A 57,671-nucleotide genomic window follows, 5' to 3' on the forward strand; every position below is an offset into this window, starting at 1 on the left:
AGGTCAGCCTGCTGCTGGCCCTACTACGTGCCCGGCTGGCCGAGTTTGATACGCAAAACAGTGAGACCCGGCTCATCATGACAGTGGAACAAATTTCTGAGATGGTTTCCGTATTCCTGCCCGAATCCAGCAATGAGGCCCGCATTTTGGACCAGCTGGCCAGCAACATCAAGAAAGTCACCGAACTGGGTTTCCTGCGCAAGCTCCGCGGCCAGGAGCAGAGCTATGAGGTGGCGCGCATCCTCAAGGCCTATGTGGATGCCCAGTGGCTTGAAGAGTTCGACGCCAGGCTCTCCGATTACCGCGCCACGCTCGCAGGCGACACGCCCCCCACCAGCAAAGCCAAGGCGGCCACAGCATGAGCATGCAAGCCCAGTCGGGTCTTTTCAGCCTTGATGACCTCACCACAGATAGCTCCGGTACCCGGCCAGGTTTCCGGTTGCACCGCTTGGAACTGCTGAACTGGGGCACCTTCAACAAGGATGTCCGGACGTTCCGGCTCGATGGCGAAAACAGCTTGCTGACAGGTGACATTGGCTCCGGCAAGTCAACCGTTGTCGATGCCATCACCACACTCTTGCTACCTGCCAACAGGATTGAATACAACAAGGCTGCCGGTGCGCAAAAGAAGGAACGCAGCCTCATGTCCTATGTGCGCGGCTTCCACAAGAGCGCCCGCAGCGGTCTTGGCGATGCTTCCCGCCCTGTGGCACTGCGCGGACCCGGCACATTCACCGTGGTGCTGGGTGTCTTTCACAATGCCACCTTGAACAAGACCATCTCTTTGGCCATCACGCTGTGGGCCACGCAGGAGGCCGGGCAGCCCACACGCTTCTACTCCATCGCCGAGGGTGAGCAGTCCATCAAAGGCGATTTCTCCGATTTCGGCACCGACCTGAGCAAATTAAAGCGCCGCCTGCGCAACGATGGCGTGGCTGTCTTTGACGTCTTTGAAAAATACGGCGCCGCCTTCAAACGCCACTTCGGCATTGGCTCCGCCCAAGCCATGGACTTGTTCCACCGCACCGTCTCCATGAAGCAGGTGGAGAACATCACCCACTTTGTCCGCACCAACATGCTGGAGGAGGACGATGTTGAAACCCGGATCAAAAACCTGCTGCACCACTTCGACGATCTGAAGAAGGCCCACAATGCTGTGCTGCGGGCCAAGGACCAGATCCGCATGCTGGAACCCGTTCGCGAGAACGCGGCCCGCCACCAGACCCTGACCGTGGAGCACAGCGGTGCGCAGCAGCAGCGCGAACAGCTCTCTGCCTGGTTCACCTCCCGGAAACTGGAGCTCAGCGAGGCCCATCTACTGGAATTGGAACGTGCCGCAGCCAAGGTGAGCGAGCAGCAAACTGCGCTGACGGCCGAGCTGGGCAGCTTCACCCGGGAGCTGGCAGATCTGCGTGATGACATACGCACCAGCGGCGGTGGGCGGATCGCGAGCATCGAGGCCGAGCTGGCGCGCATGGCCATTGAATCCGGCTCCCAGCGTGAGCGCTTTGCCACATACTCCGAGGCCGCAACCGTCCTGGGACTTTTTGAACCAGAAGATCAAGTGGTCTTTGACGCCAACACCGCTGCCCTGCCCGGGGTAGAGAAGCACCTTTTTGAGGCCAACACAGAACTGCAGGGACAGCGCACCGCCCTTGACCGCCAGCGCTCCGACGCTGTGGAGCAGGCCAGGGACCACAAGGAGGAACTCAAGAGCCTGTTGAACAGGCAAAGCCTGCTTCCCAGTTGGTTGATCGCTTTGCGCAAGAAACTCTGCGATGGCACTGGCATCGCCGAATCCGAGCTGCCCTTTGCCGGAGAGCTGCTGAAGGTGCGCGAATCTGAGGCCGCTTGGGAAGGCGCCGCCGAGCGCACCCTGCATGGTTTTGCCCTGTCCCTGCTGGTCACTGGAGGGCACTACTCCGCCGTAAGTGACTGGGTTGACTCGAACAACCTGCGCGCTCGGCTGGTTTATCTCAAGGTTGGCGACACCCCCACCCCTCGCCCGGCAGCCCCGGACACCCTGGCTGGGAAGATCAGCATCAAGGCCGGCACACCGCTGCGCGAATTTTTATTGGACGAGCTGGGCCGCCGTTTTGATCACCAGTGCTGCGAGAGTATGGCCGAGTTCCGGCGTTATCCCAAAGCCCTGACCATCAACGGCCAGCTCAAGAGTGGTGCTGGCCGCCATGAGAAGGATGACCGCAAGGCCCTGAGCGACCGCGCATCCTATGTGCTTGGCTGGGACAACCACGATAAAATTGCCCGCCTGCGCACCTCCCTTGAACAGGCAGAAGGGCAACTCCGCACGGCCAGTGACGGTCTTGCCCGCATTGACAGCCAGCTGGGCAATCTGGGCCGCCAGCAACGGCTCATCGGCACCATTTCCGCCGTCGGAAATTTTGCGGACCTCAACTGGCAGGCAACCGTGCGTGCCATGGCCGGGCTGACGCAGGAGAAGGCGGCGCTTGAATCCTCCAGCGACATCCTGCGGGAGCTGACCCGCAGGGAAAGCGAAACCGCGGCTCGCGTGGAGAAGACCAATGAGCGGCTACGCACCTTGATGGAGCGGATCGGCTCCGGCAAGGCGGACATTCGCACCCTCTCCGAGCAGATTGCAGACTGCCGGGAGTCCCTGGCGGAAAGTGCTTTGACGTCCGACGCCGGGCTGCTGGCTGAGCTGGGCAAACTCACCGCGGTGGCGCTTGAATCGGGTGTGCTGACGTACAAGAACACGGCCAAGATTGAGAGCAAGGTCCGGGAAACCCTCACCCGGAGCATCGATGGCCTGAGCCGGCGTATGAGCACCGCCGAGGGAATCACCATCAGGTTCATGACCGATTTCCGCAACAAGTACCCTGCCGAGACTACCGATCTTGATGCATCGCTGGAGGCTGCGGGAGAGTTCAACAAGATCCTGACACAGCTGGCGGAGAACGATCTCCCGCGCTTTGCCGAACGTTTCAAGGAATCGCTGACGCAAAACACCATCCATGAGATCGTGGCGTTCAATGCTTTCCTGGACGCCCGCAAACAGGACATTGTCTCCCGTATTGGCGAAATCAACGAGTCCTTGGCACGGATTGAATACAACCCCGGCCGGCACATCCAGTTGGAACCGCAGGCAAGCAGCGATCCTGAAGTGCGGGAGTTCGGCACTGACCTTCGGGCTTGTTCCGAGGGTTCCATCGGTGCGCAGGAACAATACTCCGAAAAAAAATTCCTGCAGGTCGAAGCCTTGGTGGAGCGCTTCCGGGGCCGTGAGGGACGCACCAACCTGGATGAGCGGTGGACGGCGAAGGTCACCGATGTGCGTAACTGGTTCACGTTCTCCGCCTCCGAGAAATGGACTGAAACCGGTGAGGAACACGAGCACTTCACTGATTCCGGCGGCAAATCCGGCGGACAAAAGGAAAAACTGGCGTACACCATCCTTGCTGCTGCCCTGGCGTTCCAATTTGGGATTGCCGCAGGACCGGGCAATCAGCGCAGCTTCCGCTTTGTAGTCATTGACGAAGCCTTTGGGCGCGGCTCGGACGAATCGGCCAAGTACGGGCTGGAGCTGTTCAAACGTCTGAAACTTCAATTGCTCATTGTCACGCCCTTACAAAAGATCCACGTCATTGAACCTTTTGTGGCCAACGTGGGGTTTGTGGCCAACGAAACAGGTGCGGATTCCCAGCTGCGCAATATGACCATTCACCAGTACCGGGCCGAACGGGAGAAGCGTGGCCGCTAACACTTCCGGATGGAGCAGTCCGGCCGATCTGCGCACCGCGGTACTGCGTGCCTGGACCAGCGGTGAGTTGCTGCGGGAGTTTCACACACCCTCGGGAACCCATCCCCGGCGTCGAACGTTGAAATACCCCAGCGCCACCCAACTACGCACAGATTACGCGCGCGCCGCGGCCTGGGCGCAAACGTGGGACCCGGCGCCACGCGGCGCGGCGCTGGAGTACATCAGCGTTGGGGCAACCACCATTGGTGCCAATACCCTGCCGTGCGCCGCCGTGTTCGCATCCGCCGCGGAGGAAATCACCTTCCTGGGGTTTGGGCGCGAAGCCGCAAAGTTCACAGAGCTAAGTAGGCACCTGACCCTACTGGACATCCGGTTGGAGGCGTGGTCACTGCAACGGCCGCTGGAGCTGCTCAAATTCGGGGTGGATGCCCTGACTGCGGCCAGAGTTGCGTTGTGGATGGAGGCCAATCCGGCTCCAGGGCTCTACCTGCGGCAGCTTTCCCTGCCCGGAGTCCATACAAAGTTTGTGGAAAACCACCGCCGGCTCATCGATTCGATGCTGGCGGTGTTGGTACCGGAACGGCTGCTCAGCGGCAAGAATTACGCCCGCCGGCACGGTTTTCTGGCAGCCCCAGACCGTGTCAGGCTGCGCTTTCTGGACCCAACCCAGGTTGTGGCTCAGGGCATGGAGGATATTGAGGTGACGGCAGCCGCCTTTGCCGGGCACCCGGTGGATGTGGACACGATCATCACCACGGAAAACCTGGTCAACTTCCTGGCACTGCCACAGATGCCCCGCACCTTGGCGGTGTTTGGCGGCGGCTACGGCTTCGAAGGAATCCGTGACGCTGCCTGGCTCGCAGACGTTGAGGTGCTCTATTGGGGAGACATTGACACTCACGGCTTCCGCATCCTGGACCAGCTGCGCTCCCACCATCCGCACGTGCGCAGCATTCTCATGGATGAGGAAACGCTCTTGGCCCACCGCGACTTTTGGGGCCACGAGGGCACCGCCACATCAGCACAGCTAACGCACCTGAACCCTGCTGAAAACGCTCTCCATTACGCCTTGATGGACGGCACCTTCGCGCCCACGCTGCGCCTGGAGCAGGAACTGCTGCGCTGGGATTGGGTGTTGGGACACCTGCTCTGAACCAATCGTCGCAGTACTTCTTTGCTGACGGACTCTTGCAACTTCTGCACTGCGGTGACCGGCCTAACTTGCTATTGGCCCGGCCATAATGGTGGGCTGTGACCATGAAGAAGACTTTGGGGATTCTACTGCTGGCGCTCATGACCATGGTGGGGGTTGCTCCGGCCGCTGTAGCAGAGGCACCGGCCAGCGTTGTTATTGAGGACACCGCCGGCGTGCTCTTCGAACCGCAATTGGTAACTGCGCTCGAGAACATCAACTTCCGTGCCCCCACGAAGGTGGTGATCTTTACCCGCAACGGCAAAAAATCCGACAACTTCAATGAGGAAGTGTTGCGCTACGCCCGAGCATTGCATCCTGACTGGCTCAGCGCGGACGGGCAAAAGTTTGCCGACGGCCTGTTCATCTTCGCCTTCGATCCCGTGGGGCGCCAGGTTGGGACCTACATGGGAGAGGATCGCAAGGTGTCCTTGTCCAAGCGGGCCGCCATTCAAGATTCAGCGAGGGATTTGTTCCGTGACGCCCAGTGGACTGACGGCACCATCACCGGAGTGAAGAAGGCTGCGAAGCTGATCAATCAGCCGTGGTACCAATCAACGTGGTTCTTCATCAGCACCGGCATTGCTGCTCTCTTCACTACTCTTGGCTTCGGTATCCGTGCCGCCATGCGCAGTAAAAACCGGAAGAAAGCGGCTGAACACTTAAAGCGTGGCGACGCCGGCTTTGCCAGTGTGAGCCTTGCTTTGGAAACCACTGAGTTGAATGCCAAAACCATACCGGAGGCGTCCTCCTATGGTGCCTTAGTGCTGGAAAAATACCGGAACTTCAGCGCCCGGTATAACGAGACCAGCGTACTTAATCAGCAATCGCACGCCTACTCTCAGAAGGAATTATCCAAAAAAGCAAATGTCATGATCGTTTGCCAGTATGCGGATCTGGCCCAAGAACTGGACGCCTTGGATGATGTCATTGGCGACACCAACACGCTTCTGAACCGTTTCTCCGGGTGGGAGGGTGCATGGGACCGTCAGATACGGCCGCTGCGCGATGACTTACATCAACTACCAACCTTGGTTTCCCAACTCGAGGCCCAAGGGCTACCCAGCACCCTTGTACTGAATTCCTTCGGTCCCCAAAAGCTGGCCGAACTTGAGCAACTAGGCGCGTCATTCCAAGAAGGGCGCATCACTCCAGAAGCCGCTCTGGATCAATTGGCGCACATCCGTGAGGGGCTGACGGCCCTGCTGCAACAGCATGCAGACGCCGCCATTGACAAGTACGCAAAAACGTCTTCTGAAAAAACGGCAATGCGCAGTTCCATGGACGCGGACCGGAAAGAGGATTTCCACCGCAGGCAGCCCACCATTCTTGGTTCGGTCTACGGGTGGAACAGCTTTTACTCGGTAGTTTCCTTCAACAGCGGCTATGTCAGCGCCCGGCAGCAAGTTGATACAACACGCAGCAACGCCAGTGCTGGTGGCAGTACCGGCTACGGTTCCAGCGGGGGCAGCTTCTCCGGTTCTGGCAGCTCCTCACGCTTCTAGCCCAACACCCCCACTGCTGCGTCAGTTTGAGAAGGCTTCCGGGTTGACCGGGTGCGGAGGCAGCTCTCCCTTGGCCATGGCAATAGCATTGGCTGCTGCCAGCACGGCCATCTTGTTTCTGACAGGCACCGTGGCGCTGCCAATATGGGGCAGCAACACCGTGTTGGGAAGCTCCGCCAACCCCGCTGCCAGCTCGGGCTCATTTTCATACACATCCAGTCCGGCCCCGGCAATGACACCCTCACGCAACGCCGTAACGAGCGCCGCCTCATCCACCACAGGTCCGCGTGCCGTGTTGATCAAGAATGCGCCGGGCTTCATGGCAGCCAGAACGGAGGCGTCCACCAGGTGCAGGGTGTCCTCATTCAGCGGCACATGGATGGAGAGAAAATCGGCCTGCGCCACCACCTGCTCCCACGGCAGCTGCCGGACCTTACCGGCCAGGTCCCCCAGCTCTTCCTCTGAAACAATGCGTTCGGCCGGCGGCCGGGGCGAGAACACCACATCCATACCAAAAGCCGCAGCCCGGCGGGCCGTGGCCCGTGCAATCCTTCCAAAACCTGCCAGGCCCAGCACCTGCCCGGACACGTCGGAGCCCATCAGCAATTGTGGGTTCCACCCGCTGAACCCGCCGGAGCGGACCAACGAGTCAGCTTCTATGACGCGCCGGGCCGTGCCCAAAATGAGCAGCATGGCAATGTCAGCGGTGGCATCGGTGAGGACTCCGGGGGTGTTGCCCACCACAATCCCGCGGGCGGTGGCAGCAGGGACGTCAATGTTGTTGAACCCCACGGCGTAGTTGGAGACACCGCGGAGCTTGGCACTGCCCAGTAATGACGCATCGATGGTGTCTGACAGGCGTGCCACCAGCACGTCATAATCACCGCTGGCACAGAGGGCTCGCAGTGCGTCAGCGTCCGGAACCTGCGGCAACAAGGTGACATCACCGGCGTCGTACAGCAGCGCCATACCGGGCTCCGGGATGCTGGCAGTCACTAAGAATCGAGGGCTCATACTGGGTTACTCCTTGAGATCTACTGCACGTTCCGCGGGGGCTGGGGGAAGGGGTTCCGTGGCGGAATCTTCAATGTACCGCTTTGAGTTGATCATGAATGCTCCCGTCATCATGACCGCCATGCAAACTCCCAACGTGGCGAATGAGGCGCTCCAGGATCCTGTGGCGTCGTGGAGGGTACCGAAGAACAGCGGGACAATTCCCGCCCCCGCATAGCCAAGACCCTGACTAAACCCGGACAGCACTGAGGATCCGTGCGTGGTCCGCGAGCGCAGATTCACCATGAGCAGTGCCATGGCGAAGGTGCCCTGGCCCAATCCGGCAAATGTCACCCACAGCCATGTCCCGTCCAGGGGAGATAAGTACAGGCCCACATGGCCGGCGCCCCAACACAGTGCAAAAACGCAGACAGCAATGATCGGGTTTTTCATGCGCGGCACCACCAGCGGCACCAACAGGCTCACCGGCAATCCGAGGATGGCAAAGTAGGCCAGCGCCGAACCTGCTGCGCCCGCATCAAGCCCCTGGCCTGAGAGGTAAGGCGGCAGCCAGGTGAAATAGACGTAGGTCTGGGCGGAGTTGCCCGCCAGAAAAATGGCCAGCCCCCATGACACCGGCGAGCGCCAAGGCCGCAGCCGGGGCGTGGGCTCCTGCGAGGAGGAGGCACTGAGGTGAGCGGAGTTCGTGGATGAGATTCCGGCGCGGGGTTTGCGGTCCCGAGTGAACTGGATGATCCAGGGCAGCAAAACGGCCAGGCTCACCGCGGCCCACATGCCAATGGAGACCCGCCAATCGGTAAGTTGCGCCACCGGAACGGCCAGCTGCGGGCTAATAGCAGTGCCCACCGATAGCAGCGTCACGTACCCGGCCGTCACCAGTCCCACACGGTCAGGGAAATACTTCTTCACCAGCGGCGGCAGCACCACGTTGCCAATGCCGTAGCCCGCCATGATCACTGCGGTGAAGCCTAGGAACGGCCACACAGAGTCTGTGGCCGCCCGGACCAACTGCCCCGCCACAGCCAAAAACACGGCGGCTACAAGAGCCTTCTCGAGGCCGAATTTACGGATCAGGACAGGGGTCAGCAGGCCAAAGATAGCGAACATCAGCGGCGGCAACATAGCCAACAGGCCCGTTGATGCGGGGTCAAAGCCCAGTTCACCGGTCAGCTCGCCCAAGAGGGGCGGCACCACGGAGACAGCAGGGCGCAAGCTCAACGCCATGACCAAGATGCCTAGTAGTGCGCCAATACGGCCGGTCCAGGGTCTCTTCAGCAGGAAATCGGTCACTGCTCAACCTTAGTCAATGCCGGCTGCAAGGTGAGAAGAGGCCAGAAAAATGGTCTGGATCCGCCCTCTAACGCCGCTGGCCAACAGCGACCCGGATAGTCATACAACCCCGTAGTCTCTCTTATTCTGCAAGATCATGCAGAATAATGGCGTCATGCTACTAGGATGGAGCCACAGGCCGTTCAGCGGCCCCGGGAGCTCCGTGCCAGCTGCGGGGAAAGGCGAAACCACCATGGATGTTGCAGAACTGGGTGCGGCCTTGCGTGCCAGGCGCCGGTTACTGAACCTGACGCAAAATGAAACGGCGGACCTCGCCGATATCTCCACCCGCGTACTCAGCGATCTGGAAAACGGCCGCGAAACAGTCCGGCTGGACATCCTGACCGCCGTGGCCGCCGCCTTGGGCATGAGCCTTTCCTTGGCGGTGACCCGATGAAGAACAGCCGTGACCCGATGAAGAGTCTGGACTACGCCAAATCGGTCACCCAAGCCACCATTTATAAGCGAGGCGTGGCCGCGGCAACCTTGACCCGGCAAGCCGGCTTGGGAGTTGTGTTCGCCTATCTGCCGGAGTATCTCAAGAGCGGCGGGCCCGGGATCGCCTCCACCTTGCCGGCCTTGGACGTCCCCGTCACGCTGAGCCACGGCAGCGTACCCGCCTTCTTTTCCGGGTTACTACCGGAAGGTGAGCGCCTGGCCAAGCTGCGTTGGGCCGTCAAAACCACCCTTGATGACGAATTCTCGCTGCTGATAGCCGCGGGGGAAAATCCCGTGGGAGATGTCCAGATTGTGCCCGCAGGCCAGCAGCCAGAGACCATCCCCGCGCTGCTGACAGTCACCAAAACCATGGATGACATCAACTTTGCCGATTTTGCCGCCATCCCGGGGCCTGTTGATGTGTCGGCGCTGGCTGGCCTGCAGGACAAGGTCACGGCGTCCTACCGCCATGACAAGGACCCGTCCCGCGCCTATCTCTTGAAGTTCAACGATGGCAGCCACCAGCACCAAGTTGAAACCGAGCACCTCCTGCTGACCAAGGCCCGGGCCCTGTCCATCCCCATAGCGCAGGCCCGCCTGGTGCACGACGGCGTTGGTGCGGCAGCGCTGCTAGTCTCACGTTTTGACCGGTCCCCCACCGGGCCCCTGGCGGTGGAGGACTGCGCACAACTGATGGGGTTGGGGCCGGGCCGCAAATACTCGGTACCCAGTGAGGCGGTAGCTGCCGCTGCCATCAGCATGTGTTCTTCCCAGGCTTTAGCTGCCCGAAATATTTTCCTGCAATTCCTCTTTGCCTGGCTCACAGGTAATGGAAACCTCCATGCCAAAAATATTTCAGTGGTCCAGCAACAGAGTGGTGAGTGGATGGTAGCCCCCGCATATGATCTTCAGTGCACCCTGGCTGGCGAAATTGAGCAAGGCTTCGCAGCAGGCGTGCCGGGCGGCATCCTGACAGAGCTCACCGACGGGGACCCATCCCGCGATCCCGGCATGGCCCTGCCAGTGGGCGGCAGCGCCGGCAGCCGGACAGGGCTGGACCGCAACGATTGGCTGCGCTTCGGGAGGTCTTTGAACATCCCGGAACGGCTCGTAGCCAAGTGCATTGACAAGGCGCAGGCCGCATCCTTGCTCACCACTGCGGAACTGCCGTTTGAGCGGGACGTCAGTGCCGCAGTGGTACGTGTCTTGGGAATCCGGCGGGCAGCAATCCAGAAATAGTTCAGGAGGCGTTGCGGGCGCAAAATACTTTTACTGACGAATTGCCGCTAAACTGTCTCTATGCCAAGAATTGTCGCGCCCACGAACGCGGCGCAGCGCGAGCAGACGCAGCGCAAAATCCTCAACGCCTTTGGCGAGCTTCTGTTCACCCACGGCCTTCCCGGCCTGACCATGACCGATGTTGCCCGGACTGCTGGTGTGGGAAGAACCGCCGTCTACAACTACTTCGCCGATCTGGAACAACTTCTGGTGGCCTACGCCCTGGATGAGACCGGCAAGTTTGTTGTTGAGCTCAAGAGCAAACTGGAGGGCCAAGAAAATCCAGTGGACCGCCTGGCTGTTTATGTGCGGGCCCAAATGGAGGACCTCACCCGGCGCCACCTGCCTCCCGGACCGGCCATGCGCTCTGTTCTCTCAAGCGAATCGTTCGCCAAGTTAGGCGTTCACGTTGGCGAACTCAACACCATCTTGACGGATATTCTGCGCGCCGGGATGGCTCAGCGTTACCTACCCGCTGCAGACGTTGACGGCCTGGTTCAGCTCATCCACGGCTCGTTGACGGCAAGTGCCTCAAGGCGCAACATGGACACCCCGGATGAAGAGCACATTGCGGGGGCCGTCAGGTTCATTCAAGCCGGAGTTGGCGCAAGCTTCGACGCCAAGGGACGCCCCGTCCAGCAGGGCTAGGCTCTCTGGCAGGCTTCTCTTTGGCAGGCACAGTTATCTGGCAAGCCGAGCTATCCGGCAGGTACAGTGGCGCCTTCGCTGGGTATACCTTCGCTGGGTGCCGGGCTCAGGCGCGGGCAGGAGAGCACCCCCGCGCTCTGATCCACTTGTTTGGCAGCCACCAGATCAACAAAGAGGCCCGTCACCACAACATCCACTGTGGCATCTTCGCGGTTGTCTTCAACGTATTCACTGTCAGGGAAGTTGCGCTGCAAATTAAACGCCGCAGCACGGCCGGCAGGCCCGGAGGTGATCACCGTGGGGGCCTGAAGAGCCACTCCCTTATTATCAACTTCCTTGACTTGGTAACCGCGTTTCTTCAGTTCGGCACCCACCTTCCCCGCCAAGCCTTCAACAGTGCTGCCGTTGAAAATGTTCACGCTTACGGCCTTGTTGGCCGGATAGTCAAGGGTCTCTGTGGGGCAGGCCCACTGGGTGGGGCTAGGCCGCCCGGCCCCCAATTTCAGTTCCAGCTCTCCGCGCTGCACCATCCCCACCAGCACCAACCCGGCCACCACCAACGCCAGGAGCAACAACAACACGGTGGCGTGGGTAATGCGCCGGCGCACGGTGCTGGATAATATTTCAGGCGATTCAGGCTCGGGGAACGCCTGGGCTAAACCATCCGTGTCCACAATGTGGTGCCCGCGCCAGGTGGTGCCGTCTTTCTTCCTCTTGCGCTGCATGCGAAGTTCGTACGCTTCGTCTTTGGCCTGGCGGCGCGCTTCCCTCTGCGCCCTGCGATGCTGGCGCGCAGTGAGCAGCACCTCACTCTCCGCTGCGGGGCTCTCCGGCGCGGGACCGTCCGTGGACTGCCCCGCAGGCGGCCTAGTCATCTATCTCCAGAACGCGGGCGTGCAAAATGGTGCGCTGGTGCAGGGCCGTCCTCACAGCACGGTGCAGACCATCCTCCAAATACAAGGTGCCCCGCCACAGGACCACGTGCGGGAACAAGTCACCGAAGAAGGTGGAGTCCTCAGCCAGGAGGGCTTCTAAGTCCAGCTGAGCTTTGGTAGTGACCAGATCGGCCAGACGGACTTGGCGCGGCGCCACGCCGGCCCAGTCCTTGGGCGTGACGAAGCCATGCTCCGGGTACGGGCGTTTATCGCCAACTGCTTTGAAGATCACCCCTTCAGACTAAGGACAAGAGGGGGTGAAAGGAACTGTGTGACTCACCCGCGTCCCGGTGTGTTGCACAATGGTTATGCAAAGTGGCTCTTGTCCACTGCTGCTGAGAACATGGTTCCATGACAATCGCGCACCCTCCCCTTGCCCTTCTCCTTGATGTTGACGGCCCGCTCGCCAGCCCCGTTACCCGGCGTGTCTCCGCTGACATCATCGCCAACTTGATCGAATTGGTGCGCCGAGGCATCCCCGTAGTCTTCAACACCGGGCGCTCCGACGCCTTCATTTCCGAGCAGCTGATGCATCCCATGCTCCAGGCCGGCCTGCCCCAGGGCTCTGTGGTCCACGCCATTTGTGAAAAGGGTGCCGTCTGGTTCAGCTTCACCTCCGAGGGGCCCGGCCCCGTCCATGTTGATAAGTCACTGGCCATGCCTGCCGAATTTGGGACGGAGATTCGCAAGCTGGTGGCGAACTCCTACGCCGATTACATGTTCTTTGATGAAACTAAGCGGGCCATGGTCTCCGTGGAGCAGCACATTGAGGTGGAGAGCGGCAATTATCTGGCCCAGCAGGAAAAGTTCGACGCCGACGCGCTAGTGCTGCTGGCCGCGCACGGCTTGGGCGCTGTCCGCCTTGAGCACCGGGCGCCCGGGTCCAATGGTGGCGTGGATTACCGGGTAGATCCCTCCATCATTTCCACCGATATTGAATCGGTGCAGTTGGGCAAGGACCTTGGCGCAAGCCGCGCCGTGGAGCTTCTGGCAGCGCAGCGAATTGTGCCGCAGGCGTGGCGGACGGTAGGCGATTCCCGCACTGACTACGCCATGGCTGATTGGTTGCACCACCGGGACCACTGCGTGAAGCACGTCGATGTCCGTCCGGGCGAGGGCGTACTGGCCAAGCCGTACCCAGTGCAGACCGCAGCGGATCTGAACCTGAGCGATGACGTGGTTAACGACTTCGCTGGCGCCGCATTCCTGCAGTTTTGGCTGGACGGGTTGGCAGCTTAACGCCACAAGGGCGGGTAGACGGGGCGCCGTTACTGCCAACTCCTGGTGCCCCTCCGCTGCAAGTTCATGCTGGAATCTCAGCAAGAACCGCTTCCACTGCAGCGAGCATCTCAGGCCCATCAGGGGTAACGGCTGAGGAAAAGCGCGCCCGCACGTCGCCGTCGTGCGTGATCAGGAACTTTTCAAAGTTCCATTTGATTGGCTCGGCACCATTGCCTGTAAGCCGTGCATAGATGGGGTGAGCCGCAGCGCCATTGACATCGCTCTTGGCGGCAAGGGGGAAGGTGACACCGAAGTTCTTACGGCAGAACTCCGCAATTTCTTCCTCTGTGCCCGGCTCCTGAGCGCCAAATTGGTTGCAGGGAATGCCAACAACCACCAAGCCATGGTCGCGGTATTTTTCGTACAGTGCTTCAAGGGCGTCGTATTGCGGGGTAAATCCGCAGGCAGAAGCAACATTGACCAGTAGCACCGCTTTGGGAGCCAACTGCGCCAGTGTGGGCGCAGTGCCGTCGTTGAGAGCGAGGGGGATAGTGTTCAGGCTTTGCGTATTCACAGCCCGAGTCTAGCGCCGCACCGCCCCTGCCAACATGTGGCGCTCTACAGTTCCAGGATGCCGTTGTTAGGTTTGGATGCCTGTGCACGGGGCTCCAAACCTAACAACGGCATCCCGAGCCAGTCTTCAACATTAAGGCAACGCAAAACGACCCCTGGAAACTTTTCGGTTTCCAGGGGTCGTATTTGGCGGAGGATGGGGGATTTGAACCCCCGAGGGCGTTAACCCAACACGCGTTCCAGGCGTGCGCCATAGGCCGCTAGGCGAATCCTCCAACTTGCCGTGCAGAACACGGCAGGTTCAAGAGTACCTGACAAAGTGCCCAACTCACGAATCGGTCAGCGAACAAGTGACGTACACCATAATTCCGGCCACAAGTCAGCTCAAATCCTGGCAGGAAGTAAAGGGCAGCACGGTCCCGCTTAAGCCCCACCACCCTTACTTCACTCACTGCGGTCAACGCCTGAGACGGACCGAATCTGAGAATGTGGCCGCACCTTCGGCACATCTAGCGCCCGGTGACCCGCATCTCCATCGCCGCCGTTACGAACCCTGCCAGCGCAAAGGCAACAGTCATTATCATGAGGATGGCTTGCTGCCCCGAGTGCCGGTTCGTGCGTTGGGTGGAATGGGTGGAAAAGACTTCACTGCGGACCAGAACCAATATGGCGCTGCCAAAAGCTAATGCCCAAAAGATCCATTTTAAGATGTCATAGTCCGGCATGATCCTCGCCCCTATAAGCGCCCAGCGCCGCTGAGAGGCGCGGCGGCCCAAGGCTGCATGTTCGTCTATCAATAAGGTGCCCCTGTGGTGAACGTATCACCGCCGCCACAAAATTGAAACAGCTTCTCCGGGGCTCCGGGATGAGCTAGCGTCTAGCCGTCCGTTCCCGCCATGCCCCGGCGGGAGGGAACGGCTGATTCGCAACTGACCGGCAATGTCAGGTAAGCTGATTCCCGGCCCCTCATGTGGCGTCACCCTGTGAACTCCCCCAGGACCGGAAGGTAGCAAGGGTAAGCGGGCTCTGGCGGGTGCATGGGGGGTCTTTATTTATCCCCAGATGCCCCCAATATGCGCGCATCGTGCGGCAATTTGTCAGGCGGATTAGATAGGGTTTCAACTGTGAACGCACCAACAGCCCTGTACCGCCGGTACCGCCCAGATTCCTTCGCCACCTTAATCGGTCAAGATCACGTCACGGCGCCCCTTATGGCTGCTCTGGAAAAGAACCGCGTCAATCACGCCTACCTCTTCTCCGGCCCGCGTGGCTGCGGAAAGACTACCTCAGCCCGGATCCTTGCCCGGTGCCTGAACTGCGCTAAGGGACCCACCTCGCACCCCTGCGGGGAGTGTGATAGCTGCATTGAACTGGCCCGAGGCGGCGCTGGCTCCCTTGATGTCATTGAAATTGATGCTGCCAGTCACGGTGGTGTTGACGATGCCCGCGATCTGCGCGAACGCGCCACCTTTGCCCCAATTCGTGACCGGTACAAGATTTTCATCATCGATGAAGCCCATATGGTCACCTCCGCCGGATTCAATGCGCTGCTGAAAATTGTTGAAGAGCCGCCGGAACACATCAAGTTCATCTTTGCCACCACTGAGCCTGACAAGGTCATTGGCACAATTCGCTCACGCACCCATCACTACCCCTTCAGGCTGGTGCCCCCGGAGCCGCTCATGGCGTATCTGGCACAGCTGTGTGAACAAGAGAATATGTCCGTCGCCCCGGGCGTCTTGTCCTTGGTGGTGCGTGCCGGCGGCGGTTCCGTCCGTGATTCATTGTCAGTTCTCGATCAGCTGATGGCCGGAGCCCCGGAAACAGGTCTTGATTATGACTTGGCCGTGGATCTGCTCGGTTACACCCATTCTTCATTGCTGGACGATGTTGTGGAGGCACTTGCAGCAGCTGACTCCGCTACGGTTTTCAAATCCGTGGACAGGGTCATCCAGACTGGCCATGATCCCCGGCGCTTCGTCGAGGACCTGCTGGAACGCTTCCGTGACCTCATCATTGTCCAAGCCATGCCGGAAAGCGCCCACGCAATCCTGCGTGGAACCCCGGAGGAACTCATTGCCCGGATGCAAACGCAGGCAGCCCAGCTCGGTGCTGCTGAACTCTCCCGCGCAGCAGATGTCACCAACGCCGCCTTCAATGAGATGACTGGCGCAACGTCACCGCGGCTGCATCTTGAGCTGCTGGGCGCGCGGCTCCTGCTCCCGGGAGCCGATTCCTCCACTCGGGGTATGGCCACCCGCCTTGACCAGCTTGAACGTCGACTCAATTACGCCGGCACACCCACAGCTTCATCTTCAGTGTTGGCCTCAGCTGGCACGCCCGGTACACCAGAGCAGGGCGTGCCCACACAGAGCTACCCCTCCTCCAACACCGCCTCTTCCAGCGCCGCGCCAGCCCCTTACCAAGCTGCGCCCGGCAGCTCAGCAAACGCTCCAGAAGCAGCTGGTTCCAGCAGTGAATCCGGCAGTGGTTGGGCAGCGGTACGGGCGCAAATAGCCCGAGCGAAAGAAGCAGCTGGCGCCGAAGTTGCGGCCCGGCCGTCCTCCCCCGCCGTCCCCGGGCCTGACGCAGCCCAACCAGTTTCACCCGAGGACCAGTCAACTCCCGCCACAAAGCCTGTTCAGCCTGTTCAACGCGAGCAGGCGGTCCAGCCGGTTCACGCTGAGCAGCAGGTGCAGACACCCCAGCCGTCACAGGCCGCACGCACGTGGGATGACTTACCCACCCCCAGTGGGCACTCCAGCATCCCCGCTGAACAGCCAGTTGCCCAGATGGCCGCTCACCAGGCACCAGCGGAGCAATCTGCGCCGCAGCAGGCAAACGGTACGGCTGCATCCGTGCCATCAGGGTCCTCCGGCATTGAAGTTATCCGCCGCGCCTGGCCGGAAATTACCGCTGCCGTGAAAAACATTCGCATGGCTTCGTGGGTCTTTGTAAACCAAAGCGTTATGCCGCAAACCTTTGATGGCAAGGAGTTGCGTGTGGGGATCCCCTCCACCGGACTCATCACCGCGTTCAGCAACAGCGGCCATATGGCGAATCTGCAACAAGCCATTAACCAGGTTCTTGGCTTGAGCGTTCAGATCCTTCCTGTCGACGGCGAGGCCCCGAAAGCGAGCTCTGAACCAAACCCAAAAGTTCAAACTGGTAGCCCTTCGCCACGGCGTGAAGGGACTGGTAACAATGCCGCCCCACCCGTAGCCACCAGCACAGGACATGCCAGCACAGGTCAGTGGCAGCAGGCCGCTGCGTCGCAGCCGACCCCCGGGCAGACCGCCGCAGCACCTGTCATGTCACCCGCCGCGGGACCTGCCGTGGCACCCAACCCTGCCACAGCCCCTGCCAGCCCGGCCCCAGCGACCGATGACTGGGGACTCCCTGTGGAACCGCACCACAGGGCAGTGCCTGCGACCGAGGCCCCCTCGGCACCGCCATCACCGGCAACATCCACGGCCCCACCTGCTGCTTCAGCACCGGCACTTCAGCCATCGGTATCCGGCCAGACGGATCCTTCCACGGCATCAGCACCGCCAGCGGCGGCGCAGTCCACAGCCTCTTCCATTCCCTGGGACGGTCCGCTCGAGCCAAGCGATCCGTGGGATGAGCCCTACCCGGACTTTGTCCCTCCAACGGATCCTTACGAGTCCGGCGCAGCTTACCCGCCAGCTGATCTTTACCACCCAGACGAATCCATACACACCCCAACTGGATCGAATACGGCGGTATCCAACCCGGCAACATCGGATCAGGCTGCATCGAGCCAGCTCACGTCCGGACCCAACCCGGCAGCGCCTCCTGCCGCCGAACCGTATGTTCCCCCGAAGATCTCACCTATTGCAGCCTGGACTACGGGTTGGGATGCGCCGGCCGTTGCAGAACCGGCGGCTGCCCCCAGCACACCCGAAGCCCCTCGCCGCAGCGAACTTTTGGCCCAGCAAGCAGCCCACCAGGGCACCCAGCCAAATTCAGCAGACTCCGGCGATCCCCAACATGCCGTCCAGGATTGGGGCGTATCTCTGGGACAGACGCGCCGCTCAGATGTGGCTGATCCTGGCTGGGGCGCTATGTCCTCCGCACCCGATTGGGCCCAGCCAGGAACTTCGGCAATCGCTGATTCCCCTGCTCCAACAGCAGAAACAGTAGAAACTGTAAAAACAGCGGAAACTTCCACGGCAGAACAGCCCACGGCACCTGCTGCCGGCGCACAGTCCGGCTCTCTGGCAAGTTCTGAGGCAGTGAACGCACCGGACTTTACGGTGGCCTCCGTGAGCCCCGCTCCTCTGGCTCAGTTGGCAGAGGCTACCCAAACCCCGGCACCGACCCAGGTGAGCGATCCTGCGCAGGACGCACCGGAGCCGAACGGGGCAGTGGGTGGGGAAAAGCTGAGCATGTATCAGCGGCTGGCTAACAGCTCCGAAGCCCAGGCTGCCCGCGCCCAGGCACCGGCAGTAGCCGCGGCCGGGCCCTATGTGGAGGACGTCCCCAGCCCGGACGATGTCACCATCGAGGAATCTGGTGTGGTGGGGCAGGCTGCTGTTGAGCGTATTCTGGGCGGAGTACTCGTGGAAGAACGCGCACTGAACCCGAACCTCTGACCCGTCTCCCAAGCGCGGCGGACGAATCCACGGATCCGCGGAGCATAATCAGGCACACCGCCGTATTTTTGAACCACTAGTTTTAGATCAATAGACAAGAGGCATTGTGTACGAAGGAGCAGTTCAAGAGCTCATTGATGAGCTGGGGCGCCTGCCAGGGATCGGCCCCAAATCGGCTCAGCGGCTGGCGTTCCATATCCTGGAAGCGGAAACTGAGGACATGCAACGGCTGGTCCGTGCCATCGTCACCGTGAAGGAACGTGTGAAGTTCTGCACCGTGTGCGGCAACGTCACCGAGGCGGAACTGTGTAACATCTGCCGCGATGACCGCCGCGATCCCACCATCATTTGCGTGGTTGAGGAATCCAAGGATGTCCTCGCCGTGGAGCGCACACGCGCCTTCCGAGGCCGCTACCATGTGCTGGGCGGCTCCATCAATCCGATCGCCGGAATTGGCCCGGACCAGCTGCGCATCCGTGAACTGCTCACCCGCCTCAATGACAGCCAAATCCAGGAAATCATCATTGCCACCGACCCCAACCTCGAGGGCGAAGCCACGGCAACGTATCTCTCACGCATGCTCAAAACCATCGGGATCGCCGTGACCCGCCTTGCTTCCGGCCTGCCCGTGGGCGGCGACTTGGAATACGCCGACGAGGTCACTCTGGGCCGTGCCTTCGAGGGCCGCCGCAACGCACTGACCTAAGCCAGCACCAAGCACGACGCCGGGTGCCCGGCTTCCCTGTTTACCCTTGCGTTGCGCTGGCGCGCAGTTGCGCTAGGCGCTCCTGCGTGGGGGTTCCCGCGGTGGGCACGTACATCACCAAGTGCAGATCAGGGACATCGGAGGGCACCAGACGGTGCTGTTCAAAGACCAGCTCCCCCACCTCTGCCTGCAGGAAAATCCGCTGCCGCGAGGAGAAGTTCAGCACCACTCGTTCTGCCCAGATACTGGCAAATTCCGTGCTGGCATCTGCCAATTTACGCACCAACGCAGTGTGTGGCGCCGAGCCCAGCCGTGGACCTGCCTCGGCACGGAATTCCGCAACAAAGTTGCGCGAGGTGATGTCCCAATCGGGCAACATCTGGCGCAATTGCGGATCTGTGAAGACCAGCCACAACAAATTGCGTTCAACCTTTTCCACCACGGCAATACGCGAATAAAGGGCTTGATAGGCCGCGTTCCACCCTGCTATCCCCCAATCCGGGGCAACGGCAAAAACGGGGAACTCCAATGCATCCAACAACGCCTGAAGATGCGGTGGCACCCCTTCCATGGCACTCGCCCCAACCACCGGCGAGGCACCATGGCCTCCTAAGGCCAGAACATAAGCCTGTTCTGCCGGGCTGAGCCGCAGCACCCGGCCAACGGATTCAAGTACCTGCCGGGAGGCATTGATGTCCCGGCCCTGTTCCAGCCAGGTGTACCAGGTGACACTGACGGCTGCGAACGCCGCAACCTCCTCGCGCCGCAACCCCATGGTCCGGCTGCGGCCAATAGGTGCCAACCCGTGCTCCGCACGAAGCAGCCCGGTGCGGCGGTCGCGGAGAAACTGGCCCAGCTCACGGCGTCGTTCTTCATTCATTTGAACAAATCTAGCACTGCCACTACTAGTATTAGCGCCGTCTTCCTCCCACTGGCGGAATGCTGGTTAACTACTCTTATGCCTCCTTTACGTTCACGCACAGTCACCCACGGCCGCAACATGGCCGGCGCCCGCGCCCTCATGATGGCCTCCGGCGTTGCCAAAGCCGATATCGGCAAGCCGATCGTCGCCGTGGCCAACTCCTTTACCGAATTCGTCCCGGGCCACACGCACCTTGCTCCCGTGGGCCGGATTGTCTCCGACGCCATCCACGCAGCCGGTGCTATTGCCCGCGAATTCAACACGATCGCCGTGGATGACGGGATCGCGATGGGTCACGGCGGCATGCTCTACTCGCTGCCCTCACGCGATCTGATCGCTGATTCCGTGGAATACATGGTCAACGCCCACTGCGCCGACGTGCTGGTGTGCATCTCCAACTGCGACAAGATCACCCCCGGCATGCTCATGGCCGCACTGCGCCTGAACATCCCCACCGTGTTTGTCTCCGGCGGCCCCATGGAAGCCGGCCGGGTCACCCTGACCGACGGTTCCATCCGCACCCTGGATCTGGTCAACGCCATTTCTGACGCCGTGGACCCCTCCATCTCCGACGAAGACATCAACCTCATTGAAGAGAACGCCTGCCCCACCTGCGGCTCCTGTTCAGGCATGTTCACCGCCAACTCGATGAACTGCCTGACCGAGGCCATTGGTCTGTCACTGCCGGGCAACGGCTCGCTGCTCGCCACCCACACCGCCCGCAAGGACCTGTACGAGCGTGCCGGCGCCACCGCCGTCGCCATTGCCAAGCGCTACTACGAGGACAACGACGCCTCCGTACTGCCGCGGTCCATCGCCTCCTTCGAGGCGTTCGATAACGCCATGGCCCTGGACATTGCCATGGGCGGCTCCACCAACACGATCCTGCACCTGCTCGCCGCAGCACAGGAAGCGGGCCTGAAGTACGATCTTGAGGATATTGACGCCAAATCCCGTCAGGTCCCCTGCCTGGCCAAGGTGGCCCCGAACGTGGCAGGCGATAAGACCTACTACATGGAGGACGTACACCGCGCCGGCGGCATCCCCGCCCTGCTCGGTGAGCTGAACCGCGGCGGGCTGCTGCACACCAACGTCAAATCAGTCCACTCCGAGGGACTCACCGATTGGTTGGACGACTGGGACATCCGCGGCGGCAAGCCCACGGAAGAGGCCAAGGCCCTGTGGACCGCAGCCCCCGGTGGCCAGCGCTCCTCCACGGCGTTCTCGCAGTCTGCCGAGTGGACCTCGCTGGACACCGACGCCGCCGGTGGCTGCCTGCGCGATGTTGCGCACGCCTTCTCCAAGGACGGTGGCTTGGCCGTGCTGCGCGGAAACATTGCGCTCGACGGCGCCGTGGTCAAGACCGCGGGTGTGGACGAGTCCATCTGGACGTTCGAGGGCCCGGCCGTGGTCTGCGAATCCCAGGACGAAGCCGTGGAAAAGATCCTCTCCAAGGTGGTCAAGGCTGGGGACGTGGTGGTCATCCGCTACGAAGGCCCGCGCGGTGGCCCCGGCATGCAGGAAATGCTCTACCCCACCTCATTCTTGAAGGGCCTGAAGCTGGGCAAGGTCTGTGCGCTGATCACGGACGGCCGCTTCTCCGGCGGCACCTCCGGACTCTCCATTGGCCACGTCTCCCCCGAGGCTGCGGCCGGCGGACCCATCGCGCTGGTCAGGGATGGGGACATCATCCGCATCGACATCCCCAACCGTTCCCTAGAACTTATGGTGGATCCGGTGGAGCTTGATGCCCGCCGCGAACTCCTTGAATCCACCACCGGCTACCAGCCTGTGGGCCGCGAGCGCGAGGTCTCCCCCGCCCTTCGCGCCTACGCCTCCATGGCCACGAGCGCAGACAAGGGCGCCATCCGCCAGATCCCGGCAGATGTGGTGCTCATGAAGGCACCCCAGGTTCCCGTTCTGCAGTAGTTCAGCAGGCGAAAAGCCCAAAATTCGCATCGAGTGCATAGATAATGCCGGTCCCCCAAGCTGGGGGCCGGCATGATCTATGCACTCGTTTTTAGGTGGTGTTATTAGGCAATACGAGTGCCCTTCGCGAGTTTTCCAGCTGGTGTGCGCAGCGCCCGCCACGCAAGGCCCAGGATTCCGGCCGTGACGAGGAGCTGCAGCCCCAGGCCCAGCGGCCAGAGCGGCTTGTCCTGCTCCAGGTACTGCGGTGCGATCTTGCCATTCGCACACTGGTACGTCGCGTTAGGCCCCGCCTGAGAGTAGCGGGCGCCTTGGCTAATGGATTCGAACACTCCGGATCCGTAATACGACTGCTCCTGCGCACTGTGACTGGGGTAGGGAATGGCATCGGCAACCACCACAAATGGGTTCATGGCCAGCAGCCACGCCACGCGCTCAGTCCTAGTTGTTTGGTTCTCCACCAGCGGCCCATAACAGGCATACTCATTGTTCTCATCCGTTATATCCGCCTTGTTCGGCGTCACCGGATAGTACTGTGAATCCTCGCCTTCAACCTCGCCACTCGGGGCAGGAGCATAGACGATCTCCTTGTAGTAGGTCTGATTCGCCAACACTGTTCCGTTGCTCAGCAGGGCCCCTAAACCGAAAGCGATGAGCGTGCCAAAGCTCAGCAACGCCACCACCAAGTAGGTCACCACAATGGAGAAGAGTGGACGGTTGGCCAGCGCCGAAATACCCACACCCAGGGCACAGACCACCCCCAGTTCCGCAGCAAGCATGAGGAGGGCAATAAAGATGTACCCCACCCCTAGACCACCTTGGATAATTCCAAACACAAGGAATGGCACACTGACCACGAGAAATGCCAGCGCAGCAACCCATGATGCCAGGAACTTTCCCCACAGCAGTTGGCCCGGCCGCAGCAAGGTCACCTGCATGATAGCGAGCGTGCCCGCGGAGCGGTCTCCGCTGATGGCATTGGCGGAAAACGCTGGCGCCACTAGCAAGCCAAAGAACAGCACAAAAGCCAGCACTGCTTCAAAGATCAGGGGGCCTGGTCCCTCCACAAGTTGGTCCGGCGGAACATAGGAAAAATCTGTCCTATTCGTCTGAGCCTGCCAGCTGACCCAGGTGAGAACAGCAACCAGGCCAATGAGCACAAACCAGATGCTTAGCATGATGTACCAGCCGCGAGAGCGCAGCCGCTGGCGCAGTTCCATGCCCATGACTGCGCTGATGCCATTCACATAACGGCGGAATTTATTGCTCTGTCCGGGAACTGTATCTAGGCCCGGTGCTGACGGCGTAGTTTCTGTTGTTGTCACGGCTGTTCCACCCCCATGCTCATATAGGTCTCTTCCAAGGCCCCTGTTGCGGGCCCAAAATCATGCACAGCCACGCCCGCAGCCATGAGGTCCTGCAATAGTTTCGCGGCCCCTACCTCGGAGCCAACAGTAACCAGAACGCTTTCTGCTCGGACCGTGCCGTGGGAAAATTCCACACCCAACGTTCCCAACGCTTCCGCGAGCGCAGCGGGGTCAAGGGCTGCAATACAGTAGCTACGGCCCTGGTCCGCAGCCTGCGCAACTGTCTGTGCCAGTACCGTCCGGCCTTGGTTGACGAACACGGCACCGTCAGCAATTTCATCGAGTTCTGCAAGAACGTGGGAGGAAACCACCACTACTTTTCCGTGTGCGGCTAAATTCCGCAGAATACGTCGCAGGGCCACGCGTGATCCCGGATCGAGCCCGGAGGCCGGTTCGTCCAGCAACAGCACCTCCGGATCATGAATCAGGGCCCGGGCCAGACTGAGCCGCTGCTGCTGCCCGCGGGAAAGCACGCGCGCCTTCTGATCCGCCAGCGGCGAAAGGCTCACTAGCGTCAGCAGTTCCTCCACACGGCCCGGAATTCCGGCTTTGGGTAGATGATAAAAATGACCCATGGTGGTCAGGATTTCGCGCACAGTCAGGGATTCCCACACCCCTAAGGTGTCCGGCATCCAACCAATTTTGGCCCGAGCCACGGAGGGGTCCTTGACGGGGTCAACCCCCATGACGCTGATACTCCCGGTATCTGGAGCCAGCAGCGAGGCAAGCATGAGCAGCAACGTGGTTTTGCCTGCGCCGTTGGGCCCAATAAGTGCCGTTACCTGCCCAGCCGGAGCAAGAAGCTCCATATCAACTACGGCGTGCACGGAACCGAAGCTGCGGGAGAGCCCTTTGGCGCTGAGTCCGCGAAAACCCTCAGGCGGGAAAATCCCGTCTGGCGCAAGTTGCTCTGGGCTTGGCTGCGCTGCTGGCTGTGGCGGTGAAGCCGTGGCGGGCGGTGGTGGCAAGAACTCGGTCATCGTGGCCTCCCTCTGTGCCGCGGTCTCGCCGCGGGCGGTGCCGCTGGACTCTCCCGCGGTTATGCCGCGGTAGCGGCCTTTGGATCAGCATAGGCGCAGGCGTGCACCCCGTCCTCATCCCGTCGACTGATATTGTGCGTGTTTGCCCGCAAAGCTGGAGTACGGGAAGAAAAAGAGACGCCAAGCCAGCAAAGTGGCGGCGTCATGGACCACCATGTGGACACAATAATTCCACGTTGACACCCCTTCCGCGCTAAACTTTCCTCAACTGCCTTCCGCGCTGATGATGCCGCACTGGCCTAGCGCAAGGCGTGGCAAGGCGCGAGCGGCAGCCAAATTTCCTTCTCCTAGTTTCGCGTTAGGTAAGTCAATGAGTGTGCACCCATGAGCCTGATTGTTCAAAAGTACGGTGGTTCCTCCGTGTCCGACGCCGCGGGCATTCTTCGCGTTGCCCGTCGGGTTGTTAGCACCCAGGCGGCAGGCCACGAGGTAGTCGTTGTCGTTTCAGCCATGGGTGACACCACCGATGAGCTGTTGGATTTGGCCGCGCAGGTTTCCGAGCATCCCCCGGCGCGCGAGCTGGATATGCTGATGACCGCTGGAGAGCGAATTTCCATGGCTCTGCTGGCCATGGCAATCAGCTCACAGGGCGGTGTGGCGCAGTCTTTCACAGGCAGCCAGGCCGGCATGATCACCGACGGCATTCACGGCAAGGCCCGCATCATTGATGTGGACCCGCACCGCGTCCGCACCGCCCTGGACAAGGGCAAGGTGGCGATTGTTGCCGGTTTCCAGGGCATGAGCCGCCAAACGCATGAGATCACCACCATGGGTCGCGGCGGTTCCGACACCACCGCCGTTGCACTCGCCGCGGCCTTGAACGCTGATGTTTGCGAAATCTACACCGACGTTGACGGTATCTACACGGCCGATCCGCGCGTGGTTCCCACCGCCCAGAAGATCAGCAAGATCTCCAGCGAAGAAATGCTGGAAATGGCAGCCTCTGGCGCCAAAATCTTGCACCTGCGCTGCGTGGAATATGCACGGCGTTTTGGCCTGCCCATCCATGTGCGCTCATCTTTTAGCGACAACGAGGGAACTTGGGTTCTGCCCAGCCCTGACGACAAAATCAAAATCTCAGAGGGAGTTGCCTTGGAGCAGCCAATCATCTCCGGCGTGGCCCACGACCGGTCCGAAGGTAAAGTCACCGTTGTTGGCGTGCCGGACATCCCCGGCAAGGCTGCCATGATCTTCGGCATCATCGCCGGCGCACACACCAACATCGACATGATCGTGCAGAATATTTCCACGCACGGTTCCGGCAAGACGGATATTTCCTTCACCTTGCCCATGATCGAAGGCGAAGATGCGCTGGCAGCCTTGCGCGCCCAGCAAGATGAGGTTGGCTTCGAGGATCTGATTTATGACGATAAGATCGGCAAGCTCTCCCTCATCGGCGCAGGCATGCGCTCCAACCCGGGCGTCTCCTACAGCTTCTTCAAGGCCCTGTCCGACGCCGGCGTGAACATTGATTTGATCTCCACCTCAGAGATCCGCATCTCCGTAGTCACGCGTGCGGACCTGCTGGATACGGCTGTCCGCGCGGTGCACCAGGCCTTTGGTTTGGACAGCGAAGACGAGGCCACTGTTTACGGCGGCACGGGCCGCTAGTCCCCACCAAAAAGCTGACCCGCAGAATTCTGTGGGTCAGCTTCTTATTGGGGCTAATGTTCCTCGGCTGGCTCTTCATCCTTGCGGACAGCGTAATGGTGGCCGCTTGAATCCGTGTGCTCATCAAAGTGGGTCAGTTGCTCATCACTGCTGTCTTCGAACTCGTCGTGGCGATGCACCACGGGGGAATCCATGTCCCCTTGGTCAGCAGGTCCGAACAGCACCTGGAACTTCTCTGTGGCATGCATGAATTTGTTCACGAACTTGTCACCGCTCGTCATCATCAACACCCCCTCTCCACAGGAGAAATTTGCGTGCAAGATTTCTTTAGTTTACGCCTGAAGCACACCAAAGGCACGGATGTAAATGTGGCGTCCAACGTTTAGCGCAGGGATTGATCCTTGGGGTCAATAGGTACCAGATAGCTGCTGCCATCGGCTCGCGTCACAGTAACAAATGCCTGGCTAGCCGCCTGTTGTTGCGCAAGGAGCTTCTTATTCTCCGGAGTCATCTCATGGTCCAATGGGCTGCTGCTGGCGGGGCCTAAAATGTAGCGCAGGTGTCCGGTGAACCGCATCAGCTTCTGTACTGGGGACAACTTGGGCATAGGGCTTTCCTCGAGGCCTGGGGGCTGAAAAACACCTTCTCAACCCGGCTAATAAAGACAATACGGCCCATAGTACAGTGTTACTTAGTGCACTAACTAAATGAGGGGTGACTTGAGTGAGTATCGTGGAGAATGATCTCCTGCTTGAACGTCAACTGTGCTTTGGCCTGAGTGTGGCCGCCCGCAGTGTCATTGCCGCCTACAAGCCTGTGCTGGCCGAGCTGAACCTGACACATCCGCAGTATCTTGTGATGTTGGCACTCTGGGAGCAGGCGCCGCGCCGTGTCAAGGACATTGGCAGCGCCCTCTTGCTGGAGTCCGCCACGCTCTCCCCGCTACTCAAACGCCTGGAGATCTTGGGCTACCTCACCCGCACCAAGGACAGCGCTGACGAACGCGCCTTGGCGGTGGACCTCACTGCGGCTGGATCCGAGCTCCGCACCAAGGCGCTTTCCGTGCCGGGCACCATGATGGCCCGGCTCGGACTTGACCGCGCTGGCGCCATGGATCTGCATAGGTCCATGATGGCCCTGATTGATTCCGCCACTCACGCGGACTGCGGCGCGATGGCCCCTGCCGCCGTTGACTCACCCCACGCCGCCATGACGGATAATTGAGGCCATGATCCCTGCCCCACTATCCCTTGCCGAGAATGCCTGGCAAGCCAGTGCCTTGGCGCACCGCCACCGTGTTGACCGGTATGCCGCGCCCTATCTGGCTCGCCGGTCAGCAGGAGCAAAACACCCTGTTGAGGACTTCCTTTTCACGTACTACACACAAAAACCGGGTCAGCTTTCCCGCTGGCACCCCGGTGCGGGCACGGTTCTGACGGGAACCGCAGCGGCCGAACGGCTCGGCTGGAAATTTTACCGGGAAGCGACGCCAGAGGAGCTCGAGGCGAGCGGGGCGCCTGGGCAAGGCTCCGGCGTGGTGCTTGATCTGGGAAAGTTTCTGGAGCAGCGCAAGGAAGCCGTGGATTTTGCGCGGATCATTCTGGGCCGCACCGCATTGCGCCCGGCCCAGTTCGGTTGCTTTGGGCTGCACGAATGGGCCATGGTCTACCAGCAGGAAGCCAACCAAGTTAGGCACGAATACCTTGAACTCCGGCTCGGCTCCACGGGAACCGACCAGGTTGTTGAGGACAACAAGATCCGCTGCACGCACTTTGACGCGTACCGTTTTTATACTCCTCAAGCGTCCGGCCTCAATGAGCTGCGGCCCACCAGGGAGAACCAGCGCGAGTTGGAACAGCCCGGCTGCCTGCACGCGAACATGGACCTCTACAAGTGGGCGTACAAGCTCTCGCCCGCGCTGCCAAGTGAGCTGGTCATGGACTGCTTTGAACTGTCGTGGCGGATCCGGGCCATGGACATGCAAGCCTCCCCGTACGACCTCGCTGCCTGGGGATATCCTCCCATCGAGATTGAGACGGCTTCGGGCAAGGCCGATTACGTAGCGCACCAGCGCGCTTTCAGCGCCGAATCCGCCGTGCTGCGCGAGCGGCTGGGTGCGGCCCTTGAGGCGCTGGGCGCCACGCGCTGAGGGCTCTGGAGTAAAAAACTAAGGCGGGTTGCCGGCATCCTGGATGCTGGCAACCCGCCTTAGTTCTTTAGTGCGCCGTGACTAGTGCCGGGCACCCTTCATTGAGGCCCTGCGCATGGCGAGGACGCCACCTAGCAGGACGAGTACTGCTCCGGCGAGACCCAGCGGCATGAGGCTGAAGCCCGTGCTGGCCAGGTCACCGTTTGAGTTGCCGTTACCGGCCTGGCTGCTGGCGCCAGGTGCGGTGGCCGCGTCCGTAGTGGTTGCGGTGGCTGTGGCAGTCGCGGTTGCCGTGGCAGTTGCGCTCGGTGTGCCGCCGGCCGCGGTCACCTGGAGTTCGATGCTGATAGCAGCATCGGCGCCCGAGGCATCCGTTCCCGTGATGACAACCGTGTGCTGACCGGCAGGAACGCTGTCCGGGATGGTGGCTGTCAGGCTCACAGTGCCGCCCTTCCCAACTATTGCCTCGCCGAGCACTACAGGCTCAGAATGCAGCGTGAAGGTAGCAGTGGTTCCCGGCTTGAAATTCTTACCGGTGATGGTCACAGCCTGGCCCGCGCGCACTTGCGTAACGTTCACTTCGCCTGTGGCTTCATCAGCACCTGGTGCAGTGCTGGGCGGTGCCGTTGTCGGCGGTGCCGTCGTCGGCTCCGTGGTGGGTGCTGCGGGAAGCGCGAACGACTCCCGTGTTGCCTCCTTTGACGCGGCCTTTGAACCGTTGCTTGCCGTGGCAGTGAAGGACTTGGCATCAATGGCAGTTGCCGTGAGGTCGTTGGCCGTCACCGTGTGCTTGATAGTTCCTGTGCTGCTCGCACCGGCTGCCAGCGTTGCGGCGATACCGTCAACACCCGGCACGCTAACACCCGTCAAGGCGACGTTGCCGTCATTCTTGAGCGTGACGGCGTAGGTGACTACGTCGCCCTCGCTTGCGTAGGAGCTTTCGTCCTGGGTGGCGAGAACGCCTGCACCAATGGTCAGCGCCAGGGAAGGCTTGCGGATAAGAACGTCCACTTCGCCGCCGTCGGCCGTGAATTCAACCTTCGTTGCACCGGTAGCTTCAGCAGCCCACTTCGTGACAGGAGTGAAGAAGCCGTTGGCAACATCTTCGGCCGTGATGACCCGCTTGGCTGTGGTGCATGTGAAAGCTGCCCCTGCGGCGAGGTCCCGGTAGCGGCAGTTCGGCGTCCCGGTGATGTTGAAGCCGGTGAACTCGCCAGCCGTCGGGTAGACGGAGGAGGTTACGTTCACGGTGCTCTTGACAACAAAGTTGTACGGCAGTGACTGTCCAACCGTGTACGGGCTCGTGGCCAGGTCACGGTCCTTGTCCGCACGCTCACCGGTGACGGTGGCGCCCACAACAGGCTTGAGCGTAACAACGAGTGCCGTGATGGCGGTGGCGGTTCCAGAGGTTGCTCTCAGCACGTGGCTGGCAGCGGGTGTGTTTGCAGGAACGGTCACAGTCTTAGTAACAGCGCCTGCGGCATCGGTGGTGACGGTGCCCAGCGACAGCCCGTTGTTGAGCGTGAGCTCAACAACGCTATCTGCGGGGAATCCGGAGAGTGAAACCGTGATGTCGCTGCCTGCTGCAACAGTGCCGGGGGTGGCACTGATGACGGCAGGGACAGTTGAGACGGCCACGCCGGCAATGTTGACTTCGGCTCCACCAGCATAAGCATTGTTGGCGATCGAGTTCAGACCAACGAGCTTCAGGTAGCGGCCCGACTTGTTGCCTTCTATGGTGATGCGTTGGCCTTCGAGAACGCTGGTGAATGTACCGCTGGCTACCTTGGTACCGAACTCAGTGGGGCTGTCCGAAACAAAGATCTCGTAGTCCTTGATCCTGCCGTTGGGCCCATTCTGGCGCTGTGTGTATTCGAAACCAGTGACGTCATAGCTGGCACCGAGGTCAAAAACCACAGAGTGGGGGAACGGATCGGTCCCGTCCTGCCACTTGGTGTGCCAGAAAGAATCAATGTTGCCGTCAATGAGGGCCTTTGCAGGACCGTTGGGCGCTGCCTCACCGACCAGTTCCTGGGAGGAAACAGACTTGATGGTGAGCTGATTCTGTGGGATCTGGTTGGCCATGGGAGCACGCGCCCCACACAACGCATCTGAACAGGCCCTGACGGGGGCTGAAGAAGCCGTTGCCGCAGCAGATTTCAGACCGTTCTTTGCCGTTACAGCCAATCCCTTGGCTCCAACCATATTGGCCGCAACATCTGCTGCGGTCAGGGTGTAGAGAGACGTGACTGTTTTACTCTCGCCTGCGGCGAGGCTAAATTTATCCCACCCTGAAACCGTGATATCCGAGAGGTTGACGTTCCCGTTATTGGTAACAACAGAGGTGTAGGTGACGGTGTCGCCAACTGAAGCGAACCCGCTCTCGTCAACGTCCACGAGCTCACCAGCTGTGATGGTAGCCGTCACCGACGGCTTGCGCACCAACAGGTCAACTTCGGCACCGGTGATGGTGTATTTTTTGGTTTCCGCGCCTGTGGCACGTGCTTCCCAAGTGGTCAGCGGAACAAAGAAACCGTTAGCCAGCTCGGCGGCGGTGACGGCATGCTTCGGAGTGGTGCAAGGGTAGCCGTTGCCAACTCCTAGGTTTCCGAAACGGCAGTTCCCTGTATCTGTAGTTCCACCCTCTGCTACGCGCAACAGTGGGTTGAAGTTGCCCGAGGTGGGGATTGCTTCAACGGCTACGTTGCTCAGGCTATCAACCTGGAACTTGTAGGGCACTAGGCTGCCAACCGTGTAGGGGGTCGCCGCCAGATCGCGTGCGGTGTCAGTGGCCAACCCCTTGATATCAAGGCCGGCAATGTTGCTGGCTGCGCCGCCAGTGACAGTTACACTCACGTTGGAAGTGACCTTGAAGGCGCCCCGGCTCAATGTGGCGCTCACGGTGCTATTTCCGGCCTTGAGGAAGCTGGGGATCGTGACGGGTACCTGCACGTCAACCGACGCACCAGCAGCGACATCGGGGACAATCGTGGAACCGAAGGTCCACCCCGTCTTAGGCGAGAATGACGCCGTCGCACCGGACAAAGTAGTCTCAGCGTTATTGCGAACCGTCAAGGTCGCCTGAACCGTGGCACCGTTGGCGCCAGTGGCGGCCGCTCCTGACAGTGTTGCGTTCATGGCTGCCCCGCAGTCAACTTCCAGCCACGCGGCGTCGAACTTGCCGAACGTCATGGTGTTGTTATCGCCCTCGTAGAAGACGCCGAAGGCGCCACCGCTGAGGGCCGTGGCGGTTGAGTAGCTCATGGCGCCAGCCTTGAACTGCTTGCCCGCGCTCCAGGCGGTGCCGTCGTCGCAGGAGTAACGGATGGTGCCGTTGCTGCGGCCGTTACTCGAGTTCGCGTTGGAGAACAAGAGCATCTTGGCCTCGGCGGACCCCTGGGCAGCATGCGGGTACATGCGGGTAATGGAGGCGTTGTTGACCGGGTCAACCAAGTTGGTATCCACCGTGACAGGGCCGTAACTCTGGCCGCCATCCTTGGAAATAGCAACCTTGCGGGCGCGTTCACCGGAGCTGGCGCGTGAGTTGAGCATGACATCACCGTTGGAGAGTTCCACGGACTTGTTCTCATCCATGCCGGTGCCGGTGAAGGCGCCGCGCTCCCACGTCTTGCCGTGGTCATCGGAGTAGACACTGTACGCCTGGTACGGGACATTGCCGTTGGCCTGTTTGACCTTGCCGGTGAACTGCTGGATCAAACGGCCCTTGTTGGGGCCGTACTTGAGCTGGATGCCCTCGCCGGAGGCGGCGAAGACACCGGAGATCCCGCCAACGTTGTTGGCGTCACCATTAGGCTTCACGATGTCCGTGATGAGGGGACCATCAAGGCCGGCATAGGCTGACTCGGCCGTGTAGTCCGACGGAGGGAGGTTAGGCATGTTGCCCGGATCGGTGGACCAGGTCAGACCCTTGTCCTTTGAAACGGCCACCGCGGAGCTGATGATATTGCGGTCCGCGTCGTCATTGCCATAGCCGCTGCCCTGGAAACTAACGTCCTTTGAATAGACATGGAAGTTGAAAACATCCCCTGTCTCTTGGTCAAAAATGTAGCTGGGATCGCTGAAGCCGTAGCGCAGATTGCCGTTCTTGGCCTCTTGACCGCGGGCAATGTAGGTGGGGGCACCCCACGTTTTGCCGCCATCGGTGCTGCGGCGTTGAACTATGGAGTTGGGCGAGGGTGCGTCAGCACCGTCGGGACGACCATCATAGGAGGCCAGGACGATCCCGTTGCCAAGATCTACGAGTGCGGGGATGCGGTAGTAACGGCCCAGCGAGGGGTCAATCTTGTTATCGCCGTTCTGAGCCAAAATCTGTTCTGTATAGCTGCCTGTCACTGCCAGCGGGGCAGGAGCAGGATCCTGGGCGAAGGCTGGCCCGGCCACCATGCCGGCAAGCAGCCCGCCAGCCAGCAGAACTGCGGTGCCCACTACTTTTCCGCGTTTTAAGCGGGGCACCCTGTTGATAGATTTCATCTATTCCTCTCGAGCGGCCAAGGCGGCCGGTAAAAACGGTCAAACGCTCAACGTTGCGCGCCCAAACCCTTTGGACATAGGACGTCCGCCCTATCGTACGGTGTTATGCATCACTATGTGAAGTGGCTCTCAAATATGACTTGGGTAAATGAGGCGTGGGGCTTGAGGTGCGTAAGCGCAGATCTAAATTCCTACTCAAGACATAGGGAGGCCCTGGCTCACAACAGAGCCCCCGAAACCCGCCAACGTTTCGCTAGCCGCCCACTGTAGCGCTGGCGGGCCTGACGTTCTCGGTTATCAAGGAATCCGCAAACGGAGAAAAGGCTGACCCAACCGGGTGGTCCACCGGCCGCTCCGGGTTTCTTCCATCGGCGGTGCAAGCTGGCGGATTTCATTTGGTCCTCTAGCTAGGATCACGAACTCTGCGCCCGCACATGAGATGTGCACCACACGAATTCCAGAGTTTGCACACACTTGCGTAGAATGGGATGGCAAGCTCGCGGAGCGCTTCCCTTATAGGTTTTCAGGCCCAAACACCCTGGCCCAAAGACAGCGTAAGACGGCACCTCCGCGGCACCCCCTCTTAATCACCAGGAGTTCCTTCGATGCCCCGGATCGTTGTCGACGTCATGCTCAAGCCCGAAATTCTGGACCCGCAGGGGAAAGCCATTGTTGGCGCACTCCCTCGCCTGGGATTCACCGCATTCTCCGCAGTCCGCCAGGGCAAGCGCTTTGAATTGACCGTGGACGGCGAGGTGACCGAGGAAATCCTGGCCCAGGCCCGCGAAGCTGCTGAAACCATGCTCTCGAACCCGGTGATTGAAGACGTTGTCAACGTCGAAGTTGTGGCGGACTAGTTATGAGTGAAACTCCCTTGATTGGTGGAGCCGCCCTGGCTCCGGTTGATTCCCGTCTGGCGGGTGCACGCATTGGCGTGGTCACCTTCCCCGGTACCTTGGATGACCGCGACGCCGTCCGCGCAGTGCGCCTCTCCGGTGCCACCGCGGTTGAACTATGGCATGCCGACACCGAGCTGGCCGATGTTGACGCCGTCATCATCCCGGGCGGATTCTCCTACGGTGATTACCTGCGCGCAGGCGCCATCTCCCGCTTCGCGCCGCTGATGACCAAGATTGTAGATGCCGCCAACTCCGATGCGAAGCTGCCTGTTTTGGGTATTTGCAATGGCTTCCAGATCCTGACCGAGGCGCACCTTCTGCCCGGCTCCATGATCAAAAACGATCACTTGAAGTTCTTGTGCCGCGATCAGGTACTGCGCGTGGAGAACAACACCACCGCATGGACCAACGCCTATGCCGCCGGCGAGGACATCACCATTGTCCTGAAGAACCAGGACGGCCAGTACATTGCCGATGAGAAGACTCTGGACGCCCTTGAGGCTGAGGGACTCGTGGCTTTCCGCTACATGGGCGGGAACCCGAACGGCTCCCGCCGCGACATTGCCGGCATCTCCAACGCTGCCGGCAACGTAGTGGGCCTCATGCCGCACCCCGAGCACGCCGTTGAAGCCGGGTACGGCCCTGGCCACACGGGCACCGACGGCATGGGCTTCTTCAACTCAGTTTTGAACACTCTTCTGGGAGACAAATAAATGAGCGAGATCTCAACAGAATCCGCGAAAAAGTTCAACATGGACACGGTTGCCAATGCCGCCATCACCCCGGATGTTGAACTGCCGTGGGCCGAGCTGGGTCTGAAGCAAAACGAGTTCGACGACGTCGTGAAGGTTTTGGGCCGCCGCCCCACCGCCGCGGAACTGGCCATGTATTCGGTCATGTGGAGTGAGCACTGCTCCTACAAGTCCTCCAAGAACCATCTTCGCCAGTTCGGCGAGAAGGTCACGGAGGAGATGAAGAAGGACATGCTGGTGGGCATCGGTGAGAACGCCGGCGTCACCAACTTGGGCGACGGCTGGGCCGTGACGTTCAAGATCGAGTCCCACAACTCCCCCACGATGATCGAACCGTACCAGGGTGCCGCAACCGGCATCGGCGGCATTGTCCGCGACATCATCTCCATGGGCGCCCGCCCGGTTGCCGTTATGGATCCGCTGCGTTTTGGCGCCATCGACCACCCGGACACGGCCCGCGTCATGCACGGTGCCGTTGCCGGCATCGGCGGCTACGGCAACTCGCTGGGCCTGCCGAACATTGGCGGCGAAATGGTCTTTGACTCCGTTTACCAGGGCAACCCGCTGGTCAACGCCCTCGCCGTGGGCGTCATGCGCCACGAGGACATCCGCCTGGCCAATGCCTCGGGCAAGGGCAACAAGGTTGTCTTGTTCGGTGCACGCACCGGCGGCGACGGCATCGGTGGGGCCTCGATCCTGTCCTCCGAGTCCTTCGACGACTCCAAGCCCTCCAAGCGTCCCGCCGTCCAGGTGGGCGACCCCTTCGCCGAGAAGGTCCTGATCGAGTGCTGCCTTGAACTGTTCAAGGGTTCCCTGGTTGAGGGCATCCAGGACTTGGGCGCGGCAGGTATTTCCTGCGCCACCAGCGAATTGGCCTCCAACGGCGACGGCGGCATGGAAGTTGAGCTGACCTCCGTACTGTTGCGCGATCCCACCTTGACCCCGGGCGAAATCCTGATGTCAGAGTCGCAGGAACGCATGATGGCCGTGGTCTCCCCGGAGAACATTGCAGCGTTTGAAGCCGTCATGGAGAAGTGGGCCGTGGAGTACTCCTGGCTTGGCGAGGTCACCGACACGGGCCGCCTGATCATCAAGTGGGACGGCGAAGTCATTGTGGACGTCGATCCCCGCACCGTTGCGCACGACGGCCCGGTCTACGACCGCCCCTACGCCCGCCCGGAGTGGCAGGATGCCCTGCAGGCTGACACGTTCACCGGCTCGGTTCAAGACGCCGGCCGTCCCTCCACACCGGAGGAGCTCAAGGCTGCCATGCTGGAGCTCGTTGCATCTCCGAACATGTGCTCAAAGGACTGGATCACCAACCAGTACGATCGCTATGTTGGCGGCAACACCGCACTGGCGTTCCCCGATGACGCCGGCGTGATCCGCGTTGATGAGGAAACCGGTCTGGGCTTTGCCGTGGCCACCGACGCCAACGGCCGCTACACCTTCCTAGATCCGTACCACGGCGCACAGCTGGCCCTGGCTGAGGCCTACCGCAACGTGGCAACCTCCGGCGCCGTGCCCATGGCCGTCTCTGACTGCCTGAACTTCGGTTCCCCTGAGGACCCGGATGTCATGTGGCAATTGGCCGAAGCGATCCGCGGGCTCTCCGACGCCTGTATGGTGTTGGGCATCCCGGTCACGGGCGGCAACGTCTCGCTGTACAACCAGACGGGCACCACCCCCATCCACCCCACACCTGTTGTGGCTGTTTTGGGCAAGTTCGACGACGTTGCGCGCCGCACGCCCTCGGGCTGGGCTGAGGATGGCCAGGCCATCTACCTGCTCGGCACCACGGCCGATGACCTGGACGGTTCCGAATGGGCCAACATGCGCGGCCACCTAGGCGGCCTCCCGCCAGCGGTGAACCTGGAGCGCGAGCGTGAATTAGGTGCAATCCTAATCAACGCCTCCCGCGACGGCATGATCGATTCCGCCCACGACCTCTCCGAAGGCGGCCTCGCTGCAGCCCTCGTTGAGTCGGCGCTGCGTTTCAACACCGGGGCACGAGTTGCCCTGGATGACGTGGCGGCCCGCGACGGCGTGGACGTGTTCACCTTGTTGTTTTCCGAGACACAGGGACGCGCCATCGTCTCGGTTCCGCGCAGCGAAGAAGTCCGCTTCAACGACATGTGCACGGCCCGGAACTTCCCGGTCTCACGCATCGGCGTGGTGGATGCGGCAGGTGCCGCCCTGGATATTCAAGGCCTGTTCACCGCCGAGCTGGACGAATTGCGCGTTGCACACGAGGGAACTTTGCCGAAGTACTTCGGCTAGTCCCCACGCCCTCCCCATGAATGGGTCGCTAACGACCCATTCATGGGGCCCCTCGGGCGCGTGGGCCCAAGGAGTTGTGGGCCCCTCGGGCGCGTGGGCCCAAGGAGTTGTGGGCCCCTCGGGTTTGCTAGAAGCCGCCGGCTAACGTCCGGGCTGCTTGCAGATATGACCGGGTCACGCCCGCTTGGGTCAACTTCGTAATGGGTGATCCCAAAGCGTAGATGAGGCCCGCCGGTTTACTGAACGCCAACAGCCTGAAGTGGACGCCGCCGTCGGGCTTCTTCATGGCAATGAATGCTTCCTCACCCAGCGCCGGGTGCCCCGGCAAGGTTCCGTATCCGAAACCGGCAAGTTCAATATCCTGTCCGTCAGGGCCGGGCGCCCATTGCGGTTCCATGGCCCACACCACCTCGCACGGGATGGGGAGACGGAGCGCACCCACCCCGAATCCACTGATAACCCGCGCGCCAACAACGGCCCGCGGCGGAGCGTTAACTTCGAGCCCGGCACGGCGTTGAATTTCCCAGCTCATGATGCCCTCAGCCAGCGCGTCAAAGCCCTCTTGCCCGGCCCCTACGGCGAGCGTCTTGTCCACGTGGTTAAAGCCCTTGGGCCAGTCAATGTCTGCGGCAGCTTGTTGCGCGGCCAGGCGGGTCAGGCCCAGATACGGGTAATCCAACGAACCTCTGTCAGCTTTTGGCGACATATGCGTTCCACTCCAATGTAAGTTGCTGTTTCTTGGGAAACCCAGCCACCACAAGATCGTATGAGTCTTCCAGCATTTCCAACACCATCTGCGCCTCCACGGTGGAGGTGTCAACGCCATTCCAATGCCGTTTGTTCATATGATAGGCACCCGTGATGCCAGGGTGTGCAGCCCGCAGGGCCGGGGCCAGTTCGGGGTCGCATTTGAGGCTGATACTCAAGGGTTCACTATCGAGGTTGCCGAGGGCGAACACCTTCCCAGCACGCTCTACCCCGCCGCTGCTGGGCACCTTGACTTTGAACACGCTGATTTCCGGCCCGAACGGAAAGTCCTCATACGCTCCACTCAAAGCCAGCGCGGCTGTGCGTAAAGTATCTACGGTAATGCTCATTACGACTCACCACCCAGCGCCAGGACCTCATAGTTCAGCACGGCAAATGCGCCCTGCTGCACGGCGCTGCGAAGTTTTAGCCGATCCGTTCCCACATTGCGCGGCAGCAGAGGCGCGCCAGAGGTAAGGGTGGCTGGGGCCAGGGTGAGGACGAGTTCGTCCAGCGCCCCCGCATCCAGGAATTGTCCGGCCAGATCACCGCCGCCAACCACCCACACATTCAGTTCGCCAGCGGCCGCCCTGATCTCTTCCAGCACCTCAGGTACGGCTCCGCGGACAAAGCGGACGTCGGCCCCTTCGGGTACGGGCAGTTCGCGTGAGGTGAAGACGTAGGTGGGCTTCGCGCCGTAGAATTGCTGCCACTTGTGGGGTTCCGCGAGCAGGTTTTCCGCTTGCAGCACCCATTCGTAGGTGGTGGAGCCCTCCACAAACACCCCTGCCGTGTCCATGAACGCGCCAATGTCCGGCCCGCCCTCGGTGTCCACGGCAAACAGCCATTTGAGGGAGTTCGCACTGTCAGCCAGATAACCGTTGATCGTGGTTGCCGTGTAGTAAATGATGCGCGTCATGGTCTCAACGCTACTTCACACCCAGGTAGTCCTCCAGCAGGACCACCTTGAGCCCGGCCGCCTTCTGAGCCTTGAGGAAGGCTGCCAGATCGGCCGGAAATTCTGGCCGGAAGTGCATCAGCACAATGTCTCCAGGGCGCAGCCCCGCACCCACCTGGTAGTCCATTCCTCCCGCATTTGCCTTGCTCTCCCAGTCCACAATTGCCTTCATGCCGCACTCCGCTACAGCCTTCCGGATCGCCATAGTGTAAGGCCCCCCAGGGGGTCTGAAGAAGACCGGTCGGCGCCCAAACTGCTGCTCCTCAAAGTCTGCCATGCCACAAATTTCGGCCTTCTGCTGCGCGTAGCTGAGGTGAATGAAGTCCAAGTTGTGGCTCATGGTGTGATTCTCGATGAGGTGCCCGGCCGCTATGTATTGCTGGTAAAAATCCGGTGACCCTGCAATAAAAGTCTTAGCCAGAAACAGTGACGCCCTAATGCCGTGCTTCTGAAGCAGCGCCAGATCCGAATCCCGTTTCACGGCACCGTCGTCGATGGTCAAAAAAACCACTTTTTGTTCGGTGGGAATCTTGGTCAACACTGGCACCATCCCGTTTTCAATGGGTGGCAGCACGTAGTCAGGCACCAATCCATCCAGCGTATCCACCCGCCCGGTTGCCGGGTTGGTGGTTGCGCTGGTGGGAATAGACGACGCCGGACCTTGTGTTGGCGTCGTCGTGGCACCTGGTGCCGGGGTGCTTGCGGCGGGGGCGCTCGAGGCTGAAGGGCTGTCCGCAAGGGTGGATGTACTGGCTCCCGGCTGTGACAGCTCTTGCGCGGTGGGCTCGAAATGGGCTGCCACCCACCAGATCCCGGTTGCCACGAGGACAGTGGCTACGGCGAGAGCTATGAAACTGAACAGAGCCCCCCGGCGGGGACTGCGGTCAAGATGACGTGGCATATCTACCTTCTTAGTTTGCTCACAAGCTGGTGCGGGGGTGTGCCGTGGCCGGACCTAAATTCCCAGTCTGACTGCCTCAATCTTGGGGCAGGTGTTCATGACCACGTCTAGTCCGGCAAGCCGGGCGCGTTGCGCGGCGTCCTTATCAATCACACCCAATTGCAGCCACACGGCTTGTGCACCTACGGCAATGGCCTGGTCAACCACCTGACCCACCCGCTGAGAGTTTACAAAGCAATCAACTACATCAATGTGCCCGGGAATCTCGGACAGCATCTTGTAGCCCTTTGCCCCATGAACGTCCTCGCCCTTCAGACTCACGGGAATAATCTCATGGCCCAGCTCCTGCTGCAGAAAATAAGAGACACCAAGGGCTGCACGGAGCGGGTTATTGGACAGCCCCACCACAGCCCACCGTGCCGGGGTCTTTAGGAGCCGCTCAATGACGGCAGGGTTGTTTTGATAATCCATAGCTCGAGCCTACTTCCCCCAAGCTTTCTTGCCGCGGCAATTGTTACGGCAAGTGTGCATCAAATTTCGCCTTACAGCGGCCATCAGGCTACTTTGAAAGTGACCATCCCGAGCGGCCGAGAGATCTGGCTCAGTGAAGCCGCAGCAACCCTGGTTGGCGGTCATCGTCCCCGATGCCGTTCAATAACAAGGAATTCGTCTGGGTACGGTTCCGGCCTTGCAGGCCGGTACCGTAAGACGTTTCACCGTAGGGTGCTACTGCCAGGACCGATGGAGTAGCCATATGAGCACCACCCTTGCCTCGGCGCAGCCCACCGCCGCACCGCTGCCTAAACCCGCCACCACTCCACGGCACACCCAGGCCGGAACCACAGCCATGGGAGTTTCCTTCCGTGGCCTGGGACGTTCCTTCGGCGAGGGCAACACCTCGCGGACTGTGTTGGAAGATGTCACTTTCACTGTGCGTGCCGGAGAAATAGTAGCAATTCTAGGCCCGTCCGGTTGCGGCAAATCCACTCTGTTGCGTGCCGCAGCGGGGCTTGACTCCCCCACTGCCGGAGAGGTCCTCATTGACGGTTCCGTAGTCTCGGGGATTGATCCGCGCTGCGCCTTTGCCTTTCAGGAACCGCGGCTCATGCCGTGGAAGTCCGTGACAGAGAACGTGGCGCTGGGCCTTCCGTCCGGTTCGACTAAGCGCCGGCGCGGCGTCCCGGGAACGGTTGAGGACCTGCTGGCTCTGGTAGGTCTGAGCGAATTTGCCGGTCACCGTCCGCGTGAGATTTCAGGCGGTATGGCACAGCGTGCCTCACTGGCGCGCGCCTTGGCCCGCAACCCGGGTGTGCTGCTATTGGATGAGCCTTTTGGTGCGCTCGACGCGTTGACACGGATCAAAATGCAGGACTTGTTGCTGGAAATTCACACTGCAGAGCCCACCACCGTGCTGCTCGTGACGCACGATGTTGACGAGGCATTGGCCCTGGCAGACCGCATCATTGTCCTTGGCAGTGATGACTCAGGCACAGCGGAGAGTCCCGTCCGCCGCGGTGCCACTATTGTGCGCACCGTTGAGGTTCCTGGTGCACGTCCGCGCAGCAACGCTTCGCTGGCACAACTGCGCAGTTCACTGCTCGCCAGCCTCGGTGTTTCGCACCACTAATCAGCTAGTCCCCGCCAAAGCACCATGCTTTTTGCGCCCCCATCCTTTGCGTCCCCGACTTTCAAAAACCACCCCTGTGAGGATCTTCCATGTCTGTTTCACGCCATTTAAACCGCCGTTCCTTCCTCGGCGCCGCCGCTGCCGTCTCCGCTCTGGCTATGACCGGTTGCGTCCCGGGTGAAAAAGCTGGCGGCGATGCTGCCGCCGCGAACAAATCCACCTTGAACATTGACTTCGCCACCTACAACCCGCTTTCTTTGGTCATCAAGGAGAAAGGCTGGCTCGAGGCTACTCTCGCACCCAAGGGCGTGAAGGTTAACTGGCTGCAGTCCGCCGGTTCCAACAAGGCCAATGAGTCGCTGCGCTCGGGCGCTGTTGATGTTGGATCAACAGCAGGCTCCGCAGCTCTGCTTGCCCGCGCCAATGGTTCCCCCATCAAGACCATCAGCATTTATTCGCAGCCTGAGTGGGCTGCTCTGGTCACCGGCAAAGATTCGGCCATCACCTCAGTTGAGCAGCTCAAGGGCAAGAATGTGGCTGCCACCAAAGGTACGGACCCTTACTTCTTCCTGGTGCAGGCCCTCGAATCGGCGGGATTGAGCACCTCGGATGTGACGGTGCAGAACCTGCAGCACGCGGACGGCCGCACCGCCTTGGAGAACGGTTCCGTAGATGCATGGTCAGGTCTGGACCCGATCATGGCCGGGGCGCAAGAGAACGGCAGCAAGCTCTTCTTCCGCAACTTGGACTTCAACACCTACGGTTTCTTGAACGCCACAGAGTCCTTCCTCACGGGCAGTCCCGAACTGGCCCAGACCGTTGTGGACGCCTATGAGAAGGCCCGCATCTGGTCAGTGGCCAATCCCGAAGAGACGGCACAGATCCTGGCCAACGTTGCCGGATTGGACCTGCCCGTTGCCACCACCGTCATCACGGAGCGCAGCAACCTGGACGTTAGCGGTGTCCCGGGCGAGAAGCAGCGTGCTGTACTGGCCAAGATCGGCCCCACCTTCGTGACTTTGGGCGATGTTGAAAACCAGGGCCAGGTTGATGCCGCACTGGACTCCCTACTCGATGACTCACTGGCTAAGAATGCGGATGCCGCCACCATCAAGGACGCATAATGATTGACCTTGGCAACCCCGGCGCTACGGGTTCTAGCACCGCCCCTAGCAGCGTGGAGGGCCTCGCCGCAACAGGCGTGAAACTTCTGCCCCGGGCAGGCTCTTCCCCCACACGATCCGTTTCGGCGGCCAACAAGCTGCTGGGAAACCGGTGGGTAGTACTGGGTCTGGGCCTGATCTTCCCGGCCTTGGTGTTGCTGGCCTGGCAGCTGAGCACGGCGGCAGGGCTGTTCTCCGCTGTTCAACTACCGCCGCCTGCTGCAGTCTTTCAGGCGGCCAGTGGGCTTATTGAGCGTAATGAGCTCTTTGGCCATGTGGCTATTTCCACCCAGCGTGTGCTGCTCGGTTTTGCCGGTGGAGCCCTTCTAGGTTTGGGTCTGGGCGCATTGTTGGGGCTTTCCAAGATGGCTGACATCCTGCTCGGCCCCACCCTTGGCGCCCTGCGCGCCGTCCCCTCGCTGGCCTGGGTTCCGTTGTTGATTCTGTGGATGAAGATCGGGGAGGATTCCAAGATCACGCTCATCATTATTGGTGCGTTCTTCCCCGTCTTCACTACCGTCTCACTGGCTCTGCGTCACGTGGACAAGAACCTCGTGGAAGCCGGCCGCGCGTTTGGCCTGAAGGGCTTGAAGTTGCTGACAACAATCCAGCTGCCCGCGGTGGTCCCGGCCATCTTCTCTGGCCTTCGGCTGGCCCTGGCTCAGGCGTGGCTGTTCCTCGTGGCGGCAGAGCTCATTGCGTCCTCCATGGGGCTCGGATTCCTACTCACAGATTCGCAAAACAATGGCCGTACGGACCGGCTGCTGTTAGCTATTGTGCTGCTGGCTATCCTGGGCAAGGCCACGGATGCCTTGTTGGGCGTGGCTGAGAAGTGGGCTGTGCGCAGGTGGACGTAGAGAAAAACAACAATCCCCAGCCGCTAAAGCGTGAGCTTCAGGAGCCAAGGCCCTAGCGCCCAGGTATCCAACGGTCAGGCGTCCACGAATGATTCGTCGATGCCTGGCCGTTCGTTGTCTCCGGAGTCGGATGCGGGCTCGTCCTCTTCCTCAGCGGGAAGATCGTCAATGTCCACATAGTCTTCGCTCGTGAGCTCGTCGGTGTATAGTGCCCAAAACTCATTGGCGGCTGCTGCGGCCGGGTCGAGCGCTTGCAATTGGGTCTCGAATGACTTCTTGACCTCGGAGAAGTCTTCGTCATCTTCGGGCCCGGCGGTATCCCTGTCGATGGAGCCCCAGGCGGCAACTATGGCAGGTAGTCTCTGCAGTGATGAGGCAATGATGCTTTCATCGTCCTCGCAGACGTACAACATGGCGGAGCTGTTGCGATCCACCACAACAAATTGGAAATCTCCGTCGTTACACACAATTGCGCGTCCGGAGCTGTCATTAGCGAAGGGCGGTTTGAGCCACTGCCCATCCAAGGGAACATCCTCGAGCGCTACCGGGTACATCGTTTCCAACACCGCCCAAATACTGGCGTCGTTCATGATTTCCTCCTGCCCTTAGTCTTGACACTAACCACAGCATCAACTCGCGTCAACGGTGGATTTTCAGCCGGCCGGAACCACCGCTGTGTTGTTCTCGAACCGGCGGTTGCGCAGCACCGGCAGGAATTCGCGGACTTCTTCAATGCGCCGGTGGGTAACATCGGCGGTGGCAACTCCTTCTGCCTCATCATTGAGGAAGTCAATGGCAATGCCCATGGGATCAAGGATGGCGGAGTGCCCAATGCAATGGTCGCTGGAGGTTCCGGCAGCCACCACCCAACAGGTGTTTTCAATGGCACGGGCCTTCAACAGCGTTTCCCAGTGATCAATCTTGTGTTCGCCCTTGAACCACGCTGCGGATACGCAAATCAGCTCTGCCCCTGAAAGGGCCAACGCCCGGGCCAACTCCGGGAAGCGAAGGTCATAACAAGTCATGATGCCTACCTTGAAGCCACCTATTTCCACAACAGCAATGCCTCGGTCACTGGGTTTGATCCGGGTGGACTCCTGGTAGGAGAAGGCATCGTAGAGGTGCAGTTTGCGGTAAGTGCCTAGGATTTCGCCGGTCTCGTCAAGGGCAACCACGGTGTTGTAGGGCCGGTTCTCGCCACTGGATTCGTAGCCGCCGGCGATGATGGCAATCCCTATTTCGGAGCAGATCAGGGACAGACCCTGCACAAAGGTGGTCCAGTGGGCATCGACGGCTGCGGCGAAGTCGCCCTTGACCTGCCCCACGGAAAACATGGCCTCCTCCGGGAACACGATCAGCTTGCTGCCTTCTTGAGCCGCGGTTGCCGCAAGCATGCCCATGGTGGCCAAATTGGCACTAACTTCTGCGCCTGGGTTAAATTGTCCAACGCTGACCTTCATGGCTATGGTCCTCTCCGTTCGGTTGCTGTGCATCCAGCCTAGTCCGTCCGCCGCCACGCCACGGCGGTGCGCAAGTAAGATGCGCTGATGAAGGCTATTGGGTTGTTGGGCGGTATGAGCTAGGAAAGTTCTGCCCTGTACTATCGGCTGATCAATGAGATGACACGGGACAGTTTGGGCGGGCATCACTCGGCCCGGTGCATCACGGACGAGGACTTTTACCGGATTATCTACTCCGAGCTGGTGCGGGGAATCGTCTCGGAAGGCTCAAGCCGGCGCTACATTGAGATCATTGAATCGCTGGTGCGCCAGCCCCGTGCCCGTTTTCCCCACCACCTTGTTGCATGCCCAGGCGGCGGTCCAGCTTGCGCTCTCCGGAGTTCATTAAGGGAAGGTGCCAGGAGAGGGCACCTGTTCCAGCCTGGCAAAAAGGTAAGGACGGCCCGGGAACTTACGTTCCAGGGCCGTCCTAGTCTTTGCACTTTGGCCGGGTTGGGCTAGTTGTCGTTGATCAGATCGTGGCGCACAATGGTCTGATCGCGGTCCGGGCCCACGCCAATGGCGGAGATCCTGGTGCCGGACATGCCCTCGAGCGCAAGGATGTAGTTGCGCGCGTTCTCGGGTAGGTCCTCCATGGTGCGGGCCGTGGTGATGTCCTCGGTCCAGCCCGGGAAGTACTCGAAAATGGGCTTGGCGTGGTGGAATTCGGTTTGTGTCATGGGCATTTCATCATGGCGCACCCCGTCAACGTCGTAAGCTACGGCAACAGGGATGGACTCGATGCCGGTGAGCACGTCCAGCTTGGTGACGAAGTAGTCCGTGAAGCCGTTCACGCGGGAGGCGTGGCGGGCCAGGACGGCGTCATACCAGCCGCAGCGGCGAGGACGGCCGGTGTTGACGCCGAATTCGCCGCCGGTCTTTTGCAGGTAAATGCCCATGTCATCGAAGAGTTCCGTGGGGAACGGACCGGCACCAACACGCGTGGTGTAGGCCTTGATGATGCCCACGGAGCGGGTGATGCGAGTGGGGCCAATGCCCGAGCCAACCGAGGCGCCGCCGGCGGTCGGGTTGGAGGAGGTGACGAACGGGTAGGTGCCGTGGTCAACGTCCAGGAACGTGGCCTGGCCGCCTTCCATGAGCACTACTTCGCCGCGGTCCAGGGCCTCATTGAGCACATAGGTTGCGTCAATGACCATGGGGCGTACGCGCTCGGCGAAGGCGAGGAAGTATTCAACAATTTCCTCCACCTCCACATCGCGGCGGTTGTACACCTTCACGAGGAGCTCGTTCTTTTGCTTGAGTGAGCCTTCCACCTTTTGGCGCAGGATGGACTCGTCAAAGAGATCCTGAACGCGGATGCCCAGGCGGGCCACCTTGTCCATGTAGGCCGGGCCAATGCCGCGTCCCGTGGTGCCAATGGCGCGCTTGCCCAGGAACCGCTCGGTGACCTTATCCAGTACCTGATGGTACGGAGCCACCAGATGGGCGTTAGCTGAAATGCGCAGCTTGGATGTGTCAGCGCCGCGTGCCTGGAGTCCCTCGATTTCCTCGAAGAGCGCCTCCAGATTGACCACACAGCCGTTGCCAATGATGGGTGTTGCGTTGGGGCTCAGAATACCGGCGGGAAGGAGCTTGAGCTCATACTTCTCACCGCCTACAACAACGGTGTGCCCGGCATTGTTACCGCCGTTGGGCTTCACTACATAGTCGACCAAACCACCTAGAAGATCTGTGGCCTTGCCTTTACCTTCGTCACCCCATTGGGCTCCGACGATTACGATTGCTGGCATGGGACCCTCCCCCTTGCTCATAAGTTGAGCCGGGCACTGCAGTGTTCGGCGGTAGTTCCGCCGTACGGTGTCCGGACACGAAAATGCCCCTTGGGAATCGCTGCGCTTTTGCTGTTTTACGGCAATATAAGCGTCCGATCAAGGGGGTCTTACCCCGTAAGTTTACTGTACGGCCCCCAAAGGCGCACATTGACTACAACAATGTCCAAGTTCAGTGGCATAAACCTCAATCAACCAGATGGTTGATCCGCCTTCGAGCCTCCGGGCATAGTTTGAAGTTATGCAACAGCTCAAGGTAAGTGCTGGCTCCACAGGAACCTCCCGGAACAAGTGGGCAGGGCTTGGCGTCTTGGCCGCCGGGCTGTCCATGATTGTCATTGACGGCACGATTGTTGGCGTTTCGCTGCCCACCATCATTGCGGACCTCCACTTGGACCTCAATGAGGCGCAATGGGTCAACAGCCTGTATTCGGTGGTCCTGGCCGCCCTCCTGCTGAGCAGTGGCCGGTTGGGTGATCGGATAGGGCGCCGCAAACTCTTCATGGCTGGCGTGGTGCTGTTCATGGCAGGGAGCATTTTCGCCGCACTCTCCCACGACGCCGGCGGGTTAATCCTTAGCCGCGTCCTGCAGGGTGTGGGTGGTGCGGCCGTACTCCCTGCGACCCTCTCGAGCGTCAATTCCACCTTTTTCGGCAAGGACCGGACCACGGCTTTTGCCATCTGGGGTGCTGTCATCTCCGGGATGGCGGCAATAGGCCCGCTGCTGGGTGGTTGGCTGACCTCCTCCTTCGCCTGGCAGTGGATCTTCATTGTGAACATCCCCCTGGGCCTTGCCGTGCTGGTGGGCGCCGTGCTCTTCGTGCCGGAAACCCGCTCCCCCAATGACGCTGCCGGCTTCGACATTCTGGGCCTGCTGCTCAGCGCCGCCGGATTTGGACTGTTTGTGTTCGCCTTGATCGAGGGGCCAACGCTGGGCTGGTGGTCCGCGAAGAGTGCCCTGAAACTTGGCCTGATCAGCTGGCCTGCCGACGCCACCATCTCTGCCGTACCGCTGACCCTGGCCGCAGGCATTGTTTTACTCATCAGCTTCGTACTGTGGGAAAAGCACCGGGCCACGGTTGGCCGCTCCGCCATCTTGGACCTGACCTTGTTCCGCGTCCGGACATTTTCCTGGGGTAACGCAGTGGCGGCTATGGTGGCCATCGGAGAATTTGGCCTACTCCTGATCCTGCCCCTGTACTTGATCAACATTCTGGGATTGGGGACCCTCGACGCCGGCTTCGTCCTGGCAGCCATGGCCCTGGGTGCGTTCTTCTCTGGTGCCTCCGCCCGCCACTTGGCCTCCCGTTTGGGGCCGCCCACCGTGGTCATCATTGGCTTGGCTCTGGAGACGGCAGGGCTACTGGTGCTGGCCCTGGTCATCACCGCCAGCACATCTATTTGGCTGATCGCAGCCCTGCTGGTCATCTACGGGTTGGGCCTTGGCTTGGCCTCGGCACAGTTGACGGGCACGGTTCTAGCTGACATTCCCACGGCCGTCTCCGGCCAGGGCTCTGCCACCCAAAGCACCGTCCGGCAGCTTGGCGCAGCCCTCGGCTCGGCCATCATGGGCACCGTACTGGCCCACTTTGCGGTGTCCGCCGGCACCAAGGCCCTCGAAGCGGTGCCCGGGCTTCCTGCCAACCAAGTGGGCACCTTGGCGGGGCAACTGCGTGACTCAGCGGGCGGCGTCGTGCCTCAACTGGCGCAACTGGGCACGCATGGTCCGCTCGGTGCTGCCGGTCCCGCCGCGGTGGAGGCGATGTCCTCCGGTTTCGCCCAGGCTGCGAGCGCCGCGGTCCTTGCCGCAGCCATGTTCTTGTTCATCGGCCTGGTGGGCTCGTTCTTTGTGGCCGCCGCATCATGTAAAACCGCACGTGAGGGCGGGTCCTGAACGGCTGGCTACAAGCTACTTCTCCACGTGGAACACCCCGGCGGCGCCGCGTTCGGCGTCGACCATGCTGTGTGAGACGAACGGGTAATTGCCCGCCTCGGGGAATTCCAGCTCCACGAACCCGCCCTGCGCTGCGGCCAGCGGCAGCACCTGAGCACCCGCAGCCGGGTCGGTCCCGTCCAGCAGGTACCGCCCCTCACTCCACACGGTATCGAACTGGCCACCCACCACATGGAACGAGCTCGCTCGGCTAGGTCCGGCGTCGAGCAGCCAGATCCGCACCCTCTCGCCAACCTTTGCCGGCAGTGGGCTGAACTTGTACTGGTTGGCGTAGCCGTTGAACACCACGGCGTCCGGCGCATCGGCCTGGATCTTGGCCAAATCCGCCACCCCGCCCTGCGGCCCCGCGTAAATCTCGGACTGCACCAGGACGTATTCCTTGTCCACCGGTTTCAGGTTGGGCGGGTCAATGACCACGGCGCCGAACATGCCATTGGCGATGTGTTGGCTCATGGGCATGGTGCTGCAGTGATACATCCAAATTCCGGCGCGCGTGGCCGTGAAGTTGTAGCTCAGCGATTCCCCCGGGTTGATGGTGCGCATGGGTTTATCGGGCGCCAGGGCACCGGCGTGGAAGTCAATGGAGTGCCCCATGGAGCCGTCATTGACCAGCGTGATCTTGAACGTGTCGCCCACCTTGCCGTGCAGCACAGGCCCGGGGGCTGTGCCATTGAATAGCCACAGTTTTTGGGTGACGCCAGGGGATACCTCGCGTTCCTCCTCTGTCACCTTCATGGTCAGCTCATGCACGGTCCCGGCGGGTTCGCTCCCCTGCGCCGTGGCAGGAAGCGGTGGCAGCACGGCGCTGTGCGCGGTGAATCCGGCAGCCGGTTCTTTCATGAAATCGAACACGGCGGGCGGCCCGGCCGGCCCATGATCCATCCCGGGCATGTCCATCCCGTCGCCGGGGGTGGCTGGCGCAGCGGGCGCAACACCCGTGGCCACAATGCTAAATACCATGCCCTGCTGTTTATGCCCGGCAACACTGCACCAGCCTGCAATATCAGCGCCAATGACACCCACGTCCACCGTAGTCTTCTGCCCGGGATAAAGACGCCCGGAATCTTTGCCAATGGCGGTCACCAGGTCATGGACCATGTCATCATTGTTGACCAGGTTGATCACCAGCTTGTTGCCTACCGGGACCTCAATGCTCTCGGGGCTGAACCGCATGTTTTTCATGCTCATCTCCACCGTGGTTGTTTCACCGGTGGCCGTGAGAGCTGTTTGCCCGGTATTCGCGCTTGTGACCCCTGGCAGTGCCTGTGGATCGGCAAGAATTCCCGCCACAATAACAAGTACCACCACGGCAAGCGCGGCCGCGGCCTGTCCCAACCTCCTGCGCGGAGCTGGATCATACCCCGCACTCGCAGGGGCCGTGGACGGAGCCTTGGCGCCGGGCTCTGTTTCAGCCGCTGGCGCTCTTGGCGCCCGCACAGCGTCCGAAGATTTTTTGGGTACTGCCATCGCCAAGAGCGGCAGGAACCAGGCCAACCCCACCAGGACCAGCACGGAGGTGCCTACCCGTACAAGACTGGGCACGGGCAGCAGCGACACCACCAGTGCAGCATTAGTCAGTGCCACCCTGAACCAACCAGCTTGATTGAGCGCCGCTGTTCTGCGTTTGAGAGCTGCCGGGCCGCCGCCCAACACCACGGGCATCAAGTAGGTCAACGCGGAGCCCAGCACCTGTGCCACAAATCCGGCGGCCAGTACCGGCACAACAGCATCAATTCCGTGGTGCAGGCTCTCCCACCCGCTGCTGGTGAACGTCAGCGCCACAAGCCAAATCAGCCCCACCAGCAACCACAGCAGGGCTGCAATGGCAGAAAGCGGAGCGAACGTGGTGGGTGGCTTAGCCCGTACAACCTTGGCCAGCGGCCACAAAATATATGCCACCCCGCCAAGATAAACGAGCAGCCCCACGGAACACAGGAACAGCACCCCCGCCCCGGCACCGGCTGCGGTCAAAAGCACTCCGGCCAACAGCGGAACAACACCTCGCCGCGCTACTGCCTCAGCGCCGTCGGCCACTCTGGTGCGCAGCATGGTGGGCAGCAACGTCATCAACGTCCCCAGCACGGCCAGCCCCACAAACCCCAAAATATTCACACTCATATGAACCAAAAGCAACCGCACATGCGCTTCACCTGTGAGACCGGCGGCGAGCGCAGCCCCCACCCCTGCACCCACGGGAAGCAGCAGGCACCCGGCAACGTAGTACCAAACGGTAGGCCCAAAGCGGGACGGTAAGGCTTTGTGGGCGCGGATACCCAGAACCAGTGCATGCCACGCCACCGCCAGCCCAACACCAATACTGCCAAGGAGCGTCAGCAGCCAGATATTGGCCACCATGGACACAACCACCACCACAATGGAGATGTTCAAAGCGACCAGCCGGGCCACCATGGCACGGTTATTGGGCGTGGGTCCGCGCAACAACGCTTGGGCGAAGTGCCAGCTCCACACCAGGATCGAGTTCGTCACTGCGCCAAGTAACAGCAAGTGCACCATGAGCCAGCTGGAGACAGGAATGTTGCGGTGGAAAAGAACCACCACCACCAGGACCACGAGCCACAGAACGGCCGGCGCATTGGCTCGCAGATGCCAGCGGGATCTGTCCATGGACGGCTTGGCCGCCAAGTTACCGGAGGCTGCGGGTGCGGAGCCGATTCTCACGCTGTTACCTTCTTTGCATGGGTGGACTGCCAGATGGCCATGACGGCAAACAACAGGATGCAGATGACGTTCAGGACGCCGCCGGTGACCCACGCGCCGTGGTTCCCCGCGCCGTCGCCCATTCCCAAGCGGATGATCAGGGACAGGTGCAACAGGGCCGCCGGCAACCAGAAGCCGGGCGTGTACGGCAGTGGTTTGCGCAGCACGGCGGGCAGGATCACGGGTGCGTGCGCCATGATCATGGAGATCGTAAAACCAAGGAAGACGGCGTGGATGGCGACGTCGTAGGAGGCGCCGGTCAGTGGCCCCTCCTGCAGGGCAAGCACCACGCCGGCCACAGCCAACCAGCCATAACCCGCCAGAAGGCACGCGCCAATGTAGCGCGGCAGCCCTACACCGCGGATGGTTTTGCGGGCGGCGTCGTACCCGGTCAGCCAGGCGACGAGGCTCAGGAGCAGAACGCCGTAGAGCGCGTAGCCCACGGCGGGCCACAGCAGTGTTGCGCAGGTGGCGCCGAGCAGGGCCAAGGAGTTGGCCAGCAGGAGTGGCTCGGCGTGAGGGCTGCGGATGCCGATCCGTGCCAGTTCCAGGCGTTCCCCCGCAATGGTCAGAACAACAAAGGTGATCAGAAAGGGCAACAGCGCCGGGATGCTGGGGATCCGCAACCAGAGGGCTGCTGCGGCAATGGCGCTGATGGCACCCAGTATCTGAATGAGCACCACGTTCTCATACTGACGGCGCCACAATGGGAGGTAGACCAGAGTCATGGCGATGGTCCCGGCCAGCAAAACAGTCTTACCAATCCACAGCTCCAGCGGGGAAATCAGTAGCAGCCCGGCGATTCCCAGCAGTGCCGGGGAGACGTAGCCCAACGCCTTATTCAGGGCCACCGAACGTTCAAGGGCAATGACTGTGCCCACAAAGCTGAGGACCAACGCCATGCCGTGGACTTGTGGGAAGCGGTCCACTTTCAGCGGCGCATCCGTACCCAGAAGCTGCAGACCAGCGTTCAACCCAATCATCAGGACCACCCCGGCCGGCAACAGGACCAACATCCGGAAAACGGGTCTGCGCAGCACACTGATTTTGCGTTTCGGTGCAGCTTTTGCGCTTGTTCCAACGGCGCTGGTGGATTTCATGGAGTTCCGGCTGCGTGAGCTGTTGTTTCTTTACCTGTTGCTTGTGTGCCAGCCGCGGCACCCAGCGGGAGGTGCAGAGTACACCGGCCCGGTCCGGAAAACGGCAACAACTCCACCTCACTCTCGGCAAGTCCACTACCTGTGAGGAGTCCCTTGACCAGGCCCAGGTGTACGGCACATACCACCTCCGGATTATCCCGGGCGGCCTCCACAATGGGGCAGGTTGTCAGCACCAGCTCCGTTGCGTCCCGATTTTTCTGGACACCAAACCCTGCCTCGACCAGAGCATTACTGACACCTGACCGCGCCGTTTTAGCGGCGGCCTTGCTGATGGTTTTGGCCGCGGCGCCTCCGCCCTCAGGAGCCGTAGCGGCGCTGAATTCTGGCAGATTATCTGGCGAATTTCCGGCAGGCTTCAGGGCCTGAGCCCAGGCACGCCCCGCGTCTTCTCCCTCGGCAGCAGGATGGTGACTGTGGAGGGCAATGTGTTTGGCAAGGGCCGCTGCCAGCGCCGCATAACCAACAGGCCCGGCCGGCGAAGCGGAGGCCTGGTACTGCCAGGCTGGCCGGCCGCGTCCCACCTTGGGCGCTGCAGTCCTTGTTGCATAGGAAGTCTCAACGAGCGCTTCTAGATGCTCGCGCACAGTGTTGGGGTGCTGGCCCGTTTCCGCAGACAGCTGTTCAACGCTCAAGGTGGCATCATGCAGGCGCAAGCGGGCCAGCACGGTGGTCCGCGCTTTGGACATGGGAATTACTGGTTCACCGCCGCCTTGCCTGGGCCCGTTTGGTGGTGCAACCGCTAGTTTATTTTCCACGGAATTAAGTGTAGTAATATATTCGCATAATCTCCATTCCCCGCTACGCTCGCGCCGTTATGAAAGGTTCCCCTCGTGAACAACCTCATCCTTGCCTCATCCGCCACCGAGGCAGCAGCCCTCGAGGAGGCGCACACCCGGCTGGCGGAAGCCGCCGGCACCCTAGGGACGTTGAGCAATAACTTGCTCGCGGCTGCCGCCAACCCCTCCGGAGCGTCTCTGGTAGAAGCAGATCAAGGCGCATTGGTTGAATTTGCCGAACAGGAACTGCTTCCCTTGGCCGCAGCACTGTCAGGGGCCTTCCTTGCAGCAAACAAAGAAGCCGGGCCACTGAACGTGGTTGCCGCCTTGGCTTCTGGGCACCATGCCCGGCTCATCGAGGCAACAAAGGGCTTGGAAGTTCAAGAATTGTCACTGAAAATGGTGCATGCCGACGGCCGGTTACAAGAAGCCGCCACTGCGTTCCTAAACCAGGCCAATGAGCTGTTGCTGCCTGCTCTGGCGCAGGAACCAACGCTCTCACTCGCGGCAATCCTCCCGGCACGCACCGCCGGGACAGCGCTGCCGAGCCAGGCGCCGGCGTTGGGCGGGTGTGCCTGCGGCGGGCACGACGAGCCAGGCCTGTCAGAGCTGGATACGCGCGTCATCCCCCACGCCATCCGCCACGCCACCATTTTCGGCGCGTTGGAGGGACTGAACCCAGGAAAAGGCATTCTGCTGATCGCCAATCACAACCCGCTGCCGCTACTAGCCCAACTGGAACAGCGCTCGGCCGGTAAGTTTGACGTCACCTACGTGGAGAACGGTCCGGAATTGTGGAAGCTGTCCATGGTCCGAAACTAACGCGGACGCTTCAGCCGGCACTCGAACACAAAAAAGACGGCGCTTGCGGATTCGGACACCGGTAGACAGGTGTCCGAATCCGCAAGCGCCGTCCCTTTTGGAAACGAAACGCGCGGACCTTACAGAGCGGCTTCGATCGCGGCCGTGGCCAACGGGTCGGAGTCGTTCAGGAACGTGGTGATGCGTGCAGCTTCATCGGATTCACCAATGGCGCCGGCGGCCCGTCCCAGAGCATAGAGCGCCCGCAGGAATCCGCGGTTGCCCTCATGAGTGTAGGGAACCGGACCCGTGCCGCGCCAGCCGTTGCGGCGCAATGCGTCCAAGCCGCGGTGGTAGCCGGTGCGGGCATACGCGTAGGACTCAATGGTCCGGCCCTCGGCATATGCCTCGTCTGCCAAAATGGCCCACAAAAGCGATGACGTCGGGTTGGTAGCGGCCAGGTCAACGGCCTCATCCCCTGCATCCAGACGTGACTGGACCTCCGCCTCGACCGGGAGCAACGTGGGCTCGGGACCGAGGAGATTTCGGCGGAAAGAATCGCTCATATTACTTGAACGTCTTGCCAGCGGAGCCCAGCTGTGAGGCTGCTTCAACAACGCGTGCTGCCAGACCCTTTTCGGCGGCTGCACCCCAAACGCGGGGGTCGTAGGTCTTCTTGTTGCCCACTTCGCCGTCAACCTTCAGCACGCCGTTGTAGTTGGTGAACATGTGATCAACCACAGGGCGGGTGTAGGCGTACTGGGTGTCGGTATCGACGTTCATCTTGATGACACCGAAGGAAACGGCGTCAGCAATTTCCTGGTCAGAGGAGCCCGAGCCGCCGTGGAAGACCAGATCGAAGGGGTTTTCCTTGCCGATCTTGGCGCCAACAGCTGCCTGGATTTCCTTCAGGAGCTCCGGGCGCAGCTTGACGTTGCCAGCCTTGTACACGCCATGGACGTTACCGAAGGTCAGTGCCGTGATGTAGCGGCCAAATTCGCCTGATCCCAGCGCGGCAACGGTGGCCAGGCCGTCTTCAATGGTGGAGTACAGCTTGTCGTTGATGGCGTTCTCAACGCCGTCTTCTTCGCCACCAACAGCACCGATCTCAACTTCAAGGATCATTTTGGCTGCGTGCGTGCGGGCCAGCAGTTCGCGGCCAATGCGCAGGTTCTCTTCGAGAGTCTCGTGCGAGCCATCCCACATGTGGGAGTTGAAGATGGGGTCCCGGCCGGCCTTGACCTCAGCCTCGGAAGCTTCCAAGAGGGGAAGGACAAATCCGTCCAGCTTGTCCTTGGGGCAGTGGTCGGTGTGCAGGGCCACGTTGATGGGGTAGTTCTTGGCAACTTCGCGTGCGAACGCTGCGAAGCCCAAGGAACCGGCAACCATGTCCTTGACGCTGGCGCCGGACCAGTAGGCTGCGCCACCGGTGGAAACCTGGATGATGCCGTCAGTTCCGGCATCGGCGAAGCCCTGGAGGGTTGCGTTCAGTGTCTGGGAAGACGTCACGTTGACCGCCGGGTAGGCGAATCCGCCAGCTTTGGCGCGGTCGATCATTTCGGCATACTTGTCCGGTGTTGCGATGGGCATTGAAAGCTCCTCTGGGCTGAACGGTACTAAGAGTCTGGCAACAGGCCAGCTCCCGCATGACTACTCCCATCTTAGCCAGTGCCCTCACGGCAGCGAAGTTCGTGTCGCTGCTGCCCAATTTGTGGACTGGCCAGGCACGACGGCGCGCCCCGGCTTCAGTGCCGGGACGCGCCGTCGTGCTGGTGTGCTTGCTGTAGTTATCTGCCGTGCCGGCTGATGGCCAGGGCGAAGCCGTAGTTCATACTGCCGATGCCCGTGACATTGTCATAGCCTTTGGTGGTGGTCAGGGACGTGTCAAGGTTCATCGATACCAGGTACTGGTTCCCCGTACTAGGGCTGGTAAATGCCAGTGCCTGTTGCCTGCGCGGCGATACCACGTCGGTGAACGTTCCCCGTTGCTGGCGGCTGGTGGAGTAGATGACGGGGTTCGCGAAGCCGAGCGTTTTGCCGCTGACTTGCTGGGCCACAGCCATCTGTCCGGCCGACAAGGGCGCGGCCAGGGACGTGCCTCCGTACGTTTGGATGGTGAAAGGATCGGTGGTCAGGGTGCTGTCATTGTTGATGGGGCTGATGCCGATCACGTATCCGGTGTAAGGATCCGCCAGCGAGGAAATATCAGGTACAACCCGCTGGCCGAGTGAGAGCGAACGGGGCACCACACCTTTTTGGTAGGTGGGTTGGGCAAAGACTGCGCTGACGCCGCCCCCGGCACCTCCACGAAATTCGGCCCCGGGGAGGGCCGATACATAGGCGCCGTCAACGATCTGGTCACGCACACTGCCCCACCCTGTCTCAAACATGTACGTGCCCTTCTTGGACACCGCAAGGCTTGTGCCTCCCACCGCGGTGACCCACGGCGAGCTGGCAGGGAAGTCCGGGGATGTGTAGCCAAGGTTTGCGGCTTCATCGCCCGAATCACCGCTGGAGAAGTACAACCCGATCCCTTCACCTGCTGCCTGCAGTTGGATGTTGACCTCGCCGAGGATGACATCCGCCGGGAGCGCCTCGCCAAGGTTGCCGTAACTGTTGCTGACAATGTTGGCCAGTTTGTGGTCGAGGATTTTGGACATGGCAACGTCCAGCCCGCCGCCACAGTTGAACCCGCCAACGTACAGGATCTTGGCCGCAGGTGCTGTGCCGTGGACTGAGGCCACGTCAAGGGCCTGTTCTGGCTGCCATCCGCTAGGTCCGCCACAGAGATCCTGATCAACAAACTCGCTGGGATCTGGGACAATCTGCTGGTAGCTGTGCCCATCCATTTGCGGCAACCCATAGGTGGCCGAGTACGTGTTAATGTCTGAGAGCATGGTGGGCGATGCGTAGGCGTCAATGATCGCCACGGTTTGCCCCCTGCCGTCAGCGGCTGGGCGGCCGTGGCCCGTCTTGGTCAGATCGCCCTTGCCGTAGGCAGACTGGATCTGATGTGGAGTGTAACCACACACGTACGTCGGATAGCTGGTCTTGCCATAGGCGCTGGGAACCGTATCGCTGTGCTGCCCAAAGTAGTTTGAGCAGGCCGCTGTTGGTGCTGGCGGCTGGGTGTGGCGCGCCTGCGGCGTTGGCTGGGTGCCGCCGTCGGGCGTGGCGTAGTTCGGGTGGGTGAGCAGGCTGCCCTGATCAACCGAGACCCCGGCAACCGGGGCCGCAATACTCGCCGGCAGGGTTGGCGCCTTGGACGGGCCCACCACAGTGGTTCCCTTGAAGTCATAGTTGTGTAGCTCGGCCTTAAACGTGGCGTTCAGCTGTGCCACGGTGCCCCGAAACACCACGAACAGGCGGCTCTCAGGCGTTCCGGTGATAACCAAACCCTGATCTTTGAGGTAGGTGAGCACGGAGTCATACGACTTTTGGGTCGGCGAATACCTGCCAATCCATTGGGCCGGCGAAAGCCACTGGCCGTAGCTGCGGTTTCCGGGTGTGGAGACTGCCGTGGCCAGCGCCTTGGCGCCCCTGAGATCGCGGAGCTGGAAGTAAATTTCGCCTTCAACTGTTGTGTCCGCGGCTGCGGCCCCCTCATTGTTTGCCGGTTGGGCCCAACTGGGCACACCGCCGGGATACGCCGTGTCTGAGGATGTTGGGGCGGCCGTTGCCGCTGTCGTGCCAAAGGCGAGAACGCAGGCCATGGCAGCACCGATGGCCAGAGTTTTGCTGAAAAATTTTCGCGGTTTGAATGATGTTCTCATCAGAGATCCTTCACCGGGCAGGCACCCTTTGCGCCCGCACACTGCCGAGCCTAGACCCGCTGTGTTTTGGCTGACTAGAGTCTGGGAAGAAGCTATGAATCTTTTATTTAAAGCACATGCTGGTTGAAAACGTGCCTGCGAATCCATGCGTGCATGGCAATGCCGGCGGCCGAGGCTGCGTTGATGGAGCGGGTGGAGCCGAACTGTTCAATGGACAGGGTGGTTTGTGCAGCGGCGTGCACCTCATCACTTAGCCCGGGGCCTTCCTGGCCAAAAACAAAAACGCAGTTCTTGGGCAGTTCATAGGTTTCCA

General features: G+C 61.0%; 51 protein-coding genes, 1 tRNA gene and 1 other RNA gene (2 of these 53 only partly in view). 24 read left to right on the plus strand and 29 right to left on the minus strand.

The annotated features are described in order from the left end of the window. The 4 genes from RY113_RS09835 to RY113_RS09850 form a co-directional block, all read left to right on the plus strand. Positions 1-362: the 3' portion of a DUF4194 domain-containing protein gene (locus RY113_RS09835; RefSeq protein ID WP_315914426.1), read on the plus strand. The gene continues 298 nt to the left of window position 1, outside the view; only the last 362 of its 660 coding nucleotides appear in the window; its start codon lies off the left edge, out of view; its stop codon occupies positions 360-362. After that, positions 359-3,739, plus strand: coding sequence for an SbcC/MukB-like Walker B domain-containing protein (locus RY113_RS09840; RefSeq protein WP_315914427.1), 3,381 nt, complete (start codon positions 359-361; stop codon positions 3,737-3,739). Before RY113_RS09835 ends, RY113_RS09840 begins: the two co-directional genes overlap by 4 nt. Then, complete coding sequence (locus RY113_RS09845; RefSeq protein ID WP_315914428.1) at positions 3,729-4,892, plus strand: Wadjet anti-phage system protein JetD domain-containing protein; 1,164 nt, start codon at positions 3,729-3,731, stop codon at positions 4,890-4,892. The genes RY113_RS09840 and RY113_RS09845 overlap by 11 nt, the downstream gene beginning before the upstream one ends. A 104-nt stretch (positions 4,893-4,996) precedes the next feature. Next, a complete protein-coding gene (locus RY113_RS09850; RefSeq protein WP_315914429.1) occupies positions 4,997-6,436 on the plus strand; it encodes a DUF5129 domain-containing protein in 1,440 nt (479 codons plus the stop codon). A 21-nt stretch (positions 6,437-6,457) separates the two neighbouring features. Here the strand turns inward: RY113_RS09850 and RY113_RS09855 are convergent, their stop codons facing one another. Both RY113_RS09855 and RY113_RS09860 read right to left on the minus strand, forming a co-directional pair. Continuing rightward, on the minus strand, positions 6,458-7,450 hold the full coding sequence (locus tag RY113_RS09855; protein WP_315914430.1) for a D-glycerate dehydrogenase: 993 nt from the start codon (positions 7,448-7,450) through the stop codon (positions 6,458-6,460). 6 nt (positions 7,451-7,456) lie between these two features. Beyond that, positions 7,457-8,740, minus strand: a complete 1,284-nt coding sequence (locus RY113_RS09860) for an MFS transporter (protein ID WP_315914431.1) — start codon at positions 8,738-8,740, stop codon at positions 7,457-7,459. Positions 8,741-8,972: 232 nt separating this feature from the next. On the opposite strand from RY113_RS09860, the gene RY113_RS09865 reads away from it, so the two are divergent. The 3 genes from RY113_RS09865 to RY113_RS09875 are packed head-to-tail and all read left to right on the plus strand — an operon-like array spanning position 8,973 to position 11,143. Then, on the plus strand, positions 8,973-9,176 hold the full coding sequence (locus RY113_RS09865; RefSeq protein WP_245932130.1) for a helix-turn-helix domain-containing protein: 204 nt from the start codon (positions 8,973-8,975) through the stop codon (positions 9,174-9,176). After that, on the plus strand, positions 9,173-10,456 hold the full coding sequence (locus RY113_RS09870; RefSeq protein WP_315914432.1) for a HipA domain-containing protein: 1,284 nt from the start codon (positions 9,173-9,175) through the stop codon (positions 10,454-10,456). The genes RY113_RS09865 and RY113_RS09870 overlap by 4 nt, the downstream gene beginning before the upstream one ends. A 60-nt stretch (positions 10,457-10,516) precedes the next feature. After that, positions 10,517-11,143: a TetR/AcrR family transcriptional regulator gene (locus RY113_RS09875; protein ID WP_315914433.1), complete on the plus strand. Its 627-nt coding sequence runs from the start codon at positions 10,517-10,519 to the stop codon at positions 11,141-11,143. Positions 11,144-11,193: 50 nt separating this feature from the next. On the opposite strand, the gene RY113_RS09880 is transcribed toward RY113_RS09875, so the two are convergent. Together RY113_RS09880 and RY113_RS09885 are read right to left on the minus strand one after the other, a co-directional pair. Further along, on the minus strand, positions 11,194-12,018 hold the full coding sequence (locus tag RY113_RS09880) for a LytR C-terminal domain-containing protein (RefSeq protein ID WP_315914434.1): 825 nt from the start codon (positions 12,016-12,018) through the stop codon (positions 11,194-11,196). Continuing rightward, positions 12,011-12,310 (minus strand): type II toxin-antitoxin system VapB family antitoxin, encoded by a 300-nt coding sequence (locus RY113_RS09885; RefSeq protein ID WP_110105911.1) that lies wholly within the window; start codon positions 12,308-12,310, stop codon positions 12,011-12,013. Before RY113_RS09885 ends, RY113_RS09880 begins: the two co-directional genes overlap by 8 nt. 119 nt (positions 12,311-12,429) lie before the next feature. Between RY113_RS09885 and RY113_RS09890 the strand changes: the two genes are divergently transcribed. Continuing rightward, positions 12,430-13,317 (plus strand): hypothetical protein, encoded by an 888-nt coding sequence (locus RY113_RS09890; protein WP_315914435.1) that lies wholly within the window; start codon positions 12,430-12,432, stop codon positions 13,315-13,317. A 64-nt stretch (positions 13,318-13,381) separates the two neighbouring features. On the opposite strand, the gene RY113_RS09895 is transcribed toward RY113_RS09890, so the two are convergent. The 3 genes from RY113_RS09895 to RY113_RS09905 form a co-directional block, all read right to left on the minus strand. Further along, positions 13,382-13,873 carry a glutathione peroxidase gene (locus tag RY113_RS09895; protein WP_315914436.1) on the minus strand — a complete coding sequence of 164 codons (492 nt, stop codon included), beginning with the start codon at positions 13,871-13,873 and terminating at the stop codon, positions 13,382-13,384. A gap of 186 nt (positions 13,874-14,059) precedes the next feature. Further along, a tRNA-Ser gene (locus tag RY113_RS09900) sits at positions 14,060-14,147 on the minus strand. Between the two features lie 234 nt (positions 14,148-14,381). Continuing rightward, positions 14,382-14,597: a hypothetical protein gene (locus RY113_RS09905; protein ID WP_146213025.1), complete on the minus strand. Its 216-nt coding sequence runs from the start codon at positions 14,595-14,597 to the stop codon at positions 14,382-14,384. 232 nt (positions 14,598-14,829) lie between these two features. Here RY113_RS09905 and ffs point away from each other — a divergent pair. The 3 genes from ffs to recR all read left to right on the plus strand — a co-directional run bounded on the left by ffs (position 14,830) and on the right by recR (position 19,194). Beyond that, an RNA gene (ffs, locus tag RY113_RS09910) (signal recognition particle sRNA small type) lies at positions 14,830-14,925 on the plus strand. A 71-nt stretch (positions 14,926-14,996) separates the two neighbouring features. After that, entirely contained in the window at positions 14,997-18,488 is a 3,492-nt protein-coding gene (locus RY113_RS09915; RefSeq protein ID WP_315914437.1) for a DNA polymerase III subunit gamma and tau, read from the plus strand. 106 nt (positions 18,489-18,594) lie between these two features. Next, positions 18,595-19,194 (plus strand): recombination mediator RecR, encoded by a 600-nt coding sequence (gene recR / locus RY113_RS09920; RefSeq protein WP_110105907.1) that lies wholly within the window; start codon positions 18,595-18,597, stop codon positions 19,192-19,194. Positions 19,195-19,234: 40 nt separating this feature from the next. Here recR and RY113_RS09925 read toward each other — a convergent pair whose 3' ends face one another. Beyond that, positions 19,235-20,074 carry a helix-turn-helix transcriptional regulator gene (locus RY113_RS09925; RefSeq protein WP_110105906.1) on the minus strand — a complete coding sequence of 280 codons (840 nt, stop codon included), beginning with the start codon at positions 20,072-20,074 and terminating at the stop codon, positions 19,235-19,237. A gap of 78 nt (positions 20,075-20,152) precedes the next feature. Here RY113_RS09925 and ilvD point away from each other — a divergent pair, with 78 nt between their 5' ends. Further along, entirely contained in the window at positions 20,153-22,045 is a 1,893-nt protein-coding gene (gene ilvD, locus RY113_RS09930; protein ID WP_315914438.1) for a dihydroxy-acid dehydratase, read from the plus strand. A gap of 104 nt (positions 22,046-22,149) precedes the next feature. Here ilvD and RY113_RS09935 read toward each other — a convergent pair whose 3' ends face one another. Together RY113_RS09935 and RY113_RS09940 are read right to left on the minus strand one after the other, a co-directional pair. Further along, entirely contained in the window at positions 22,150-23,370 is a 1,221-nt protein-coding gene (locus tag RY113_RS09935) for an ABC transporter permease (RefSeq protein WP_315914439.1), read from the minus strand. After that, complete coding sequence (locus tag RY113_RS09940; RefSeq protein ID WP_315914440.1) at positions 23,367-24,392, minus strand: ABC transporter ATP-binding protein; 1,026 nt, start codon at positions 24,390-24,392, stop codon at positions 23,367-23,369. Before RY113_RS09940 ends, RY113_RS09935 begins: the two co-directional genes overlap by 4 nt. 384 nt (positions 24,393-24,776) lie before the next feature. On the opposite strand from RY113_RS09940, the gene RY113_RS09945 reads away from it, so the two are divergent. Next, positions 24,777-26,063: an aspartate kinase gene (locus RY113_RS09945; protein WP_110105903.1), complete on the plus strand. Its 1,287-nt coding sequence runs from the start codon at positions 24,777-24,779 to the stop codon at positions 26,061-26,063. A gap of 53 nt (positions 26,064-26,116) precedes the next feature. On the opposite strand, the gene RY113_RS09950 is transcribed toward RY113_RS09945, so the two are convergent. Both RY113_RS09950 and RY113_RS09955 read right to left on the minus strand, forming a co-directional pair. Next, positions 26,117-26,347, minus strand: coding sequence for a hypothetical protein (locus RY113_RS09950; protein WP_306457019.1), 231 nt, complete (start codon positions 26,345-26,347; stop codon positions 26,117-26,119). Between the two features lie 98 nt (positions 26,348-26,445). Further along, a complete protein-coding gene (locus RY113_RS09955) occupies positions 26,446-26,670 on the minus strand; it encodes a hypothetical protein (protein ID WP_315914441.1) in 225 nt (74 codons plus the stop codon). A 116-nt stretch (positions 26,671-26,786) separates the two neighbouring features. Here RY113_RS09955 and RY113_RS09960 point away from each other — a divergent pair, with 116 nt between their 5' ends. Together RY113_RS09960 and RY113_RS09965 are read left to right on the plus strand one after the other, a co-directional pair. Next, entirely contained in the window at positions 26,787-27,287 is a 501-nt protein-coding gene (locus RY113_RS09960) for a MarR family transcriptional regulator (RefSeq protein ID WP_315914442.1), read from the plus strand. A 4-nt stretch (positions 27,288-27,291) separates the two neighbouring features. Continuing rightward, entirely contained in the window at positions 27,292-28,212 is a 921-nt protein-coding gene (locus RY113_RS09965) for a 3-methyladenine DNA glycosylase (RefSeq protein ID WP_315914443.1), read from the plus strand. 81 nt (positions 28,213-28,293) lie between these two features. Here the strand turns inward: RY113_RS09965 and RY113_RS09970 are convergent, their stop codons facing one another. Continuing rightward, the gene (locus RY113_RS09970) at positions 28,294-32,658 is read right to left on the minus strand and encodes a discoidin domain-containing protein (RefSeq protein ID WP_315914444.1); all 4,365 of its coding nucleotides are present in this window, start codon (positions 32,656-32,658) and stop codon (positions 28,294-28,296) included. A gap of 650 nt (positions 32,659-33,308) precedes the next feature. Between RY113_RS09970 and purS the strand changes: the two genes are divergently transcribed. From purS to purL, 3 genes are read left to right on the plus strand one after another with little or no spacing between them, the layout of a single operon-like run. Next, on the plus strand, positions 33,309-33,560 hold the full coding sequence (gene purS / locus RY113_RS09975; protein WP_038465086.1) for a phosphoribosylformylglycinamidine synthase subunit PurS: 252 nt from the start codon (positions 33,309-33,311) through the stop codon (positions 33,558-33,560). 2 nt (positions 33,561-33,562) lie between these two features. Then, positions 33,563-34,315 (plus strand): phosphoribosylformylglycinamidine synthase subunit PurQ, encoded by a 753-nt coding sequence (gene purQ, locus RY113_RS09980; protein ID WP_315914445.1) that lies wholly within the window; start codon positions 33,563-33,565, stop codon positions 34,313-34,315. Positions 34,316-34,324: 9 nt separating this feature from the next. Then, positions 34,325-36,634, plus strand: a complete 2,310-nt coding sequence (gene purL / locus RY113_RS09985) for a phosphoribosylformylglycinamidine synthase subunit PurL (protein WP_315914632.1) — start codon at positions 34,325-34,327, stop codon at positions 36,632-36,634. A gap of 127 nt (positions 36,635-36,761) precedes the next feature. Here purL and RY113_RS09990 read toward each other — a convergent pair whose 3' ends face one another. The 6 genes from RY113_RS09990 to RY113_RS10015 all read right to left on the minus strand — a co-directional run bounded on the left by RY113_RS09990 (position 36,762) and on the right by RY113_RS10015 (position 39,994). After that, the gene (locus RY113_RS09990; protein WP_315914446.1) at positions 36,762-37,340 is read right to left on the minus strand and encodes a DUF1990 domain-containing protein; all 579 of its coding nucleotides are present in this window, start codon (positions 37,338-37,340) and stop codon (positions 36,762-36,764) included. After that, positions 37,324-37,731, minus strand: coding sequence for an MmcQ/YjbR family DNA-binding protein (locus RY113_RS09995; RefSeq protein ID WP_315914447.1), 408 nt, complete (start codon positions 37,729-37,731; stop codon positions 37,324-37,326). Before RY113_RS09995 ends, RY113_RS09990 begins: the two co-directional genes overlap by 17 nt. Next, the gene (locus tag RY113_RS10000; protein ID WP_315914448.1) at positions 37,731-38,300 is read right to left on the minus strand and encodes a dihydrofolate reductase family protein; all 570 of its coding nucleotides are present in this window, start codon (positions 38,298-38,300) and stop codon (positions 37,731-37,733) included. Before RY113_RS10000 ends, RY113_RS09995 begins: the two co-directional genes overlap by 1 nt. 10 nt (positions 38,301-38,310) lie before the next feature. Next, the gene (locus tag RY113_RS10005) at positions 38,311-39,240 is read right to left on the minus strand and encodes a polysaccharide deacetylase family protein (RefSeq protein WP_315914449.1); all 930 of its coding nucleotides are present in this window, start codon (positions 39,238-39,240) and stop codon (positions 38,311-38,313) included. Between the two features lie 54 nt (positions 39,241-39,294). Next, positions 39,295-39,711, minus strand: a complete 417-nt coding sequence (locus RY113_RS10010) for a CoA-binding protein (RefSeq protein ID WP_110105895.1) — start codon at positions 39,709-39,711, stop codon at positions 39,295-39,297. Between the two features lie 130 nt (positions 39,712-39,841). Continuing rightward, a complete protein-coding gene (locus RY113_RS10015; RefSeq protein WP_170120938.1) occupies positions 39,842-39,994 on the minus strand; it encodes a hypothetical protein in 153 nt (50 codons plus the stop codon). Between RY113_RS10015 and RY113_RS10020 the strand changes: the two genes are divergently transcribed. From RY113_RS10020 to RY113_RS10030, 3 genes are all read left to right on the plus strand, one after another. Then, the gene (locus RY113_RS10020) at positions 39,995-40,867 is read left to right on the plus strand and encodes an ABC transporter ATP-binding protein (protein ID WP_396334234.1); all 873 of its coding nucleotides are present in this window, start codon (positions 39,995-39,997) and stop codon (positions 40,865-40,867) included. Positions 40,868-40,956: 89 nt separating this feature from the next. Continuing rightward, positions 40,957-41,991, plus strand: coding sequence for an aliphatic sulfonate ABC transporter substrate-binding protein (locus RY113_RS10025; protein ID WP_315914450.1), 1,035 nt, complete (start codon positions 40,957-40,959; stop codon positions 41,989-41,991). Then, positions 41,991-42,887, plus strand: a complete 897-nt coding sequence (locus RY113_RS10030; RefSeq protein WP_315914451.1) for an ABC transporter permease — start codon at positions 41,991-41,993, stop codon at positions 42,885-42,887. The genes RY113_RS10025 and RY113_RS10030 overlap by 1 nt, the downstream gene beginning before the upstream one ends. A gap of 74 nt (positions 42,888-42,961) precedes the next feature. Here the strand turns inward: RY113_RS10030 and RY113_RS10035 are convergent, their stop codons facing one another. From RY113_RS10035 to RY113_RS10045, 3 genes are all read right to left on the minus strand, one after another. Continuing rightward, entirely contained in the window at positions 42,962-43,477 is a 516-nt protein-coding gene (locus RY113_RS10035) for an SUKH-4 family immunity protein (RefSeq protein WP_315914452.1), read from the minus strand. Between the two features lie 63 nt (positions 43,478-43,540). Further along, positions 43,541-44,347 (minus strand): carbon-nitrogen hydrolase family protein, encoded by an 807-nt coding sequence (locus RY113_RS10040; protein WP_110105890.1) that lies wholly within the window; start codon positions 44,345-44,347, stop codon positions 43,541-43,543. A 497-nt stretch (positions 44,348-44,844) separates the two neighbouring features. Beyond that, complete coding sequence (locus tag RY113_RS10045) at positions 44,845-46,137, minus strand: adenylosuccinate synthase (protein ID WP_315914453.1); 1,293 nt, start codon at positions 46,135-46,137, stop codon at positions 44,845-44,847. A 280-nt stretch (positions 46,138-46,417) separates the two neighbouring features. Here RY113_RS10045 and RY113_RS10050 point away from each other — a divergent pair, with 280 nt between their 5' ends. Further along, the gene (locus RY113_RS10050) at positions 46,418-48,070 is read left to right on the plus strand and encodes a DHA2 family efflux MFS transporter permease subunit (RefSeq protein WP_315914454.1); all 1,653 of its coding nucleotides are present in this window, start codon (positions 46,418-46,420) and stop codon (positions 48,068-48,070) included. A gap of 15 nt (positions 48,071-48,085) precedes the next feature. Here RY113_RS10050 and RY113_RS10055 read toward each other — a convergent pair whose 3' ends face one another. From RY113_RS10055 to RY113_RS10065, 3 genes are read right to left on the minus strand one after another with little or no spacing between them, the layout of a single operon-like run. Beyond that, positions 48,086-50,809, minus strand: a complete 2,724-nt coding sequence (locus RY113_RS10055; protein WP_315914455.1) for a multicopper oxidase domain-containing protein — start codon at positions 50,807-50,809, stop codon at positions 48,086-48,088. Then, the gene (locus RY113_RS10060; protein WP_315914456.1) at positions 50,806-51,948 is read right to left on the minus strand and encodes a hypothetical protein; all 1,143 of its coding nucleotides are present in this window, start codon (positions 51,946-51,948) and stop codon (positions 50,806-50,808) included. The genes RY113_RS10055 and RY113_RS10060 overlap by 4 nt, the downstream gene beginning before the upstream one ends. Then, positions 51,945-52,763, minus strand: coding sequence for a hypothetical protein (locus tag RY113_RS10065; RefSeq protein WP_315914457.1), 819 nt, complete (start codon positions 52,761-52,763; stop codon positions 51,945-51,947). Before RY113_RS10065 ends, RY113_RS10060 begins: the two co-directional genes overlap by 4 nt. A 75-nt stretch (positions 52,764-52,838) precedes the next feature. Here RY113_RS10065 and RY113_RS10070 point away from each other — a divergent pair, with 75 nt between their 5' ends. Next, complete coding sequence (locus tag RY113_RS10070) at positions 52,839-53,606, plus strand: DUF2249 domain-containing protein (protein ID WP_308467750.1); 768 nt, start codon at positions 52,839-52,841, stop codon at positions 53,604-53,606. Between the two features lie 119 nt (positions 53,607-53,725). Here RY113_RS10070 and RY113_RS10075 read toward each other — a convergent pair whose 3' ends face one another. Together RY113_RS10075 and fbaA are read right to left on the minus strand one after the other, a co-directional pair. Further along, on the minus strand, positions 53,726-54,151 hold the full coding sequence (locus RY113_RS10075; RefSeq protein ID WP_110105886.1) for a DUF3151 domain-containing protein: 426 nt from the start codon (positions 54,149-54,151) through the stop codon (positions 53,726-53,728). Position 54,152: 1 nt separating this feature from the next. Continuing rightward, complete coding sequence (gene fbaA, locus RY113_RS10080; protein WP_110105885.1) at positions 54,153-55,175, minus strand: class II fructose-bisphosphate aldolase; 1,023 nt, start codon at positions 55,173-55,175, stop codon at positions 54,153-54,155. Between the two features lie 56 nt (positions 55,176-55,231). On the opposite strand from fbaA, the gene RY113_RS10085 reads away from it, so the two are divergent. Next, on the plus strand, positions 55,232-55,372 hold the full coding sequence (locus RY113_RS10085) for a hypothetical protein (RefSeq protein WP_170120937.1): 141 nt from the start codon (positions 55,232-55,234) through the stop codon (positions 55,370-55,372). Here the strand turns inward: RY113_RS10085 and RY113_RS10090 are convergent, their stop codons facing one another. Continuing rightward, the gene (locus RY113_RS10090; RefSeq protein WP_315914458.1) at positions 55,373-57,358 is read right to left on the minus strand and encodes a S53 family peptidase; all 1,986 of its coding nucleotides are present in this window, start codon (positions 57,356-57,358) and stop codon (positions 55,373-55,375) included. It abuts the gene before it with no gap. Positions 57,359-57,465: 107 nt separating this feature from the next. Further along, a protein-coding gene (locus RY113_RS10095) for an RNA methyltransferase (protein ID WP_315914636.1) crosses the window boundary here: on the minus strand, positions 57,466-57,671 show its final stretch. Its footprint extends 433 nt past the window's final position; only the last 206 of its 639 coding nucleotides appear in the window; its start codon lies beyond the right edge, outside the window — the gene reads right to left on this strand; its stop codon occupies positions 57,466-57,468.

Origin of the sequence: Arthrobacter sp. lap29 (genome assembly GCF_032458965.1) — a bacterium.
Lineage (GTDB): Bacteria > Actinomycetota > Actinomycetes > Actinomycetales > Micrococcaceae > Specibacter > Specibacter psychrochitiniphilus.

Coding starts and splice junctions, on each gene's coding strand:
- RY113_RS09840 (WP_315914427.1), top strand. CDS start 359: ATGAGCATGCAAGCCCAGTCGGGTCTTTTCAGCCTTGATGACCTCACC.
- RY113_RS10015 (WP_170120938.1), bottom strand. CDS start 39,994: ATGGCTACTCCATCGGTCCTGGCAGTAGCACCCTACGGTGAAACGTCT.
- RY113_RS10090 (WP_315914458.1), bottom strand. CDS start 57,358: ATGAGAACATCATTCAAACCGCGAAAATTTTTCAGCAAAACTCTGGCC.
- RY113_RS09880 (WP_315914434.1), bottom strand. CDS start 12,018: ATGACTAGGCCGCCTGCGGGGCAGTCCACGGACGGTCCCGCGCCGGAG.
- RY113_RS09995 (WP_315914447.1), bottom strand. CDS start 37,731: ATGAGCATTACCGTAGATACTTTACGCACAGCCGCGCTGGCTTTGAGT.
- RY113_RS10025 (WP_315914450.1), top strand. CDS start 40,957: ATGTCTGTTTCACGCCATTTAAACCGCCGTTCCTTCCTCGGCGCCGCC.
- RY113_RS10075 (WP_110105886.1), bottom strand. CDS start 54,151: ATGAGCGATTCTTTCCGCCGAAATCTCCTCGGTCCCGAGCCCACGTTG.
- RY113_RS09890 (WP_315914435.1), top strand. CDS start 12,430: ATGACAATCGCGCACCCTCCCCTTGCCCTTCTCCTTGATGTTGACGGC.
- RY113_RS10020 (WP_396334234.1), top strand. CDS start 39,995: ATGAGCACCACCCTTGCCTCGGCGCAGCCCACCGCCGCACCGCTGCCT.
- RY113_RS09855 (WP_315914430.1), bottom strand. CDS start 7,450: ATGAGCCCTCGATTCTTAGTGACTGCCAGCATCCCGGAGCCCGGTATG.
- RY113_RS09875 (WP_315914433.1), top strand. CDS start 10,517: ATGCCAAGAATTGTCGCGCCCACGAACGCGGCGCAGCGCGAGCAGACG.
- RY113_RS09955 (WP_315914441.1), bottom strand. CDS start 26,670: ATGCCCAAGTTGTCCCCAGTACAGAAGCTGATGCGGTTCACCGGACAC.
- RY113_RS10060 (WP_315914456.1), bottom strand. CDS start 51,948: ATGAAATCCACCAGCGCCGTTGGAACAAGCGCAAAAGCTGCACCGAAA.
- RY113_RS09905 (WP_146213025.1), bottom strand. CDS start 14,597: ATGCCGGACTATGACATCTTAAAATGGATCTTTTGGGCATTAGCTTTT.
- ilvD (WP_315914438.1), top strand. CDS start 20,153: ATGCCTCCTTTACGTTCACGCACAGTCACCCACGGCCGCAACATGGCC.
- RY113_RS10005 (WP_315914449.1), bottom strand. CDS start 39,240: ATGCCACGTCATCTTGACCGCAGTCCCCGCCGGGGGGCTCTGTTCAGT.
- RY113_RS10085 (WP_170120937.1), top strand. CDS start 55,232: ATGACTACTCCCATCTTAGCCAGTGCCCTCACGGCAGCGAAGTTCGTG.
- RY113_RS09870 (WP_315914432.1), top strand. CDS start 9,173: ATGAAGAACAGCCGTGACCCGATGAAGAGTCTGGACTACGCCAAATCG.
- RY113_RS09945 (WP_110105903.1), top strand. CDS start 24,777: ATGAGCCTGATTGTTCAAAAGTACGGTGGTTCCTCCGTGTCCGACGCC.
- RY113_RS10035 (WP_315914452.1), bottom strand. CDS start 43,477: ATGAACGACGCCAGTATTTGGGCGGTGTTGGAAACGATGTACCCGGTA.
- RY113_RS10000 (WP_315914448.1), bottom strand. CDS start 38,300: ATGACGCGCATCATTTACTACACGGCAACCACGATCAACGGTTATCTG.
- RY113_RS10040 (WP_110105890.1), bottom strand. CDS start 44,347: ATGAAGGTCAGCGTTGGACAATTTAACCCAGGCGCAGAAGTTAGTGCC.
- RY113_RS10050 (WP_315914454.1), top strand. CDS start 46,418: ATGCAACAGCTCAAGGTAAGTGCTGGCTCCACAGGAACCTCCCGGAAC.
- purQ (WP_315914445.1), top strand. CDS start 33,563: ATGAGTGAAACTCCCTTGATTGGTGGAGCCGCCCTGGCTCCGGTTGAT.
- RY113_RS09990 (WP_315914446.1), bottom strand. CDS start 37,340: ATGTCGCCAAAAGCTGACAGAGGTTCGTTGGATTACCCGTATCTGGGC.
- RY113_RS09865 (WP_245932130.1), top strand. CDS start 8,973: ATGGATGTTGCAGAACTGGGTGCGGCCTTGCGTGCCAGGCGCCGGTTA.
- RY113_RS09940 (WP_315914440.1), bottom strand. CDS start 24,392: ATGACCGAGTTCTTGCCACCACCGCCCGCCACGGCTTCACCGCCACAG.
- RY113_RS09850 (WP_315914429.1), top strand. CDS start 4,997: ATGAAGAAGACTTTGGGGATTCTACTGCTGGCGCTCATGACCATGGTG.
- RY113_RS10010 (WP_110105895.1), bottom strand. CDS start 39,711: ATGGATTATCAAAACAACCCTGCCGTCATTGAGCGGCTCCTAAAGACC.
- fbaA (WP_110105885.1), bottom strand. CDS start 55,175: ATGCCCATCGCAACACCGGACAAGTATGCCGAAATGATCGACCGCGCC.
- RY113_RS10045 (WP_315914453.1), bottom strand. CDS start 46,137: ATGCCAGCAATCGTAATCGTCGGAGCCCAATGGGGTGACGAAGGTAAA.
- RY113_RS09965 (WP_315914443.1), top strand. CDS start 27,292: ATGATCCCTGCCCCACTATCCCTTGCCGAGAATGCCTGGCAAGCCAGT.
- RY113_RS10030 (WP_315914451.1), top strand. CDS start 41,991: ATGATTGACCTTGGCAACCCCGGCGCTACGGGTTCTAGCACCGCCCCT.
- RY113_RS09925 (WP_110105906.1), bottom strand. CDS start 20,074: ATGAATGAAGAACGACGCCGTGAGCTGGGCCAGTTTCTCCGCGACCGC.
- purS (WP_038465086.1), top strand. CDS start 33,309: ATGCCCCGGATCGTTGTCGACGTCATGCTCAAGCCCGAAATTCTGGAC.
- RY113_RS09950 (WP_306457019.1), bottom strand. CDS start 26,347: ATGATGACGAGCGGTGACAAGTTCGTGAACAAATTCATGCATGCCACA.